General features: G+C 66.6%; 42 protein-coding genes. 23 read left to right on the forward strand and 19 right to left on the reverse strand.

The genetic code is table 11. The features are described from left to right. Nucleotides 1-262: 262 nt before the first annotated feature. Entirely contained in the window at nt 263-1,855 is a 1,593-nt protein-coding gene (locus tag CHU93_RS11840; RefSeq protein WP_094474316.1) for an ATP-binding protein, read from the reverse strand. 116 nt (nt 1,856-1,971) lie between these two features. On the opposite strand from CHU93_RS11840, the gene CHU93_RS11845 reads away from it, so the two are divergent. Together CHU93_RS11845 and CHU93_RS11850 are read left to right on the forward strand one after the other, a co-directional pair. Beyond that, nucleotides 1,972-2,898: an SMP-30/gluconolactonase/LRE family protein gene (locus tag CHU93_RS11845; RefSeq protein ID WP_094474318.1), complete on the forward strand. Its 927-nt coding sequence runs from the start codon at nt 1,972-1,974 to the stop codon at nt 2,896-2,898. After that, nucleotides 2,898-3,782 carry an alpha/beta fold hydrolase gene (locus CHU93_RS11850; protein ID WP_094474370.1) on the forward strand — a complete coding sequence of 295 codons (885 nt, stop codon included), beginning with the start codon at nt 2,898-2,900 and terminating at the stop codon, nt 3,780-3,782. The genes CHU93_RS11845 and CHU93_RS11850 overlap by 1 nt, the downstream gene beginning before the upstream one ends. 13 nt (nt 3,783-3,795) lie before the next feature. Here the strand turns inward: CHU93_RS11850 and polA are convergent, their stop codons facing one another. After that, nucleotides 3,796-6,552 carry a DNA polymerase I gene (polA, locus tag CHU93_RS11855; protein ID WP_094474320.1) on the reverse strand — a complete coding sequence of 919 codons (2,757 nt, stop codon included), beginning with the start codon at nt 6,550-6,552 and terminating at the stop codon, nt 3,796-3,798. A gap of 79 nt (nt 6,553-6,631) precedes the next feature. Here polA and leuD point away from each other — a divergent pair, with 79 nt between their 5' ends. Next, the gene (gene leuD, locus CHU93_RS11860) at nt 6,632-7,222 is read left to right on the forward strand and encodes a 3-isopropylmalate dehydratase small subunit (protein WP_094474322.1); all 591 of its coding nucleotides are present in this window, start codon (nt 6,632-6,634) and stop codon (nt 7,220-7,222) included. A gap of 154 nt (nt 7,223-7,376) precedes the next feature. Here the strand turns inward: leuD and CHU93_RS11865 are convergent, their stop codons facing one another. From CHU93_RS11865 to rpmI, 5 genes are all read right to left on the reverse strand, one after another. Further along, a complete protein-coding gene (locus CHU93_RS11865; RefSeq protein ID WP_094474324.1) occupies nt 7,377-8,696 on the reverse strand; it encodes a hemolysin family protein in 1,320 nt (439 codons plus the stop codon). A gap of 85 nt (nt 8,697-8,781) precedes the next feature. After that, nucleotides 8,782-11,145 (reverse strand): phenylalanine--tRNA ligase subunit beta, encoded by a 2,364-nt coding sequence (gene pheT / locus CHU93_RS11870; RefSeq protein ID WP_094474326.1) that lies wholly within the window; start codon nt 11,143-11,145, stop codon nt 8,782-8,784. Next, nucleotides 11,142-12,212, reverse strand: a complete 1,071-nt coding sequence (gene pheS, locus CHU93_RS11875) for a phenylalanine--tRNA ligase subunit alpha (protein WP_094474372.1) — start codon at nt 12,210-12,212, stop codon at nt 11,142-11,144. The genes pheT and pheS overlap by 4 nt, the downstream gene beginning before the upstream one ends. An 88-nt stretch (nt 12,213-12,300) precedes the next feature. Further along, nucleotides 12,301-12,666, reverse strand: coding sequence for a 50S ribosomal protein L20 (gene rplT, locus CHU93_RS11880; RefSeq protein WP_094474328.1), 366 nt, complete (start codon nt 12,664-12,666; stop codon nt 12,301-12,303). A gap of 12 nt (nt 12,667-12,678) precedes the next feature. Next, nucleotides 12,679-12,882 carry a 50S ribosomal protein L35 gene (rpmI, locus tag CHU93_RS11885; RefSeq protein WP_094474373.1) on the reverse strand — a complete coding sequence of 68 codons (204 nt, stop codon included), beginning with the start codon at nt 12,880-12,882 and terminating at the stop codon, nt 12,679-12,681. 196 nt (nt 12,883-13,078) lie between these two features. Here rpmI and CHU93_RS11890 point away from each other — a divergent pair, with 196 nt between their 5' ends. After that, complete coding sequence (locus CHU93_RS11890; RefSeq protein ID WP_086115810.1) at nt 13,079-13,450, forward strand: VOC family protein; 372 nt, start codon at nt 13,079-13,081, stop codon at nt 13,448-13,450. Between the two features lie 7 nt (nt 13,451-13,457). Here CHU93_RS11890 and CHU93_RS11895 read toward each other — a convergent pair whose 3' ends face one another. Continuing rightward, nucleotides 13,458-14,018 carry a YqgE/AlgH family protein gene (locus CHU93_RS11895; protein ID WP_094474375.1) on the reverse strand — a complete coding sequence of 187 codons (561 nt, stop codon included), beginning with the start codon at nt 14,016-14,018 and terminating at the stop codon, nt 13,458-13,460. A 173-nt stretch (nt 14,019-14,191) separates the two neighbouring features. On the opposite strand from CHU93_RS11895, the gene CHU93_RS11900 reads away from it, so the two are divergent. The 5 genes from CHU93_RS11900 (at nt 14,192) to CHU93_RS11920 (ending at nt 19,143) form a co-directional block, all read left to right on the forward strand. Beyond that, complete coding sequence (locus CHU93_RS11900; protein WP_094474329.1) at nt 14,192-14,677, forward strand: peroxiredoxin; 486 nt, start codon at nt 14,192-14,194, stop codon at nt 14,675-14,677. 17 nt (nt 14,678-14,694) lie between these two features. After that, nucleotides 14,695-16,959: a xanthine dehydrogenase family protein molybdopterin-binding subunit gene (locus CHU93_RS11905; protein ID WP_094474331.1), complete on the forward strand. Its 2,265-nt coding sequence runs from the start codon at nt 14,695-14,697 to the stop codon at nt 16,957-16,959. Further along, nucleotides 16,956-17,981: a ferrochelatase gene (gene hemH, locus CHU93_RS11910; RefSeq protein WP_094474333.1), complete on the forward strand. Its 1,026-nt coding sequence runs from the start codon at nt 16,956-16,958 to the stop codon at nt 17,979-17,981. The genes CHU93_RS11905 and hemH overlap by 4 nt, the downstream gene beginning before the upstream one ends. Before the next feature lie 95 nt (nt 17,982-18,076). Further along, nucleotides 18,077-18,799, forward strand: a complete 723-nt coding sequence (gene phbB, locus CHU93_RS11915) for an acetoacetyl-CoA reductase (protein WP_094474334.1) — start codon at nt 18,077-18,079, stop codon at nt 18,797-18,799. Between the two features lie 137 nt (nt 18,800-18,936). Further along, nucleotides 18,937-19,143, forward strand: a complete 207-nt coding sequence (locus CHU93_RS11920; protein WP_094474336.1) for a ribbon-helix-helix domain-containing protein — start codon at nt 18,937-18,939, stop codon at nt 19,141-19,143. Between the two features lies 1 nt (nt 19,144). Here the strand turns inward: CHU93_RS11920 and CHU93_RS11925 are convergent, their stop codons facing one another. Together CHU93_RS11925 and CHU93_RS11930 are read right to left on the reverse strand one after the other, a co-directional pair. Next, on the reverse strand, nt 19,145-19,939 hold the full coding sequence (locus tag CHU93_RS11925) for a DUF1295 domain-containing protein (protein ID WP_094474338.1): 795 nt from the start codon (nt 19,937-19,939) through the stop codon (nt 19,145-19,147). Between the two features lie 12 nt (nt 19,940-19,951). Continuing rightward, nucleotides 19,952-20,569, reverse strand: a complete 618-nt coding sequence (locus CHU93_RS11930; RefSeq protein ID WP_094474340.1) for a lysophospholipid acyltransferase family protein — start codon at nt 20,567-20,569, stop codon at nt 19,952-19,954. 131 nt (nt 20,570-20,700) lie between these two features. Between CHU93_RS11930 and CHU93_RS11935 the strand changes: the two genes are divergently transcribed. Further along, nucleotides 20,701-21,108, forward strand: a complete 408-nt coding sequence (locus CHU93_RS11935; protein WP_086115818.1) for a DUF2177 family protein — start codon at nt 20,701-20,703, stop codon at nt 21,106-21,108. Here CHU93_RS11935 and CHU93_RS11940 read toward each other — a convergent pair. The 3 genes from CHU93_RS11940 to CHU93_RS11950 form a co-directional block, all read right to left on the reverse strand. After that, a complete protein-coding gene (locus tag CHU93_RS11940; RefSeq protein ID WP_094474342.1) occupies nt 21,099-21,563 on the reverse strand; it encodes an SAM-dependent methyltransferase in 465 nt (154 codons plus the stop codon). The two genes, CHU93_RS11935 and CHU93_RS11940, sit on opposite strands and share 10 nt — an antisense overlap. Nucleotides 21,564-21,573: 10 nt before the next feature. Beyond that, a complete protein-coding gene (locus CHU93_RS11945) occupies nt 21,574-23,637 on the reverse strand; it encodes a prolyl oligopeptidase family serine peptidase (protein WP_243375619.1) in 2,064 nt (687 codons plus the stop codon). Nucleotides 23,638-23,741: 104 nt separating this feature from the next. Further along, complete coding sequence (locus CHU93_RS11950) at nt 23,742-24,443, reverse strand: SDR family NAD(P)-dependent oxidoreductase (RefSeq protein WP_094474344.1); 702 nt, start codon at nt 24,441-24,443, stop codon at nt 23,742-23,744. 119 nt (nt 24,444-24,562) lie between these two features. On the opposite strand from CHU93_RS11950, the gene CHU93_RS11955 reads away from it, so the two are divergent. From CHU93_RS11955 to CHU93_RS11995, 9 genes are all read left to right on the forward strand, one after another. Beyond that, nucleotides 24,563-25,453, forward strand: coding sequence for a LysR family transcriptional regulator (locus tag CHU93_RS11955; protein WP_094474346.1), 891 nt, complete (start codon nt 24,563-24,565; stop codon nt 25,451-25,453). A 98-nt stretch (nt 25,454-25,551) separates the two neighbouring features. Next, on the forward strand, nt 25,552-26,937 hold the full coding sequence (ahcY, locus tag CHU93_RS11960) for an adenosylhomocysteinase (RefSeq protein WP_094474347.1): 1,386 nt from the start codon (nt 25,552-25,554) through the stop codon (nt 26,935-26,937). A 96-nt stretch (nt 26,938-27,033) separates the two neighbouring features. Then, nucleotides 27,034-29,013 carry a TonB-dependent receptor domain-containing protein gene (locus CHU93_RS11965; protein WP_094474349.1) on the forward strand — a complete coding sequence of 660 codons (1,980 nt, stop codon included), beginning with the start codon at nt 27,034-27,036 and terminating at the stop codon, nt 29,011-29,013. Nucleotides 29,014-29,080: 67 nt separating this feature from the next. After that, on the forward strand, nt 29,081-31,084 hold the full coding sequence (locus tag CHU93_RS11970; protein ID WP_094474351.1) for a TonB-dependent receptor: 2,004 nt from the start codon (nt 29,081-29,083) through the stop codon (nt 31,082-31,084). Nucleotides 31,085-31,120: 36 nt separating this feature from the next. Beyond that, nucleotides 31,121-33,073 (forward strand): TonB-dependent receptor domain-containing protein, encoded by a 1,953-nt coding sequence (locus CHU93_RS11975; RefSeq protein WP_094474353.1) that lies wholly within the window; start codon nt 31,121-31,123, stop codon nt 33,071-33,073. Then, complete coding sequence (gene tsaE, locus CHU93_RS11980; RefSeq protein WP_094474355.1) at nt 33,054-33,515, forward strand: tRNA (adenosine(37)-N6)-threonylcarbamoyltransferase complex ATPase subunit type 1 TsaE; 462 nt, start codon at nt 33,054-33,056, stop codon at nt 33,513-33,515. The genes CHU93_RS11975 and tsaE overlap by 20 nt, the downstream gene beginning before the upstream one ends. Next, nucleotides 33,512-34,483: an aminoglycoside phosphotransferase family protein gene (locus tag CHU93_RS11985; RefSeq protein WP_094474378.1), complete on the forward strand. Its 972-nt coding sequence runs from the start codon at nt 33,512-33,514 to the stop codon at nt 34,481-34,483. Before tsaE ends, CHU93_RS11985 begins: the two co-directional genes overlap by 4 nt. After that, entirely contained in the window at nt 34,483-35,244 is a 762-nt protein-coding gene (locus tag CHU93_RS11990) for a nucleotidyltransferase family protein (RefSeq protein WP_094474357.1), read from the forward strand. Before CHU93_RS11985 ends, CHU93_RS11990 begins: the two co-directional genes overlap by 1 nt. 79 nt (nt 35,245-35,323) lie before the next feature. Beyond that, entirely contained in the window at nt 35,324-37,051 is a 1,728-nt protein-coding gene (locus CHU93_RS11995; protein ID WP_094474379.1) for a class I adenylate-forming enzyme family protein, read from the forward strand. A 58-nt stretch (nt 37,052-37,109) separates the two neighbouring features. Here CHU93_RS11995 and CHU93_RS12000 read toward each other — a convergent pair whose 3' ends face one another. Beyond that, on the reverse strand, nt 37,110-37,643 hold the full coding sequence (locus tag CHU93_RS12000) for a TIGR02594 family protein (RefSeq protein ID WP_094474381.1): 534 nt from the start codon (nt 37,641-37,643) through the stop codon (nt 37,110-37,112). Nucleotides 37,644-37,774: 131 nt separating this feature from the next. Here CHU93_RS12000 and fsa point away from each other — a divergent pair, with 131 nt between their 5' ends. Both fsa and CHU93_RS12010 read left to right on the forward strand, forming a co-directional pair. After that, nucleotides 37,775-38,428: a fructose-6-phosphate aldolase gene (gene fsa / locus CHU93_RS12005; protein WP_094474359.1), complete on the forward strand. Its 654-nt coding sequence runs from the start codon at nt 37,775-37,777 to the stop codon at nt 38,426-38,428. 10 nt (nt 38,429-38,438) lie between these two features. Continuing rightward, complete coding sequence (locus CHU93_RS12010; protein ID WP_423825907.1) at nt 38,439-39,362, forward strand: tyrosine recombinase XerC; 924 nt, start codon at nt 38,439-38,441, stop codon at nt 39,360-39,362. A 27-nt stretch (nt 39,363-39,389) separates the two neighbouring features. On the opposite strand, the gene CHU93_RS12015 is transcribed toward CHU93_RS12010, so the two are convergent. The 4 genes from CHU93_RS12015 to CHU93_RS12030 all read right to left on the reverse strand — a co-directional run bounded on the left by CHU93_RS12015 (nt 39,390) and on the right by CHU93_RS12030 (nt 43,022). After that, nucleotides 39,390-39,791, reverse strand: coding sequence for a TadE/TadG family type IV pilus assembly protein (locus CHU93_RS12015; protein ID WP_165768719.1), 402 nt, complete (start codon nt 39,789-39,791; stop codon nt 39,390-39,392). Next, nucleotides 39,788-40,249, reverse strand: coding sequence for a TadE/TadG family type IV pilus assembly protein (locus CHU93_RS12020; RefSeq protein ID WP_094474362.1), 462 nt, complete (start codon nt 40,247-40,249; stop codon nt 39,788-39,790). The genes CHU93_RS12015 and CHU93_RS12020 overlap by 4 nt, the downstream gene beginning before the upstream one ends. Further along, entirely contained in the window at nt 40,246-41,532 is a 1,287-nt protein-coding gene (locus CHU93_RS12025; RefSeq protein ID WP_094474364.1) for a pilus assembly protein TadG-related protein, read from the reverse strand. Before CHU93_RS12025 ends, CHU93_RS12020 begins: the two co-directional genes overlap by 4 nt. Nucleotides 41,533-41,633: 101 nt before the next feature. Next, nucleotides 41,634-43,022 carry a M20/M25/M40 family metallo-hydrolase gene (locus tag CHU93_RS12030; protein WP_094474365.1) on the reverse strand — a complete coding sequence of 463 codons (1,389 nt, stop codon included), beginning with the start codon at nt 43,020-43,022 and terminating at the stop codon, nt 41,634-41,636. A gap of 81 nt (nt 43,023-43,103) precedes the next feature. Between CHU93_RS12030 and CHU93_RS12035 the strand changes: the two genes are divergently transcribed. Beyond that, entirely contained in the window at nt 43,104-44,342 is a 1,239-nt protein-coding gene (locus CHU93_RS12035) for a dicarboxylate/amino acid:cation symporter (RefSeq protein ID WP_094474367.1), read from the forward strand. A gap of 190 nt (nt 44,343-44,532) precedes the next feature. Here the strand turns inward: CHU93_RS12035 and CHU93_RS12040 are convergent, their stop codons facing one another. Further along, a complete protein-coding gene (locus tag CHU93_RS12040; protein WP_094474368.1) occupies nt 44,533-45,618 on the reverse strand; it encodes a peptidyl-alpha-hydroxyglycine alpha-amidating lyase family protein in 1,086 nt (361 codons plus the stop codon). A gap of 116 nt (nt 45,619-45,734) precedes the next feature. Here CHU93_RS12040 and CHU93_RS17760 point away from each other — a divergent pair. Next, on the forward strand, nt 45,735-46,193 hold a 459-nt coding region (locus tag CHU93_RS17760; RefSeq protein ID WP_207759274.1), incomplete at its 3' end, for a glycine-rich domain-containing protein.

Raw genomic sequence — 46,193 nt, forward strand, 5'->3', positions numbered from 1 at the left:
GTGCAGACACGCTACTCCAACCCGCCCACACAAGTCCGGGGCAGGCATTGCGGCTCTGCCGCGCTCTTCCTTTTCCTTTCTCTTTCCACCCTCAGCAGACTCGGCGGCTTTGCCGCCGGCTGCGGCCGCAAGGGCCAGAGCGCGGGCCCGCGGCCCCCTCCGCCCTTCGGGCACCTCCCCCAGAGGGGGAGGATCTTGAGACGCCCCTCCGTCGCGCNTTGAGACGCCCCTCCGTCGCGCTGCGCGCGCCACCGCCCCCCCCTCAGCGCGAATTCATCCGCCAGCGGGTGATCACCCGCTTCAGCATCTCCTCATCATCGCCGGTTTTCACCCACAGCTGGCTGAACACCGGATCGTCGCTGGCCGGGCGGCGGTGGGTTTCCAGTTCGTCGAGGCGGACGCGGATCGGGGCGGCGACGCCTTCGCCGGAGATGATGCATTCGCGGTTGCGCAGCGCCGGGATGGCTTCGATCAGGCTGCGGCCGCCTTCGGGCAGGGCGTTGCGGACGAAATTCTGGTCGCGTTCGTTGTTGAGCCGCAGCGAGACGATGGTGCCGCATTGGGACAGGGCGCCTTCGGCCAGATCGGATGGGCGCTGGGTGACGAGGCCCAGCGACACGCCATATTTGCGGCCTTCCTTGGCGATGCGTTCCAGCACGTCGCGCACCGGGCTCTGCTTGGAAATGGTGCGCGACGGGATGTAGCGATGGGCTTCCTCGCACACCAGCACCACCGGGCGGCGGCGTTCGGTGCGCGACCAGACGGCGAAATCGAAGACGATGCGGCTGAGCACGGACACCACGGCGTTGACGACGCTGGTGGGCACGCCCGACAGATCGATGACCGAGATCGGGCGGCCTTCGACCGGCAGGCGCAGGATGCGGCCGATGAAATCGGCCATATTGTCGGTGGAATAGCGTCGATCGAACATGAACTGGGTGCGCGGATCGCGCATGATCTGTTCCAGCTTGCCCTTGATGCGCAGATAGTTGGTGGCGTTCTGGCCTTCGGAAATCTTGCCCATCTCGCTGTTCAGCGTGTCCATCAGCACGGCGAGCAGATAGGGGATGGGCGTGTCGGTGGTGATGGTGAGCTGTGGCGCGGCGTGGATGGATTTGGACCGCGCCACCTGGAGGCAGCGGGCGAGGATGTCGCGATCGGTTTCATAGGCGGCGCCCTCGCTGGTGAGCAGCACCTCGCAATGTTCCTCGAAGTTCAGCAGCCAATAGGGCAGCTCGAGATTGTCGACGTTATAGACCATGCCGGTATCGGCGAAGGCGCGGGCATATTCGCCGTGCGGATCGATCATCACGACATGGCCTTCCGGCGCCTGTTCGATGATGCGGTGCAGGATCAGCGCGGTGGCGGTGGATTTGCCGGTGCCGGTGGAGCCGACGATGGCGAAATTCTTGGACAGGAACAGATCATAATAGAGCGCGGCGCGCACCTGGCCGGTGGGATAGACGATGCCGACCTGGATGTGCGGGCGTTCGTCGCCGGAAAACACCCGGGCGGTCTCAATGCTGTCGGTGGGCAGCGCAGGGTCGCCGGCGCGCGGATAGGTGCCGACACCACGGCGGAAGCTGCCGATGCGGCCATCGGGGCCGATATCGGCCTCACCCACCAGATCGACCATGCCGATGCTGATGCCGCCCTGTTGTTCAATGGTGCGCAGCGTGCCGATGACATAGAGGCCCTGGCTTTCCACCTTGATCAGGCTGCCCAGCATGCCGGTGGAGGCGAGCACGGCATCGGCATCAGATTTCAGGCGGGCGGCGGCGGCTGTGTCGATCGCCAGCTGCATCTGCCCAGCGCTGACGGCAACGACCTGGCCGATGATCCGGTCTGAAAACATGCGCGTGCCTCCCTGGGGCGCAGATTTGGCATGCCGGCCAGCCCTGTTCAATTGCCGTGATTGCGTGAGGATGCCCGACGCGCCACCATGCGCAAAACATCAGGGGAGAATGCAGCATGACGGGATTTTATCCGCACGAGATCGTGGCCGACGGGCTGGGCTTTCCGGAAGGACCGGTGGCGATGGCCGATGGCAGCGTGCTGGTGGTGGAAATTCGCCCGGGCCGCATCACCCGCATCCACCCCGATGGCCGCAAGGAGACCGTTGCCGAGCCGGGTGGCGGGCCCAACGGCATGGCGGTGGGGCCGGATGGTGCGCTTTACGTGTGCAACAACGGCGGCTTTGACTGGTATGAGCAGGACGGCATCCTGCTGCCGGGCAATGCGGCGAAGGATTATACCACCGGGCGGATCGAACGGATCGATATCGCCACCGGCGCGGTGACACGCCTGTATGACAGTTGCGATGGCCACAAGCTGTCGGGGCCGAACGACATCGTGTTCGATGCGCATGGCGGCTTTTATTTCACCGATCTGGGCAAGCATTTCGATCACCACACCGATGCCGGCGGGCTGTTTTACGCCCTGCCCGATGGGTCGAAGATCACCCGGCTGATCCACGGGCCCGATCTGAACGGGGTGGGGCTGAGCCCGGATGGCAGATGCGTTTACGCCGCCTCCACCAGCCGCCGCGTGGTGCTGGCGTTCGAGATTGTGGCGCCGGGCGTTCTGGCACCGGAAGCGCTGCCGGCGGTGCCGGGGCGGTTTGTGACGACCTGGGCCAACAAGACCTATCTCGATTCGCTCGCCATCGAGGCGAACGGCAATATCGCGCAGGCGACGCTGATCGAGAATGCCGGGGTGACCAGCATTGATCCGGTGACGGGCGCGCAGGAGTTTTTCGCCTTCCCGGATCTGCTCACCACCAACATCTGTTTTGGCGGCGATGACATGATGGATGCCTGGGTGTGCCTGTCCACCACCGGCAAGCTGGCCAAGTGCCGCTGGCCGCGGCCGGGCTTGAAGCTGAATTTCAACGCCTGATGCTGCTGCACGCCAACGGGTTGGACTTCGCCTGCGATGTCGCGGGTGAGGGGCCCGACGTGGCGCTGTGCCTGCACGGCTTTCCCGAATCGCGCTTTTCCTGGCGGCACCAGTTGCCGGTGCTGGCCGATGCCGGCTGGCGGGCGGTGGCGCCGGACTTGCGCGGCTATGGCGGGTCGAGCCGGCCGGTGGGGAAGGCGGCCTATCACATCGATCATCTCGTTGATGATGTGGTGGGCATGTTCGACGCGGCTGGGGCCCGGCGGCGCTTGCTGGTGGCGCATGACTGGGGCGCGGTGATTGCCTGGGTGGTGGCGATGCGCCGCGCCGTGCCGCTGGATGGCCTGATCATCATGAACGTGCCGCACCCCACGGTGTTTCGCGATCTGATCCGCCATTATTGGCCGCAGCGGTTGAAGAGCTGGTATGTCGCCTTCTTCCAGATCCCCTGGCTGCCGGAGGTGATGCTGCGCCAGCGCCGGGCGGAGGGTATCGCCAATGCGTTCAAGAACATGGCGGTGGACAAGAGCGCCTTTCCGCCCGACGTGCTCGACCATTATCGCCAGAACGCCCTGATCCCCGGCGCGCTCACCGCCATGATCAATTACTACCGCGCCAATCTGGGCATTCTCGACGAGACGAGTGCGCCCATTGAAGTTCCGACCCTCATGCTGTGGGGGGAGGAGGACACGGCCCTCGATGTGAAGCTGACCGAAGGCTATGCTCCGCATGTCCGGGATTTCACGCTGGTGCGCTTTCCGGGCGTCTCGCACTGGGTGCAGCAGGAAGCGCCGGGGCCGGTCAACGCGGCGATGCTGGAGTGGATGGGGGGCAGGGGCTGGCGGGCTGAGCAGTTGCTGTCATGCTGGCCAGCGCCAGCATGACCCGAATTGCTGGTCAGTGCGCATCCCCCCACGACACGCCCTGGCCAATCTCCACCCCCAGCGGCACGGAGAGGTCCACCAGCGGGCGGTGGGCGTTCTCCATCACGGCGCGGATCACCGGTTTGGCCGCTTCCGCCTCCGCCTCCGGCACTTCGAACACGAGTTCGTCGTGCACCTGCAGCAGCATCTTCGTGCCCGACAGGCCGGCGGCGGCGAGCGCTGCTGGCATCTGCACCATGGCGCGCTTGATGATGTCGGCCGCGGTGCCCTGCACGCGGGCGTTGACGACGGCGCGTTCGGCAAAGGCGCGCTCGCCCTGGTTTTTGGACGTGATCAGCGGCGCATGGCACTTGCGGCCAAACAGGGTCGTCACGAAACCGGCATCCTTCGCGAAGGCGATGGTTTCGGCCATATAGTTGCGGATGCCGGGGAAGCGGCTGAAATAAAGCTCGATATAACGGGCGGCCTCGCCGCGATCGATGCCGAGGCGCTGGGCCAGGCCGAAGGCGGAAATGCCGTAGATGATGGAGAAGTTGATCGTCTTGGCGCGGGCGCGGGTGTCACGGTCGACATGGCCGAACACCTCGCGGGCGGTGAGCGCGTGGACATCCTCGCCCGCGGCATAGACCGCCTTCAGTTCCGGCACATCGGCGATATGGGCGACCAGCCGCAGTTCGATCTGGTTATAGTCGGCCGCCATGATCACATTGCCCGGCGCCGCCACGAAGGCATGGCGGATGCGGCGGCCCAGTTCGGTGCGGATCGGGATATTCTGCAGATTGGGGTCGTTGCTGCTCAATCGCCCGGTCGACGTGGCAGCCAAATGGAAGTTGGTGTGGACCCGGTCGGTCTGCGGGTTGATCTGCGCCTGCAGCGCATCGGTGTAGGTGGATTTCAGCTTTGAATGCTGCCGCCAGTCGAGCACGCGCTGGGCAATCGGCGCGCCCTCTTCCGCCAGCCGTTCCAGTTCGCTGGCGTCGGTCGTCCAGGCCCCGGTCTTGCCCTTCTTGCCGCCCTTGTAGCCGAGCTTGTCGAACAGGATTTCGCCCAGCTGCTTGGGGCTGCCGATGGTGAACGGCCCGCCGGCCAGTTCATGGATCTCGCCCTCCAGCCGGTTGATCTCGGCCTCATAGAGGGCAGACAGGCGGGCCAGTTCGCTGCGGTCCACCTTGATGCCGGCCATTTCCATCCGCGCGATCACCGGCAGCAGCGGCCGGTCCACGGTCTCGTGGATTTGGGTCACCTGCTCCTTCCACAGCCGGCGGCGGAAGCCCTGCCACAGCCGCAGCGTCACATCGGCATCCTCGGCGGCATAGTCGGTGGCCTTGCGCAAATCGACCTCGGCAAAGCTTTTCAGCCCCTTGGCCACATCCTTGTAGGCAATCGGCGTGTGGCCGAGGTGGCGGGACGACAGATCATCCATGCCATGGTTCCAGCGCCCGGCATCGAGCGCATAGCTCAACAGCATCGTGTCGTCATAGGGCGCCAGCACCGGCACACCGTGGCGCCTGAGCACGATCAGATCATATTTGAGATTGTGGCCGATCTTGAGCAGCGACGGATCGGCGAGCAGCGGGTTCAACCGCGCAATCACGTCTGCCATCGCCAGCTGCGGCGGACGCTCGGCAAACATGCCGTCGCCGGTGCCGTGGGCCACCGGGATGTAACAGGCCTTGCCCGGCGCATAGGCCAGGCTGATGCCGACGAGATCGGCGCGCATCTGATCGGTGCTGGTGGTTTCGGTGTCGATGGCAAAGGCACCCGTGCCCGCGCATTGCGCCAGCCACCAGTCCAGCCGGTCCATGCTGGTCACGCATTCATAATCGGCGTGGGTGAAGGCCACATCATCATCCGGCACCGCGGCAGTCGACGGCCGGTGCGTGTCGGGCGCCGGGCCGCTGGACCCGGTGCTGCCCAGCTTGGCCAGCATGGCGCGAAAGCCGTGCTTTTTCAGGAAGGCGGCCAGTGGCTCGTGCGGCGGCTCCTTCAGGGTCAGTTCGTCCAATGGGGCGGGCAGCGGCAGGTCATCCTTCAACCGCACCAGCTCGCGGCTCAGGCGCGCCATCTCCACCGATGCGGCGAGCGTTTCCTTCAGCTTGGGCTTCTTGATTGCCTCGATATTGGCGATCACGCCTTCGACGCTGCCATAATCGCGGATCAGATCGGCGGCGGTCTTCGGCCCCACGCCCTTCACGCCGGGGATATTGTCGGCGGTGTCGCCCATCAGGGCCAGCACCTCGCCCACCTGTTCGGGCGGCACGCCGAACTTCTCGATCACCTCGGCGCGGTCGATCACCTGGTTCTTCATCGTGTCGAGCAGGTTGATGCCGGGGGCCACCAGCTGCATCAGATCCTTGTCCGATGAAACGATGGTGACATTCATGCCGGCGGCGCGGGCGGCCAGGGCATAGCTGGCGATGATGTCGTCCGCCTCCACGCCCTTCTGCTCGAAACAGGGCACCGAAAAGGCGCGCACCGCATCACGGATCAGCGGGAATTGCGGGATCAGATCTTCCGGCGCCGGCGGGCGGTTGGCCTTGTACTGATCGTACATGTCATTGCGGAAGGTGTGGCTGCCGGCATCGAGCACGACGGCCAGATGGGTCGGGGCTTCGGCCTTGTTGAGTTCGGCGATCAGCTTCCACAGCATGGCGGTGAAGCCATAGACGGCGCCGACCGGCGTGCCGTTGGGATCGGTCAACGGCGGCAGCCGGTGATAGGCGCGGAAGATGAAGCTGCTGCCGTCGACGAGGTAGAGATGCTGGGCCATGGGTTCTTTTAGGCTCGTCTGCCGCGACGTGAAAGCGGGCATTGCCTCGGGGGCGCTGGCCATGCAAAGGCGTTTCGTCATGCAAGCCTTCACCACCCTGTCCGGCCAGGCGATTCCGTTTGGCGCTGCCAACATCGACACCGATGTGATCATTCCGGCGCGTTATCTGAAAACCATCACCCGCGCCGGGCTGGGCAAGGGTGCCTTTGCGGCGCTGCGTGAAAATCCGGACAATGTGTTCGACCAGAACGCCGGCGCGCCGATCCTGATCGCCGGGCACAATTTCGGCTGCGGTTCCAGCCGCGAACATGCGCCCTGGGCGCTGGCCGATCTGGGCATCCGCGTGGTGATCTCGCCGGGCTTTGCCGATATCTTTGCCGGCAACGCCTTCAAGAACGGGCTGTTGCTGGTGACCCTGCCGCAGGCGGCGGTGGACCGGCTGCTGGAGGTGGCGCGCGAAGGCCAGCCGATCACCATCGATCTGGAAAACCAGGTGGTGACGACGCCGTTTCAGGACCGGTTCGAATTCCCGATGGACCCGTTCCGCAAGCATTGCCTGGTGAACGGGCTGGACGAGATCGGCCTGACGATGGGCATGGGCGACGCGATTGCCGCCCACGAAGCCCGGCTGGCGGCCGAGCAGCCGTGGATCGCCGGCGCGGCCGGCTGATCACTGCCGCAGCCTTGCCAGCCCCGCTCATGCCGAGCTTGTCGAGGCACCGACCAAGCGCGGTGCGTGCCTCGACAAGCTCGACATGAGCGGATTTGGGCTGTTGCGCGAATGAATTCGGGTCTGGTGCGAAGCAGCTCGCGCCACCCCAGCCTTACGGCAGGATCGTCGGCCCGTCGCTGCGGCGGCTGGCGAGCAGCTTGTCGATCTTGCGGCCGTCCATGTCGATGATCTCGAACTGCCAGTCGCCCAGGGCGAAACGCTCGCCCGTCACCGGCAGATGCTGCAGCTGTTCCAGCGCCAGGCCAGCCACCGTGTCATAATCGCCGGTGTCGGGCAGGGTCAGGCCCAGCCGGTCGGCCAGTTCATCCGCCGGCAGGCTGCCCGAAATCAGCCAGCTGCCATCATCGCGCTCCACGGCGGGCGGATCATTGGCATCATCGACATCGCTGCGGAACACGCCGGCAATGGCGGCGAGCAGATCGGATGGCGTGACGATGCCTTCGAAATGGCCATATTCATCATGCACCAGCGCCATCGGGATATCGGCATCGCGCAGCGCGGTGAGGGCATCGACGGCATCCAGCACATCGGGCAGCACCGGAGCGGGGCGGGCCAGCGCCGCCAGATCAAGCGGCCGGCCTTCGATCAGGGCCTGCACCACATCGCGGGCCTGCAGCACGCCGATGATCTCGTCCACACCGCCGCGCGCCACCAGCAGCCGGCTGTGCGGGGTGGTGGCCAGCTGGGCGCGCACATCGGCATCGGTCGCGTCGGCATCGATCCAGTCAATCTCGCCGCGTGGGGTCATCACGCCGCGCACCCGCCGATCGGCCAGGCGCATGATGCCCGATATCATCTGGCTTTCCTCGGCCTCGATCACCCCGGCGCTGGTGGCATCGGCGACCACGGAACGCAGTTCTTCCTCCGTCACCGATTGATCGGCATCGCGGCTCTGGCCCAGCAGGCGGAACACCGCCCGGCTGCTGTGATCGAGCAGCCAGACAAAGGGTGTCGTGGCCCTCGCAAACATCGCCATGATCGGGGCGACGCGCGCCGCGATGGCTTCCGGGCTGCGCAGCGCGAACTGTTTGGGCACCAGCTCGCCGACGATCAGCGAGAGATAGGTGGCGATGACGATGACAACGGCAAAGCCCAGTTCCTCGGCGGCATCAGCGGGCAGGCCGAACAGCGCCGCCAGCCGGTCACCCACCGGCAGCGCCAGCGTCGCGCCGGAATAGGCGCCGTTGATGATGCCGACCAGCGTGATGCCGATCTGGACGCCCGACAGGAATTTGCCCGGATCCTCGGCCAGCGCCAGCGCCGCCTTCGCCCCGCTTGATCCCCGGTCGGCAAGGCCGCGCAGGCGTGGCCGGCGTGCGGACACGATGGCCAGTTCCGACATGGCGAAAAAGCCGTTGAGCAGGATCAGGCCGGCGATGATGCCGGCATCCAGCCAGGGAAAGGGGGCCATTGGCTCCGGGACAGGCTATGCGGGGCCAGGGTGCCCGCTCCCCTCCCCCATAGGGCATTGCGCCCCATGAGGGAAAGGGGGCGCGTTATCCGCGCAGCACCGCGCCCAGCTTGGCCGCGGCCGCCACCACCTTGGCCGACACCGCCTCGATATCGGCATCGGTCAGGGTGGCGGTGGTCGGCTGCAGGGTGATTTCCACGGCCAGGCTGATCTTGCCCGCCGCCACGCCGGGGCCGGCATAGCGGTCAAACAGGCTGACATTGCTGATCAGCGCCTTGGCGGCACCGGCCACGGCGCGGATCAGGCTGTCGGCGGCCAGGCCTTCGTCCACCACGAAGGCGAAGTCGCGGGTGAGCGGCAGCAGCGGGCTGGGCGCCCACGGGTCACGCTTGCGGCTGCGCGGCGGCAGCGCATCGAGATAGAGTTCGACGGCGGCGACCGGACCCTTCACATCAAACTGGGCCGAGGTGCGCGGGTGGATGATGCCGAAATCGGCCAGAGCGACCTTGCCCAGCACCAGCCGGCCAGCGCGGCCCGGATGCCACCAGCCGTCTGCCGGCGCTGCCACCTGAAGCCGTTGCACCGGGGCGCCCAGCGCCGCCAGCGCCGCCAGCGCTTCGGCCTTGGCGTCATAGGCGTCGGGCTTGGTGGCCGGGCCGGTGCGCCAGTCACGGCCACGGGCTTCACCGGCCAGCAGGATCGCGGCGGTCGGCCGTTCGGCATCGGCCAGGTAACGCTGGCCCAATTCGAACAGCCGCACCGATGCCAGCCCACGCGCCATGTTGCGGGCGGCAGCGGAGAGCAGGCCGGGCAGCAGGCTGGGGCGCATCGCGGCCATGTCGGCCGAAATGGGATTGGCGAGGCTGTGCGCGGCGCCGCCAAAGGCCTCGGCCTCGGCCGGGGGCAGGAAGCTCCAGGTGATGGCTTCATCGAGGCCGCGTGCGGCCAGCGCCCGGCGCAGGCGGCGCTGCGTGCGCTGCAACGGGGTGGCGGTGGGGGCGGCAACGCCCGCGGCGCGCGGCAGCGGGGTGGAGGGCACCAGATCAAGGCCGTGGATGCGCACCACCTCCTCGACCAGATCCGCCTCGCCATCAACATCGCGCCGCCACGACGGGACGGAGACCTGCCACAGATCGCCACGCGTCACGCCAAAGCCGAGGCGGGTGAGGATGGCCGCCTGTTCGTCTTCGGCCACATCCAGCCCGGCCAGGCCGGCAACCCGCGACGGGCGATAGGCGATGCTGCGCGCGGTGTCGGGAATGCTGCCGGCCAGCACCATGTCAGACGGCTCGCCGCCGCACAAATCAAGCACCATCCGTGTCGCCAGCTCGAGGCCAGGGACGACGAGCTCGGGATCTACCCCGCGTTCGAAGCGGGCGCGGGCGTCGCTGTTGATGCCCAGCTTGCGGCCGGTGGCGCCGATGCGTTCGGGGGTGAAATAGGCCGCCTCGATCAGCACCTCGGTGGTGGCTTCCGAACAGCCGCTGTGCTCGCAGCCCATGATGCCGCCAATGTCGTGCACCTCTGCATCATCGGCGATCACGGTCATGGTCTCGTCGAGCGCATAGGTCTTGCCATTGAGGGCCAGCACGGTTTCGCTGGCACGGGCGCGGCGGGCGGTGAGGCCGCCGTTGAGCTTGGCCACGTCATAGACGTGCAGCGGCCGGCCACTGTCGATGGACAGGAAGTTGGTGATGTCGACCAGCGCCGAGATCGGGCGCAGGCCCACGGCGCGCAACCGGCGTTGCAGCCAATCGGGCGACGGGCCGTTGGTCACACCGCGCACCACCCGGCCGGCGAAGGCGGGGCAGCCTTCTTCATCCGCGATGGTGATCGGGCGCGGCATCGGGAACGAGCCCGCGACCGGCGCAATCGTGCGGGCCTTCAGCGTGCCAACGCCCGCCGCGGCCAAGTCGCGCGCAATGCCGAGCACGCCGAGGCATTCCTGGCGGTTGGGCGTGATGGCGATATCGAACACCGGGTCATTCAGGCCGGCCCAATCGACATAGCGCGCGCCCACCGGTGCATCGTCGGGCAGGGCGATGATGCCGTCATGTTCCTCGGACAGCTCGAGCTCGCGCATGGAGCACATCATGCCCTTCGATTCGACGCCGCGGATGGCCGCCACCTTCAGGGTGATGCCGCTGCCGGGCACAAAGGTGCCGGGCGCGCCAAACACGCCCTTCATGCCGGCGCGGGCGTTGGGCGCGCCGCACACCACCTGCACGGGGGTGCCGCCGCCGGTGTCGACACTGAGCACCTGCAGCTTGTCGGCTTGCGGGTGGCGCTCCGCCGTCAGCACATGGGCGATGGTGAAGGCGCCAAGTGCTTCGGCCGGGTTCTCGATGCCTTCCACCTCAAGGCCACAGCGGGTCAGCGCGTCGGCGATCTCGGCGACGCTGGCCGTGGTCTCGAGATGATCCTTCAGCCAGGACAGGGTGAACTTCACGGGGTTGCTCCGGCAGAAATGGAGGGCAGGTCAAAAGCGGAGAAGCCATTGTGCTTCAGCCACTTGATATCGCCATCGAAGAAGGCGCGCAGATCGGTGAGGCCATATTTCAGCATGGCGAGGCGATCGACCCCGGTGCCAAAGGCAAAACCCTGCCACTCGTTGGGATCCAGCCCACAGGCGGCGATCACGCGTGGGTGGACCATGCCGCTGCCCAGCACCTCCAGCCACTTGTCCACCTGGCCCTGTCCGGCCGGCTTGCCGGTCTTGGCTGAGTAGCCAACATCGACCTCCACCGACGGTTCGGTGAACGGGAAATAGCTAGGGCGGAAGCGCAGCACGACATCATCGACCTCGAAAAAGGCCTTGATGAAGGTTTCCAGCGTCCACCTGAGGTGCGCCAGCGTGATGCCCTTGTCGATCACCAGGCCTTCGATCTGGTGGAACATCGGCGTGTGGGTGGCATCGGAATCGCTGCGATAGACGCGGCCCGGCGCAATGATGCGAATGGGCGGCTTCTGCCCCACCATGGTGCGGATCTGCACCGGGCTGGTGTGGGTGCGCAGCACCATGTTGGGCTGGCCATCGATGTAGAACGTGTCGTGCATTGCGCGCGCCGGATGGCTTTCCGGGATGTTGAGCGCGGTGAAATTGTGCCAGTCGTCCTCGATCTCCGGCCCGCTTGCCACGGCGAAGCCCAGATCGGCGAAGATTCCGGCCAGCTCGTCCATCACCTGGGAAATCGGGTGGATGGTGCCGGTGGCCGGCAGGCTGACCGGCAGGGTCATGTCCTGCTTCTCGGCGGCCAGCTTGGCATTCAGCGCCGCCTCGTCCAGCGCGGCCTTTTTCGCGGCCAGCGCTGCGGTGATGGCTTCGCGCAGGCCGTTGAAGGCCGGGCCGGCCACGGCGCGGTCTTCGGGGCTCATGCCGCCCAGGGTCTTCAGCAACTGGGTGACCTGGCCCTGCTTGCCCATGGCGGCGACGCGCACGGCTTCCAGCGCATCGGGCGTATCGGCGGCGGCGATCTGGGCGAGCAGGTCGGCCTGCAACTGGCTGGTGTCTGTCATCATCGGGGCCTGTCTGGGATCATGAAACGCAAAAAGGGCGCGCGCCCGTGAAGGCGCGCGCCCCTTTCAGCTGTCTTGGCTGCGCGGTTTACGCGGCCTTCGCCTCAAGAGCGGCCTTCACCTGGCCGATGATGGCGGTAAAGCTTTCCGGCTGGTTCATGGCCAGATCGGCCATCACCTTGCGGTCCAGCTCCAGGCCAACCAGCTTCACGCCGTTCATGAACTGCGAATAGGTCAGGCCTTCTTCGCGCACGGTGGCGTTGATGCGCTGGATCCACAGGGCGCGGAAATTGCGCTTGTTCACCTTGCGGTCGCGATAGGCGTATTGGCCGGCCTTCTCCACCGCCTGCTTGGCAATGCGGATGGTGTTCTTGCGGCGGCCGTAAAAGCCCTTGGCGGCGTCGAGAATGCGCTTGTGCTTGGCGCGGGTGGTCACACCACGTTTGATACGCATGGATGTGCCTCCTTACTTCAGGCCATAGGGCGCCCAGGCGTGCACCCGGGCGGTATCGGCCTTCGCCAGCACTTCGGTGCCGCGATTCTGACGAATATACTTGCTGTTGTGACTGATCAGGCGGTGGCGCTTGCCGGCCACACCATGCTTGATCTTGCCCGAGGCGGTGATCTTGAAGCGCTTCTTGACCCCGCTCTTGGTCTTCATCTTGGGCATTTCGGTCTCCTTCATCGGCACCATGCCGAAAGACGCATCAAGAACCGCCATGGCAGCCCTTGTGGCCAGGCGGTCCGGTTCATGCGAAGCGCGGCCCATAACGGCTTGGCAGCGCCTGTGCAAGCCGGATGGTGGATTCCGTGTGGCGACTCGCAATTGTTCCTGATATGTTCGTGTTCTCAGCAAGGAGGACGAGATGATCGGTTACGTTACCGTGGGCACCAACGACATTGCGCGGGCCGCGCGATTCTATGATCCGATCGCCGCCGAGCTTGGCACGGGGCGCATGATGGAGTTCGACAATTTCATTGCGTGGGGCACGATGAACGGCCCGGCCGGCATTGCGGCCACCAAACCGTTTGATGGCAACCCGGCCAGTGTCGGCAATGGCGTGATGGTCGCGCTCGAAGCGAAGGACCGCGCCCAGGTGGACCGCATTCACGCGCTGGCCCTGGCCAATGGCGGCACCTGCGAAGGCCCGCCCGGCCCGCGCGGCGATTCGGGTTTTTACGCCGGCTATTTCCGCGATCCGGATGGCAACAAGCTGAATGCCTTCGTGATGGGGTGATCCACTCTCAGGCCCGGCCGGGTGTGGCGACCAGATTGGCCACCGCCACGCCGGTCAGGGCGAAGGCGCGTTCCCAGCGGCGATCGGGCGCCACATCCCACACGGTGGCGGCATCGCCGGGGGCGAGATGCCAGCCGTGCTGGCGCATTTCGCCATCCAGTTGCCCCGCGCCCCAGCCGGCATAGCCCAGCAGCATGTGCCAGCGCCGCGGGCCTTCGCCGCGGGTGATGGCGTGCAGGATGTCGAGCGTGGAGGTGAAGGCCCAGGCGCTGCCGACCTGGATGGTACCGGCGGCGGCATAATCGGCCTCGTGCAGCACGAAGCCGCGCCCCGGTTCCACCGGGCCGCCGGCCAGCACCGGCACATCGGCGGCGGCACCGGGCGCGATGTCGAGCTGGTCGAGCAGGCCGTGCAGGGTGAGATCGGGCATCGGCTTGTTGACCACCAGCCCCAGCGCGCCCTGGTCATCGTGCAGGCACATGGCGATCACCGTGCGGTCAAACCGGTCATCACCGATGCCGGGCATGGACAGCAGCAGCTGGCCGGACAGGAAGGGAGGCGTTTCCACATCGCCAGCATAAGGCGCGGCCGCTGACGCGGCAACGCGGCACCCGCGCACTCCTCTGATTATGCCCACGGCCCGGACAAGGCGCGCTGGACGGATGAGGGGGGCAAGGCTAGGGAAGAACGGCAATCGCGCCCGGCAATCATGGTCCCGGCGCCCCATGCAGGAGAGCCCCGATGAGCATCAATGTTGGCGACAAGGTTCCGGCAATGACCCTGATCAAGGCCACGGCCGATGGCCCGGCACCGCTCAGCACGGCCGATCTGTTTAATGGCCGCACCGTGGCGCTGTTTTCGGTGCCCGGCGCCTTCACCCCCACCTGCTCGGCCCGGCATCTGCCCGGCTATGTCGACAATGCCGAAGCGCTGGCCGCCAAGGGCGTGGACGAGATTGTCTGCGTGTCGGTCAACGATGCCTTCGTGATGGCGGCCTGGGGCAAATCGGCCGGCGTTGACGGCAAGGTGACGATGATCGCCGATGGCAATGGCGATTTCTCCAAGGCGCTGGGCCTCACCTTTGATGGCAGCAATTTCGGCATGGGCCTGCGCGGCCAGCGCTTTTCGATGATCGTCAAGGATGGCACGGTCACCGGACTGAACATCGAGCCGCCGGGCGCCTTTGGCGTGTCGTCGGCCGAGCATCTGCTGGGCCAACTCGCCTGAACCGAACCCCGCCCGCCATGCCGCCTCCCTCCCGCCCGTCTGGCCGGCTTCGTGCCGGCCTGACCCGCCGCAACCTGCTGATCGCGGCGGTGGCGGGGGCGGGGCTGGCTGTTGGCTGGGGGCTGTGGCCGCGCGCCCGCCGCTTCAACTGGGCCGCCGGCGAGGGCGAGGCGCTGCTCAACGCCTATGTGAAGATTGCCGCCGATGGCCGGGTGACGGTGGCGGTGGCCCAGGCCGAAATGGGCCAGGGCATCTGGTCGGCGCTGGCCCAGATCGTGGCCGATGAACTGGGTGCCGATTGGCGGACGGTGGCAGTGGAACCGGCGCCACTGGGCCCGGATTATGCCAATCCCGGCCTGGCGCTGGGGCCGGCCACCGGCCTGACCGAGCCGATGCGCAGCCTGGTGCTGGGCGCCGGGCGGCAACTGGGGCGGCTGCTGGAATTCCAGATCACCGGCGGATCGAACAGCGTGCGAGGCTGGGAAATGCCGCTCCGCGTGGCCGGGGCCGCGGCCCGCGTGATGCTGGTGAAGGCGGCCGCCCGCCGCTGGGATGTGGACTGGACAGAGTGTGACACGGCTGGCGGCTTTGTCACCTACAAGGCCAATCGCCTGCCATTTCATGCCATCATCGGCGCGGTCGATCCCGCTGACGCGCCCGATGATCCGCCGCTGCGCACCCGCCGGCTGTTGGCCGGGGAACCGGTGATGCGGCTGGATGTGCCGGGCAAGGTGGATGGATCGGCGCGCTTTGGCATTGATGTGCGGCTGCCGGGCCTGGCCTATGCTGCGATCCGCCAGGCGCCCGCCGGGGCGCGGCTGGACAGTTGTGATTGCCCGCCGCCGCCCCGCGGACTGACCTGGGTTGACGGCCCGGACTTCATTGCCTGTGTGGGCGACAGCTGGTTTGCAGCGCAACGCCATCTGGCGACCGCCAAACCGCGCTGGACCGCGGTGGACAATGCCCCCGGCCCCTGGCTGGAGGCCGCAGTGAAGGCCGGTTTGCAAAGTGGTGGCAAGGGTTTTGCTCCGACCGGCCAGATCGGCAAGGTGGTGCGCGAGGATGGAGATGTGGCCGGGAAACTGGCCGGTCCGGGCGTGGTGACCGCTGACTATAGCCTGCCGTTCCTGGCCCATGCCTGCCTGGAGCCGATGACGGCCACGGCGCGCATCACCGACGATGGCGCCGAAATCTGGGCCCCGACGCAGAGCGCCAGCCTGGCCGCGCGGGCGGTGGCGGCGGCGCTGGATATCGATGCTGATGATGTGGTGGTGCACCCCACGCTGATCGGTGGTGGTTTCGGCCGCAAGGTGGAAGGCGATGCCTGTGCCCAGGCCGCGATCATCGCCCAGCGGGTTGGCCGGCCGGTGCAATTGATCTGGAGCCGCGAAGAGGATTTCGGCCACGACATGTATCGCCCCGCCGTGGCCGCCCGCCTGCACGGCAGTGCCACGCCGGCCGGGATCACCGCGTGGAATTGTGCCATCGCCGTGCCGGATGTGGGCACCGCCTTTGCCGGGCGCAACGTGGGCAGTCTGATGGGCCGGCCGTCGGCGGGGGCGGGCGCCATCGAAGGCGCGGTGGAACTGCCTTATGCCATTCCCAATTGCCGCGTGAGCCATGTGCTGGCCGATTGCACCGCGCCGCTGGGTTTCTGGCGCAGCGTGGGGCACAGTTTCACCGGTTTCATCGTCGAGCGCTTTGTTGATGAACTGGCGCTGGCGGCCAAGGCTGATCCGGGCGCCTTCCGGCTGGCGATGTTGAAGGACAGGCCGCGCCATGCCGCCGTGCTGCGCACCGTGCTGGAAATGGGCGGGCCGCTGGGCCGTGATGAGGGGGAGGCTGGCCAGCCGGTGACGGCGCGCGGGATCGCGCTGGTCGAAAGCTTTGGCAGCATTGTCGCCCAGATTGCCGAGGTGGTGGTGCCGCCGCAGGGCCGCCCGCAGGTGACGCGGGTGTGGGCGGCGGTGGACTGTGGCCGGGTGATCAACCCGGATACGGTGACGGCCCAGATCGAAGGCGGCATCATCTATGGCCTGTCGGCCGCGCTGTTCGGCCGCATCAGTTTTGCCCAAGGCGTGGTGGAGCAAGACAATTTCCACGCCTATCCACTGATCACCATGGCCGACTGTCCCGAGATCGAGGTTGAAATCATTGCGTCCGATGCCGATCCCGGTGGCATCGGCGAACCCGGCACGCCGCCGATTGCGCCGGCCGTGGCCAATGCGCTCGCCGCTGCCACGGGCAAGCGCTGGCAGTCGCTGCCGCTGTTCCCGGCATGAGCGGCCCCATGAACCTGCCGCCGCTGGCGCTGCCAGCCGATCACGTGCCGGTGAAGGCTGGGCGCGTGGGTGTGCTGCTGGTCAATCTGGGGTCGCCCGATGCGCCGGATGTGCCTTCGGTGCGGCGCTTCCTGCGCGAATTCCTGTCGGACCCGCGTGTGATCGAGATTCCGCAGTGGATCTGGCGGCCAATCCTCAACCTGTTGATCCTGAACGTCCGCCCGCGCACCACGGCGGCCAATTATGCCAAGGTGTGGCTGCCCGATGGCTCACCCATCACCGTCTACACGCGCCAGCAGGCCGAGGCGCTGCAGGGCCGGCTGGGCGATGCGGTGCAGGTCGATTGGGCGATGCGTTATGGCACGCGGTCGATCGGGGAGCGGCTGGAGGCGTTGATGAAGGCCGGCTGCGACCGCATCCTGCTCGCGCCGCTTTATCCGCAATATTCGGCTGCCACCAATGCCACGGTGGTGGACGAGGCGGCGCGGGTGCTGATGGGCATGCGCTGGCAACCGGCGCTGCGCACGCTGGCGCCTTATTACGACAATCCCGATCATGTGCGTGCGCTGGCGCAATCGATCCGCGATGGGCTGGCCGGGTTGGATTTCGTGCCCGATCTGATCGTCACCAGTTTCCACGGCATGCCGCTGCGCACGCTGGAGGCAGGCGATCCCTATCACTGCCAGTGCCTGAAAACCGGTCGGCTGCTGCAGGCGGTACTGGGGCTGCCGGTGAAGGTCACCTTTCAGTCGCGTTTCGGCCGGGCGGAATGGTTGAAGCCCTACACCGACGACACGCTGCTGAATCTGCCCAAGGAGGGCGTGAAGAAGATCGCCGTGGTGTGCCCCGGCTTTGCCGCCGATTGCCTGGAAACGCTGGAAGAGGTGGCGATGGAAGGCCGCGACGAGTTTCTGGAGGCCGGCGGCAGCGATTTTGCCTATATCCCCTGCCTGAATGCCGGCGAGACCGGTATGGCCATGCTGGAAGCCATCGTGCGCCGCGAACTGGCCGGCTGGGCCTGATTTTCAGCCCTTCGGCCCATTGAATCGATTGCGGTTCCGGCTCAAAGTGCCAGCCTGTCCGGGGATCAACCCCGGCTGCGGACATTGGGTGAGCTATGGCACGAGTGGCAGTGGTGACGGGTGGCACGCGCGGCATCGGCGAGGCGATCAGCCTGGCGTTGCGTGATGCGGGCGTGACGGTGGCGGCCAATTATGGCGGCAGCGATGACAAGGCGCGCGCCTTCACCGAAAAGACCGGCATCAAGAGCTACAAGTGGAATGTCGCCGATCATCAGGCCTGCCTGGATGGCTGCGCGCAGGTGGCGGCTGATCTGGGTCCCATCGATATCGTCGTCAACAACGCCGGCATCACCCGCGACGGCACACTGATGAAGATGAGCTGGGAGGCGTGGGACGAGGTGATCCGGGTCAACCTCGGCGGCTGTTTCAACATGGCCAAGGCGACGTTCGCGGGCATGAAGGAACGCGGCTGGGGCCGTTATGTGCAGATTGGCAGCATCAACGGCCAGGCTGGCCAATATGGCCAGGTCAATTATGCCGCCGCCAAATCGGGCATCCATGGCTTCACCAAGGCGCTGGCGCAGGAAGGTGCGCGCTTTGGCATCACCGCCAACGCGATTGCGCCGGGCTATATCGATACCGATATGGTGGCTGCGGTGCCGGCCGACGTGCTGGCCAAGATCGTCGCCAAGATCCCGGTCGGCCGGCTGGGCCAGGCGAACGAGATCGCCCGGGCGGTGGCGTTCCTCACCAGCGAGGATGCCGGGTTCATCACCGGATCGACGATGTCGGTGAACGGTGGGCAGCATATGTATTGAAGCGCAGCGCCGCGAGCGCGCGGGCCGCGCGCCGACAGGCGCAAGCGCGGCCGGGCGGGCGGCTGGCGCACCGGCCAGCCGAACCGCTTCGACGTCAGCCGCGGGCTTTGCCCGCGGCATTGCCTTGCGGAATTGAAATGAGCCCCCGCAAATACAGCCTCACCATCCAGGGCCATGCCACCAGCCTGACGCTGGAACCGATCTTCTGGCAGGCCCTGAACGAGGCGGCAGCGGCGGAGGGCAAGTCGCTGGCCGCGCTGGTCGCAGAAATCGACGAGGCGCGTACCACCAACCTTTCAAGCGCGGTGCGCGTGTGGCTGTTCGAACGGGTTCGTTCCGGGTGATTCAGCCCTTTTTCGGCGGCAGCGGGAAGAAGCCGGAGGTGCGGCGGATATAGTCCTCATAACCCGGCCGGTGTTTCTTGAGGCTGTGTTCCAGCATCGGCGCGCCGGACCATTTGGTGAGCGTGAAGGACAGGAACAGCGGGCCGATGATGGTCCACACCGGGGCCCCGGCGGCCAGCCCGACGATGAAAATGCCCCACCAGGCGGTGAAATCGCCGAAATAATTGGGGTGGCGGGTGTAGCGCCACAGCCCCTTGTCCATCACCCGCCCCTTGTTGGCGGGATCGGCGCGGAAGGCTTCCAGCTGGGCGTCGCCGATGGTTTCAAAGGCGATGCCGATGAGGGCGACCGCCGCGCCGGCGAGGCCCCACCACGGCAGCGGGCCGCCATCATCGGCCAACACGCCCGTCTGCGCCGGCAGGCACACGCCCCACAGCAATGGCCCCTGCATGCCAAAGGCCCTCACCCAGGCCGCCTTGGCAAAGCTCATGCCCTGTTTGTCGATCGCGTGGCCCAGGATCTTCTCATAGCGCGGATCCCGACCCAGCCGGCGCCAGCGGGTGATGAGATGGGTGCCCAGCCGCAGGCCCCACAGCGCCACCAGCGCGACCAGCCAAACGCCCGCCTGGCCGGCCGGCCCGCCGTTCAGCACGGCAGCGATCGCCACGGCATAGACCATGCCATAGGCCCAGATGGCATCGATGAATGAGACATCGCGGATGGACAGGCTGGCCCACCAGCAGGCGCCCATCAGCGCGATCACGGCGGCAAGGGTGATGGCAAGATCGATCAGCATGGGGTCGGGTCTTCAGGCGGCCTTGTCGAAGCTTTTGACGCTGGCGGCGACGATGGATTTCATCGCCTTGTCCGGATGCTTGGGCGTGGTGGAGCGATAAAATTCCTCCACCCGCGCCATGTCGGCCGCATAGTCGCCGGTGGGCATGAAGGCGACGCCGAGGCCGCCGGTCTTCTTGGCATAATCCATCATGCCGATGATCAGCGGCACCTTGGCGCCGAGCGCGATATGGTAGAAACCGGTTTTCCACTGGCCGACCGATTTGCGCGTGCCTTCGGGTGCGATGGTCAGCAGGAAATCTTCGCGCCGGTTGAACTCGTCGATCATCGCCTGGACATAATTGCCACCGGCCTCGCGGTTCACCTCCACGCCGCCCATCTGGCGCATGAAATTGCCCAGCGGCCAGCGGAACAGCTGGCGCTTGGCCATGAAGCTGGTTTCGATGCCCAGTTCGCGGGTGAGGCCGATATAATAGACGAAATCCCAGTTGCTGGTGTGCGGCGCCGCGATTATCACGGCCTTCCTGGGGATCGGCCGTTCCGCCACCGCCTTCCAGCCCATGACCCGGAAAAACTGCACCAGCAGCCATTCCAGCACGGCCGAAAGCCAGCTTTTCCGCATCGCCGTCATGGTCGTCCCCCAAAGCAACACGGCAGCTCTGGCCCGGCTGCCTTGGTTTGTCACGCGACACAGCATCGCGGATGGCGGGTGGCAAAGTCAATTGACGTGTCATCGCCTGCGACACCGGCTATGGCGGCGGCATGATGAAGATGTTTGCTGCCTATGGCCTGACCCTTGCCGCCTTTGCCGCCATCGATGCGGTGTGGCTGATCAACATGGCGCCGCGCCTGTACAAGCCGGAAATCGGCCCGGTGATGATGGAAAACGGCTTCCGCCTGGTGCCGGCAATGATCTTCTATACCCTCTATATCGGCGGCATCGTCTATTTCGCGGTGTGGCCGGGCCTGACGGAGGGCGTGGCCAAGGCGGCGCTGCAGGGCGCCATCCTGGGCTTCCTCTGCTATGCCACCTATGATTTCACCAATTATGCGACCCTGAAGGTGTGGAGCCTGAAGGTGACGGTGCTCGATCTGATCTGGGGCACGGTGTTGACCGGCAGCACGGCGGCGGTGGGCACCTGGGCCACCGCCAAGCTGTTTCACCAATAATCGGCCATGATGGCGCGGGCCCAATCAGGCTCGCGCACATCGCCGCGCGGCAGGAATCCGGCCATCACCGGCTTGATGTCGAGCACGGGGGTGCCGTCGATGGCATCAAGCCCTTCCACTTCCAGTGTCAGGCCGTCCACCGCGATGATGCGGCAGACGGTGATGCCCAGCCGGTTGGGCCGGTTCTTGCCGCGCTGGGCAAAGATGCCCACGCGCGGCCAATCGGGGTTGCCACGCGGGTGGCGCGCCGTGGTGGTGATCTGATCATCGGTCACCTGATCAAACAGGAAGATCACTTCGGCATGGCTGAACGCATCGAGGCCGAGCAGCGCATCGGCCGTGAAGCGCGCTGGATCAAGCCGGATCACGGCGCGGCTTGCCCCCCAGTCGTCGTCGGTCGCTTCGATCCGTCCGCCATGGACCTGCCCGATCGGATGGAGGGTGACGCTGGCCATTCTGCATCTCCTATTTGGTGAGCCCCGTCCAGTATCCGGCAAACGCCCACAGATCAGCAGCCTCGGCGATGATCTTGTCGGTCGGCTTGCCGCTGCCATGGCCGGCGCGCGTCTCGATGCGGATCAGGTGCGGCTTGTCGCCAATTTTGGCGGCCTGCAGCGCGGCGGCATATTTGAAGCTGTGACCCGGCACCACCCGGTCATCGGTGTCGGCCGTCGTCACCAGGATGGCGGGGTAATCCTTGCCCGATTTCACGTTGTGATAGGGGCTGTAGGCAAGATTGTAGCGGAAGAATTCCGGCTTCGTCACATCGCCATAATCATCCACCCAATAGCGGCCGGCGGTCCAGTTGGCATAGCGCAGCATGTCCATCACGCCCACCGCCGGCAGCGCGGCGGCGAACAGATCGGGACGCTGGTTGGTGACGGCGCCCACCAGCAGGCCGCCGTTGGAGCCGCCCTGGATGGCGAGCTGGCCCTTGGTGGTGATGCCCTTGGCCACCAGCGCTTCGCCGGCGGCGATGAAATCATCGAACACATTCTGCTTGTTGAGCAGGCGGCCGCCATCGTGCCAGGCCTTGCCATATTCGCCGCCACCACGGATATTGGCCAGCGCGAACACGCCGCCCATTTCCATCCACACCAGCCGGCTGACGCTGAAGCCCGGCGTCTGGCTGATGTTGAACCCGCCATAGCTGTACAGCAGGGTCGGGTGCGGCTTCGACAGGTCCAGATCCTTGCGGTGCGCCACGAACATCGGCACCTTGGTGCCATCCTTGGAGGCGTAGAAGATCTGGCTGACCGTGTAATCGGCCGGGTTGAAGGCGACCTTGGCCTGGCGCACCAGCTCCACCTGGTTGCTGGCCGCATCATAACGCCAGATCGAAGCCGGCGTCGCAAAGCTGGAGAAGCCGAAATAGGTCTTGCCGTCTTCCGACGATTCAAATCCGCCGGCGGTGCCGATGCCGGGCAGCGGCACCACGCCCAGCGGCTTGCCGTCAAGCGCATAGAGACGCACCACCGATTTGGCGTCTTCCAGCGTTTCCGCCACCAGCCGATTGCCGAGCAGCGAGGCGCTGTTCAGCGTGGCCGGCCCCTGGCCCACCACTTCGGTGATTGCGCCGGTCAGCGCGTTCATCGCCACGATGCGGCCGCGCGGCGCGTCCTTGTTGGTGCGGAAATAGAGCATGTCGCCGTTTGAACCGGCCAGCGACCAGTCATGATCAAGCCCGGTCACCAGCGCGCGTGGTTTCTCACCCTTGGCGATATCGGCAATCCGCACCTCATAACGGTCGTCGGTGCCTTCGGCGGTGATGATCAGCAGCCAGCGGCCATCGTCCGTCACCTGGCCGAAATGGCCGCGCTTGGGATGCTCCGGCGTTTCAAAGATCAGCGTGTCGGCCGATTGCGGCGTGCCCAGCTTGTGGAAATAAAGCTTCTGGTTGAGGCTGACGCCGAGATATTTCGGCCCGGCCTGTTCGGGGAAGCGGCTGTAGTAGAAGCCCGAACCATGCTTTTTCCAGGCGATGGCGCTGGATTTCACCCATTCGATCACGTCGGGCAGGTCCTGGCCGGTCGCCACGTCGCGCAGCTTGAGCGTGCGCCAATCGGTGCCGCCATCCTGCACGGCATAGACCAGCAGCTTGCCATCCTCCGACGGCTGCCATTCGGCCAGCGCGGTGGCGCCATCCTTCGCCCAGGGATTGGGATCGATCAGCACGCGCGGCTCGGCCCCCGGCGCCTGGACATAGAGGACGGACTGGTTCTGCAGGCCGGAATTGCGGGTGAAGAACTGCACGCCGCCGCGCACGCGCGGCAGGCCGAAGCGTTCGAAATTATACAGCTCGGTCAGGCGCTGCCGGATGGCCTCGCGCTTCGGCAGGCCGGCAAGATAGCCCATGGTCACCTGGTTCTGCGACTCCACCCAGTTCGCCACCTGCGGTTCGGTGCGCACATCGGCTTCCAGCCAGCGATAGGGATCAGGTACGCTGATGCCGTGGCGGGCCTCCACCTCCGGGCCGGTCTTGGTGGCCGGGTAGGCAATCGGGGCGGCAACAGCGGCAGCAGCAGACATCAGCATCACACTCACGGCAAAAAGGCGCACGGCCATCATCTCCCCAAAACGGCAACGGCGCGCACCTTGGCAAGGTGCGCGCCGCATTTCCAGCCCGGCGTTGATCAGGCGGCAAATTGCGCCGCCACCGCGCGGGGATCCTGAGCCCAGCCGGCCGCGACCTGGCGGGCGAACGCATCCGGGAAGATTTCGGCATCGCCGGCTTCGATCCCGGCCAGCACGGCGGCGGCCACATCGGCCGGGCTGGTTTTCGGCATGTCGATCTCCGCGGCCATGTCGGTGTCAACCGGGCCGGGGAACACGGCGTGGACGCTGACTCCGTCGCCGGCCAGGCTGGCCCGCAGCGATCCGGTGAGCGAGGCGGCGAGCGCCTTGCTGGCGCTGTAGCTGGCGAGTCCCGGCATCGGCGCCAGCGCCACCACCGACAGGATATTGGCAATCGCGCCCTGGCTGCGCCGCAGCGCCGGGGCAAAGGCCGCCGCCAGCCGCAGCGGGGCAAGGCCGTTGACCACCAGCTGGCGTTCCACCGCATCGGCACCGGCGGTGAAAATGTCGCCGCCTTCCAGCACGCCGGCATTGTTGATCAGCAATGTGACATCGCCAGCCCGTTCGGCAGCGGCGGCAATGGCGGCCGGATCGGCCACATCAAGCTCCAGCGGCACCACGCGCGGATCGGCGTGCGCAACCGGCTGGCGGGCGGCGGCATAGACCTTGGCGGCACCGGCGGCGAGCTGGGCATCGACCATGGCGGCACCAATGCCGCGGTTGGCGCCCGTCACCAGGGCAATGCTGTTGCGAATCATCATCGTCTCTCTCCTCTGTCTCAGCAGCGTTTCTGCTGCAGCCGGAATATTCCGGACCGGAGGAGCGAAAAACCGGCGCCCGTGCCATTGTTTCATGCAGAAATTGCATCAATAATGCCACCATGGAGCTTGCCACCCTGCGCCTGTTCATCGATGTCGCCCATGCCGGCGGCTTTGCCCCGGTGGCGCGCCAGCGGGTGGTGGACCCAAGCCTGGTCAGCCGCGCCATCGCCGGGCTGGAGGCCGAGCTGGGCTTCCGCCTGTTCCAGCGCACCACCCGCCGCCTCGCCCTGACCGAGGCCGGCAGCCGGTATCTGGCCACCGTGGAGCCGCTGGTGCGCGATCTGGCCGGCGCGGCGGAAATGGCGCGCGGCAGCACCGTGGCTGGCCGGCTGACGATCAGCGCCTCTGTCGCCTATGGCACGATCCGGCTGGTGCCCTTGCTGCCGGCGCTGCGCGCGGCGCATCCGGGACTTGAGGTGGAGCTGATCCTGACCGATCGGCTGGTTGATCTCGTCACCGAGCCGGTGGACATCGCCATCCGCATGTCCCCCACCATCCCGCCCGGCCTGATCGGTGTGCCGCTGCACCCCAGCCGCTATCATGTCTATGCCGCGCCGGCCTGGGTGGCACGACATGGCCCGGTTTCGGCCCCCGTCGATCTGGCCGGCAAGCCCTGCCTGTTGTTTGCCGGCCCGCTGCAGCGGCGGCAGTGGCGCTTTTCCGGGCCCGGCGGCGGTGCGGAGACCGTGGCGGTGGATGGTCCCATCGCCATTTCCTCGCCAATGGCGGTGAAGGCCGCCTGCATCGCCGGGTTGGGCGCCACGCTGCTCACCGATTGGCTGGTGGCCGATGCGCTGGCGGCCGGCCAGCTGGTGTCGTTGTTGCCCGATCACGAGGCCAGCAGCACCGCCTTTGGCAGCAATGCCTGGCTGCTCTATGCCAGCCGCACGCTGTTGCCGCCCAAGATCCGCGCCGGGCTGGATTTCCTGCGCGCCCAGCTCGGTCGCTGATTTGCCGTATCATATAAAGCAATCTTTATGCTTGCTCGGTTTCCGTCAGCGCTCTAGGGACGCGACAAACGCATTTGCCTTGCACAGGAACCATTCCCATGGCCGACCATGCCATCGCCGATCTCAGCCTGGCCGATTTTGGCCGCCGCGAGATTGCCATCGCCGAAACCGAAATGCCCGGCCTGATGGCGCTGCGTGACGAATTTGGCGCGTCCCAGCCGCTGAAGGGCGCGCGCATCACCGGGTCGCTGCACATGACGATCCAGACCGCAGTGCTGATCGAAACGCTGGTCGAGCTGGGCGCCGATGTGCGCTGGGCCACCTGCAACATCTTTTCCACCCAGGATCATGCCGCCGCCGCCATCGCCGCGCGCGGCATCCCGGTCTATGCCATCAAGGGTGAGAGCCTGGCGGATTATTGGGACTATGTCGGCCGCATCTTTGACTGGGGTGACGAGACCGCCAACATCATCCTCGACGATGGCGGGGATGCCACCATGTTCGCGCTGTGGGGCGCCCGGCTGGAAGCTGGCGAGACCATGGGCGAGCCGGAAAATGCCGAAGAGGTGGAGTTCCAGCGCGCGCTCAAGGCCTTTGTCGCCGCCCGCCCCGGTTACCTCACCCAGACGGTGAAGAATCTGAAGGGCGTTTCGGAAGAAACCACCACCGGCGTCCACCGCCTGTATGAACTGGCCAAGCAGGGCCGGCTGCCGTTCCCGGCGATCAACGTCAACGACAGCGTCACCAAGTCCAAGTTCGACAATCTTTATGGCTGCAAGGAAAGCCTGGTTGATGCCATCCGCCGCGCCACCGATGTGATGCTGGCTGGCAAGGTCGCCTGCGTTGCCGGTTTTGGCGATGTCGGCAAGGGTTCGGCGCACAGCTTGCGCAACGGCGGCGCCCGCGTGATGGTGACCGAGATTGACCCGATCTGCGCGCTGCAGGCCGCCATGGAAGGCTTCGAGGTCGTCACCATGGAAGAGGCGGTGAAGCGCGCCGACATCTTCGTCACCGCCACCGGCAACATGGATGTCATCACGGCCGAGCACATGATGGCGATGCGCCCCAACGCCATCGTCTGCAACATCGGCCACTTCGACAGCGAGATCCAGATTTCCGCCCTGTCCAACTACAAGTGGACCGAAGTGAAGCCGGGCACCGACATCGTCGAGTTTCCCGATGGCAACCAGATCATCGTGCTGGCCAAGGGCCGGCTGGTCAACCTGGGCTGCGCCACCGGCCACCCCAGCTTCGTCATGTCGGCCAGCTTCACCAACCAGGTGCTGGCCCAGATCGAGCTGTGGACCAAGGGCGAGCAGTACGAGAACAAGGTCTATGTGCTGCCCAAGCATCTCGACGAGAAGGTCGCCCGCCTGCACCTCGACAAGCTGGGCGTGAAGCTGACCACGCTGAACCCCAAGCAGGCCGCCTATATCGGCGTTGGCGAAGCCGGCCCGTTCAAGCCGGATCATTACCGCTACTGACAAGTGCAAAATCAACCTGCTGGAGCCGGCGGGCGCTTGCCTGCCGGCTCTTGCCGTATTAGGGGCGCGACACAGCAAGATATCCGGAATCACCCCATGGCCCTGCCCGCCCCCGGCACTGCCCTGGCCGGCGCGATCCTGTATGCCCTGTTGCTGGCCCAGGCCGCCGCAGCGCAGACCGCAGCGCCTGCCAGCCTGCCGCCGCCCGTCGAAACCCCAGCCGCCGGCAACCGCGCCGGGGAGAACGCCGTGCGCGGCGCCAGCGATGCCTTCGGCACGGTGATCGGCCGCGAGGAGATCGGCCTTTATGCTGCCGACAATATCCGTGGCTTCTCCCCGGTGGTGGCCGGCAATGTGCGCATCGAAGGCCTGTATTTCGATCCGGTGATCTTCCCGTCTGACCGGATCAGCGGCGCCACCAGCATCCGCATCGGCCCGTCGGCGCTGGGCAGCCCCTTCCCGGCGCCCACCGGCATCGTCGATCTGTCGCTGCGCGTGCCGGGCCGCGAGCGCGCCGGATCAGCGCTGGCCAGCCTCGACAGTTTCGGCAGCCACATTGCCGAACTTGATCTGGCGCTGCCGCTGTCCAGCCGCTTCAGCCTGGGCCTGGGCGCCATGATCAGCCGCGAACGCTTCATCAACGCCGCGCACGATGACAAATATGAAGGCGCCCTCATCGCCCGCTGGCGGGCAACGGACGCGCTGACGCTGACGCCCTTCCTCAGCCTTGCCGTCACCCCGCGCGATGATGTCGGGCCGATCTTCCTGCCTGCCGGTGACATGCTGCCGCCCGATCCGCCGCGCCGCCGCTTCATCGGCCCGGCCTGGGCCCGGCGGCGCGACACCGAGCTCAACGCCGGCCTGATCGCCGATTGGGCCCTCGCGCAGGGCTGGCAGTTGAAGGCCGGCCTGTTCCGGTCGTCGGTGGCCTTTCCCACGAATTTTTCCAACCTGATGGAGGCGGTCGGGAGCGATGGCCACGCCCGGCAGACGGTCCTGGCGGATCCGCGCCTGTTCTTCGTGTCGAACAGCGGCGAAGTGCGGTTGACCCGCAGCCTGGCCGACGGCCCGCGCAGCCATCAACTGCACCTGGCGCTGCGGGGCCGCCAGGCCTTCCGGAGCTTTGGCGGCAGTGACAGCATCGATCTGGGCGACACGACGATCGGCACGCCGTCGCGCGCGCCACTGCCCGCGTTCCGCTTCGGCGCGCAGGAGGAAGACCGCGTGCGGCAATGGACCGGCGCTGTCGGCTATGAAGGCAATTGGCAAGGCGTCGGCACGCTGTCGCTCGGCCTGCAGAAGAGCGACTATGCCAAGCGCATTGGCCTGCCCGGCTTCAAGACGGCGGTGGATGCCGCACCGTGGCTGGGCAACGCCAACGCGGCGATCAGGCTGGGCCAAGGCACCGAAATCTATGGCGGCTTCGTCACCGGGTTGGAGGAAAGCGGCATCGCGCCGGCCAACGCCGTCAACCGCAACGAGGCGCTGCCCGCGATCATCACCCGGCAGGTGGATGCCGGCGCGCGGCAGACACTTGGTGATCTGACGCTGGTGGCCGGGGTGTTCCGGCTGGCCAAGCCCTATTTTAACCTGGATGCCAGCGGGCGGTTCGGCCCGTTGGGCGAGGTGGTGAGCCGCGGCGTGGAAGCCAGCATCGCCGGCCCGATCACGCCCAGCCTGTCGATCGTGGCCGGCGGCGTGTTCAGCGCGCCGCGTGTGGCTGGCGAGGCGGTGGCGCTGGGCGTGTCTGGCCCGCTGCCGGTGGGCGCGGTGCGCCGCACGCTCAGCCTGTCGGCCGATTGGCGGCCGCACTTCGCGCCCGGCCTGTCGTTCGATATCGCCCTGTTCGCCAACAGCAGCACGGTCGCCACCGTGAACAACGCCGTCCACATCCCGGCGCAGACGTTCATTGATCTTGGCGCCCGCTATGGCTTCCGGCTGGCCGGCCGCGATGCCGTGCTGCGCGCCCAGATCTTCAACGCTGGCGGCGTGAATGGTGTCTATCTGGAGGGCGCCGGCGCCTATGGCATGCTGGATGGCCGGGTGGCGCAGCTCTATCTCACCATGGACTTTTGAACAGGGTGCCGCCGCATACGCGCTTTTTCCGCTGGACGCTGGCCGGCCGCCTGCCCAAGGACGGGGCATGACAGGGGCCCCCATCTTGTTCCTGGCGCTGCTGATGGCGGCGCCGGCGCTGGCACAGCCAGCCCCGAACGACAGCACGCCGCCGGCCGACGTGCCCGATGCCGAACATGCGACCCCCACCGATACGCCGGCTGTCGCCGCCACTGGCAGCCGGTCGGCCGAAAATGCCGTGCGCCAGGCTGGTGATGCCTTTGGCACCAGCATTGGCCGTGAAGTGTCGGGCCTGTACAGCCGTGAGCGCGTGCGTGGCTTTTCCCCCGTGGTGGCAGGCAATGTGCGGATCGATGGGCTTTATTTCGATCCCATCGTCGTGCCGTCCAGCCGGCTGGTGCGGGCGACAGCCATCCGGGTGGGGCCATCGGCGTTGGGCAGCCCGTTTCCGGCGCCCACCGGCATCGTTGACCTGGGTCTGCGCCGGCCGGGGCAGGAGGCGGCGGCCAGCCTGCTGGTGGGCTACAACACATGGCACACGCCCACCGCCGAATTTGATGCCTCGCTGCCGGTCAGTTCCACGCTCAGCATCGGGGTGGGCGCCGGGATGCAGCTGGAAAACGGCTTCAACAAGACCCGCGATCACAGCGTCGAAGGCGCCTTCATCGCCGAATGGAAACCCTCGGCCCGCCTCAGCCTGCTGCCGTTCTTCACCGTGCGCGAAACGCCCATCGATGATCATGGCCCGATTTCGGTGCCCCAGGGCAATTTCCTGCCGCCGCGCCTGCCGCGCCGGCAGTTCTTCGGCCCCTGGTGGTCGCGCGGCGGTGACACCGAATTGAACGCCGGGCTGATTGCCGATTGGACCATTACCAATGGCTGGCTGCTGCGGGCCGGCCTGTTCCGGTCGCAGCGCGTGGTCAATGGCCAGTTCGCCAACGTGGTGCGCATCACCGCGCCCGATGGCACCGGCACGCAGCGCATCACTGGCGATCCCACGCTCTACAACGCCTCCACCAGCGGGGAGCTGCGCCTCACCCGCCGGTTTGAGGATGGCCCGCGCCGCCACCAGATCCACGCCACGCTGCGCGGCCGCCAGGGCTATCGCCGCTTCGATGGCTCGCAGGCGGTCGATCTCGGCCCGGTCAACATCCTCGGCGTCGCCCCCAATGTGCTGCCGCCCACCCTCAACTTCGGCCCGCAGCAGGACGACAATGTGCGGCAATGGACCGGCGGCATCGCCTATGAAGGCCGCTGGGACGGTGTGGGCGAGCTTTCGGTGGGCGTGCAGAAAAGCGAATACAGCAAACGCATCGGCTTTCCCGACGCCATCACCGCCACCGATGCCACGCCCTGGCTCTACAATGTCACCGCCGCGGCGCAGCTGGCCGATGGCGTCACCCTCTATGGCGGCGCGGTGACCGGCCTCGAGGAATCCGGCGTCGCCCCCAATTTCGCCGCCAACCGCAACGAGGCGCTGCCGGCCATCCGCACCCGCCAGATTGATGCCGGCGTCCGTCTCAATCTGGGCGGCGGCATGCGCATGGTCGCTGGCCTGTTCGAAGTCTCCAAACCCTATTTCAATCTTGATACCGCTGGCCGTTTCGATGTGCTGGGCGAAGTGATCAACCGCGGTGTTGAAGCCTCGCTGGCCGGACCGCTGACCGACGAATTGTCGATTGTGGCCGGCGCCGTGTTGCTGCGGCCGCGGGTCACCGGCGAGGCCGTGACACGCGGCCTGGTCGGCCGGCTGCCGGTGGGTGCCATTGCCGAACGGATCGAGTTTTCCGCCGATTGGCGCCCGGGCTTTGCGCCCGGGCTTTCGCTCGACATGCGGCTGTCCTACCGCTCGCCCGAAGTCGCGACGGTGAACAATCTGGTCTTTGTTCCCACCCGCACGCTGATTGATGTCGGTGGCCGCTATCGCTTCATGCTGGCCGGCAACGAGGCGGTGTTGCGCATCCAGACCACCAACCTGACCAGCCAGCAAGGCTTTGATCTGCGCGGGGCCAATGCCTACACCGTGCTGCCGGGCCGGGTGACCCAGGCCTATCTCACCGTCGATTTCTGACTTGCAGTCGCTGGCGAAAGCGGCGAACCGGTGGGCATGACAGGGGAAACGATGATCGCGGCGGCGCTGCTGCTGGCAGCGCCCGTGGCGGCGCAGACCACGCCGCCGCCACCGGCCGATATTGCCGCCACCGGGGCGCGGGCGGCGGAAAATGCCGTGCGCCAGGCTGGCGATGCCTTTGGCAGCACGGTCGGCCGCGAGGTGATCGGCATTTACAACCAGATGAATGTGCGCGGATTTTCGCCGATTGCGGCTGGCAATGTCCGCATTGATGGCCTGTATTTTGATCCTGTGGTGCCGCCCTCCACGAGGGTAAGCCGCACCACCACGATCCGCGTGGGCCTGTCGGCGCTGGGCAGCCCGTTTCCGGCGCCCACCGGGCTGGTGGACTTCGGCTTCCGCCGCCCCGGCAGCACGGCCGCCGGCAGCGCGCTGCTGCTGGCCGATGCCTGGGGCACGTTGAATGCTGAGGTGGATGCCGTGCTGCCGGCCAGCGACACGCTGAGTTTTGGACTGGGCGCATCGGTGCGGCTGGAAAACGGCCTGGACAAGACGCGCGAAGACAGTTTTGGCGGCACGCTGATCGCCCGCTGGACGCCGGCACCGGGCGTGACGCTGATACCCTTTGCCAGCCTGTTGCACCAGACGCTGGACGACCATCGCCTGACCTTCCAGACAGCGACGGAGTTTCTGCCGCCGCTGCTGCCGCGCCGCCAGCGCTTTGGCCCGGATTGGGTGAACGGCAGCGGCTTTGATGCCAATATCGGCGTGCTGGCCGATTGGCAGCTGGCCCCACAGTGGCAGTTGCGCGCCGGCCTGTTCCGATCGAGCCGCCACCGCGACCGCCAGATGACCAACCTGGTGCGCGGCCTGCAGCCGGATCGCACCGGCACGCAGCGGGTGATCGTGGATCCGCGCCTGGCCTTTGCTGCCGTGTCGGGGGAGGTGCGGCTGACCCGCCAGATCGATGATGGCCCGCGCCGGCACCAGATCCATGTGGCCGTGCGCGGCCGCAGCGGCGATCGCCGCTTTGGCGGATCGGACACGCTGGAACTGGGCCCGGTGCAGATCGACACGCCGAGCCGGGTGCCGGAGCCGCCGTTCCGGTTCAGCGCCCAGCAGTTTGACGATGTGAAGCAGATCACCGGCGGCATCGCTTATGAGGGGCGCTGGCTGGGCGTGGGCGAGCTCGCCGCCGGGCTGCAGTGGACCGATTACAAGAAGCGCATCGATCTGCCAGCCGGGGGTGTTCAGGCCACCGATGCGCGGCTCTTGCTCTACAACGTCACGCTGGCGGCCAATTTGTCGGACCGGCTGGTGGTCTATGCCGGCACGGTCAACGGCCTCGAGGAATCGGGCGTGGCGCCGGGCAATGCCATCAACCGCAACGAGGCGCTGCCGGCGATCACCACCCGCCAGTTCGACGCCGGGCTGCGCTTTGCGCTGACGGATCAGATCAAGCTGGTGGCCGGCGTGTTCGACATCAGCAAACCCTATTTCAACCTGGATGCTGCCGGCCGCTTTGACGTGCTTGGCGATGTCGTCAACCGCGGGGTGGAGGCCAGCATCGCCGGGCCGATCACGCCAAGCCTGTCGATCGTCGCCGGCGGTGTGTGGCTGTGGCCGAAGGTGACGGCGCCGGGCGCCGTGCCGGGGCGCATCGGGGAGCGGCCGGTGGGCGCGATCGGCCAGCGGTTCGAGTTGAGCGCCGATTGGCGGCCGGGCTTTGCCGCCGGCCTGTCCTTTGATGCGCGGCTGGCCTATCGCAGTTCGGAAACCGCGACTGTCAGCAACAGCGTGGCGGTGCCGGCCCGCACCATCATCGATCTGGGCGGGCGCTATCGCTTCAAGCTGGCGGGAAACAATGCGCTGCTGCGCGTGCAGCTGAGCAATGTTTTCGATGTCGAAGGCTATGACCTGCGCGGGGCGGGTGCCTATGGTCCCATCCCCGGCCGGTTGGCGCAAGCCTATGTCACCATCGATTTCTGAGTTGATCCTGCCCGATGCGGCGGCGACGGCGCGGGTGGCGACGGCGCTGGCCACTGTGCTGCGGGCCGGCGACACCATCGCGCTGTTCGGCGATCTGGGCGCCGGCAAATCCACACTGGCGCGCCATCTGCTGCAGGCACTGGGCTGGGTCGGCGATGTGCCATCGCCCACCTTCACGCTGGTGCAGCCGTATGAGGATCTGCCGGTGCCGGTGTGGCATTGCGATCTGTATCGGCTGCAATCCCCGGCCGAGGCCGATGCGTTGGGCCTGTTTGAAACCGATGCCGCCCTGTTGATCGAATGGCCGGAGCGGCTGGGGGCGCGATTGCCCGCCGATGCGCTGCGGCTGCAGCTTGACGGCAGCGGGGATGCGCCGCGCCGCTTGACTTGGGCCGCGCCACCGGCTTGGGAGGGGCGGTGGCCACCAATCTTGCCAGCATGATCCCGCCGCCCGGCACCGGCGCCTTCCTCAACGCCCATGGCTGGGGCGGCGCCGCCGTGCGCCCGCTCGCCGGCGATGCCAGTTTCCGCCGTTATTTCCGGGTGGAATTGCAGGGCCGCACCGCCGTGCTGATGGACGCGCCGCCCGACAAGGAGGATTCGCGCCCCTTCCTCGCCATTGGCCGCCATCTGCATGAACTGGGCTTTTCCGCCCCGCAGGCGCTGGCCAGCGATCTGGCGCAGGGTCTGGTGTTGCTGGAGGATTTTGGCGATGCGCGGGTGAACCCGGTGTTGGCCGACGATGCCAGCGCCGAGCACGAGATTTATGGCGCCGCCGTCGACATCCTGGCCGAGCTGCACCGCCATCCGCCGGCCGATGTGCCGCCCTATAATGCGGCTGAATATCTGCGCGAGGCCCGGCTGTTTCCGGACTGGTATCTGCCGGCCGTGGGCCTTGCCGAGGCGCCGGGCTATGACGCGGTATGGGCGCCGTTGTGGCCGGCGCTGTTCACCCATCCGCCGGTGCTGGTGCTGCGCGACTATCATGCTGACAATCTGATGCTGCTCGACCGGCCGGGGCTGAAGCGGCTGGGCCTGCTGGATTATCAGGACGCGCTGGCCGGCCACCCGGCCTATGATCTGGCCAGCCTGTTGCAGGATATCCGCCGGGTCGTCTCACCCGAACTGGAAGCGGCCATGCTGGATCGCTACATCGCTGCCCGGCCGGGCCTCGATGAAGCGGCGTTCCGCACCGCCTATGCCATTCTGGCGGCGCAGCGGAACATCAAGATCCTCGGCGTGTTCACCCGGCTGTATGTCCGCGATGGCAAGCCGGCCTATCCGCGGTTCCACCCGCGGCTGTGGGAACTGGTCAACGCCAATCTGGCTCATCCGGCGCTGGCGCCGGTCAAGGCCTGGTTTGATGCCCATGTGCCGGCCTGCGCCCGCCATGGCGTTGTGGTGAAGTGATGGGCAAGATCCGTCCGCCGCTCAGCCTGGTGCCGCACATCGATTGCACGTTGCCGGCCAGTGCCATGGTGATGGCAGCCGGCCTGGGCAAGCGCATGCGGCCGCTGACGGCGACGCGACCCAAGCCGCTGATCGAGGTGGCGGGGCGCAGCCTGCTCGACCGCGCGCTGGACCGGGTGGCCGCAGCCGGCATCGGCCATGCCGTGGTGAACGCCCATTATTTCGCCGATCAGATCGAGGCAGCGGTGAAGGCGCGTTCCACACCCACAAGCATCGACGTGTCGGACGAGCGTGGCCTGCTGCTGGAAACCGGCGGCGGCATCACCAAGGCGCTGCCGCTGCTGGAAGGCGAGGCATTCTACACCATCAACGCCGACAATATGTGGATCGATGGCCCGATCGACACCCTGCGCCTGCTGGCCAGCCGCTGGGATGCCGGCGAGATGGATGCGCTGTTGTTGCTGGTGCCGCTGGCCCGGGCGCATGGCTATGACGGGCGGGGCGATTTCCATATGGACGGGCTGGGCCGACTGGCCCCGCGCAGCGGCATGAAGGTCGCGCCCTTCGTCTATTCCGGGCTGCAGATCATCAGCCGCCGCCTGTTCGATGGCGAGCCGGTCGAGCCGTTCACCATGTGGCGGGCGTGGAACAAGGCGCTGGCCAATGGGCGGATGTTTGGCCTGTCGCACCCTGGCCTGTGGTTCCATGTTGGCACCCCGGCCAGCATCGGCGAAACGGAAGCGCTGCTCCACCAGGGCTGAGCCTGCGCCGTTCTGACAGGCTGGCGGCGGCCCCGGCTTTCCGGCATCGTGCCCCAAAATATTTTTTGGGGAGATGATGATGACTCAATGGCCGGCCATGTCGATTGCCGATGCGCACGCGCTGCTGACGGCGCCGGGGCAGCCGCTGGAGATGGAGACGGTTTCCATCCAGGGCCGGCCGACGCGGGTGTGGAAAAACGCCCCGCCCAGTCTGGCGCATTGCTTTGCCGCCGGCCGCGCCCATGGCGACAAGGTCTTCATGGTGCTGGACGACGAACGGGTGACGTTCGAGGCCTTTGCCCGGGCGGCGCCGGCGCTGGCCGAACAGCTGAAGGCCGATGGCCTGAAGAAGGGTGACCGGGTTGCGGTGGTGATGCGCAACATCCCCGAATGGCCAGTGGCCTTTTATGCCGCCAGCATGTGCGGGGCCATCGTCACGCCGCTGAATGCCTGGTGGACTGGCGGCGAGCTGGAATATGGCCTGACCGACAGCGGCACCAAGATCCTGTTGATCGATGCCGAGCGTTACAACCGCATTTCGGAGCATCTGCCGGCCTGCACCGATCTGGAAACCATCTATGTGACGCGGGCCAGCGAGATGGAACTGGGCGATCCCCGCGCGCGCCGGCTGGAGGGCGTGATCGGCCGACCGAACAGCTGGGTCGGCCTGCCCGATCGCGCCATCCCGGCCGAGGCGCTGAGCCTGCAACCGGAGGATGATGCCACCATCTTCTACACCAGCGGCACCACCGGCAAACCCAAGGGCGCGCTGGGCACCCACCGCAACATCTGTTCCAACATCATGGCCAGTGCCTGCAGCCAGGCGTGCAGCTTCCTGCGGCGGGGCGAAACTCCGCCGGCCGCCGACCCCGATGCGCCGCAGAAGGCCACCCTGCTCAGCGTGCCCTTCTTCCACGCCACCGGCTGCCATGCCGTGCTGAACCCGTCGCTGGTTGCCGGGGTGAAGCTGGTGCTGACGCGCAAATGGGATGTGGTGGAGGCGATGGGCCTGATCGAGCGGGAACGGTGCAATTCGGCCGGCGGCGTGCCGACCATCGCCTGGCAGATCCTGGAGCATCCGGACCGGCACAAATATGACCTGTCGAGCCTGGAGACCGTCTCCTACGGCGGCGCGCCATCGGCCCCCGAACTGGTCCGCCAGATCGGCAGCCAGTTCAAGGCCAAGCCCGGCAACGGCTGGGGCATGACCGAGACCAGCGCCACCTTCACCCACCACATGGCCGAGGATTATGAGCATCGGCCCGACAGCTGCGGCCCGCCGGTGCCGGTGTGCGATCTGCAGGTGCGCGATGGCGATGGCAAGGTGCTGGGGCCGAACCAGGTGGGCGAGCTTTATGGCTATGGCCCCAATGTGGTGAAGCTTTACTGGAACAAGCCGGAAGCCACCGCCGCCACCTTCATCGACGGCTGGGTGCGCACCGGCGATCTGGCCCGCATCGACGAGGAAGGCTTCTGCTTCATCATCGACCGCGCCAAGGACATGCTGATCCGCGGCGGCGAGAATATCTATTGTGTTGAGGTGGAGAACGCCCTGTACGAGCATCGCGCCGTGATGGACGCGGCGCTGGTCGGCCGACCGCACAAGACGCTGGGGGAGGAGCCGGTGGCGTTCGTCACCCTGAAGCCGGGCAGCGAGGCCGACGAGGCGGAGTTGCGCGCCTTTGTCGCCGCCCGCCAGGCCGCCTTCAAGGTGCCGGTGCAGGTGTTCTTCAGCCGTGAACCGCTGCCGCGCAACGCCAATGGCAAGATCCTGAAGACGGAGCTGAAGAAGCAGCTAGGCGGCTGAGACCCCCGCCCGGTTTTGACACTTTTGACGGATTCGCCGGGATTCAGAAAAATTTCCCTTATTGTTCAGTGCGGGAAAAGCCGCCATCGGGGCGCAGCTGGCGGGGGCCGCCGGTGGGCGGCGGGGCGGTTTTGGGCCAGCGGGCGGCCAGGAAGCGTTCCCGCGGGAAGCGCTTGACGTTGACCGCATCGCCCTGGTTGCCGCCCAATATGTGGAAGGCGGCGGCATCTTCGCCAACATACAGGCCGACATGGCCTTGCCAGCTGGCCCGGCTGCCGCGCCAGAAGGTCAACACCGCGCCGGGCTGGACCGGGCACGCGATGCCGAAGCGGCTCCAGGCCCGGGCGGCGAGCGGGGTGGCAGGCAGCGCCTCGCCAGCAAGGCTGGTGCGGATGACATGGGCGATGAACAACCCGCACCAGCTGACACCATCATTGGCATAGGCCAGCCCAAGATCGCGGGCCCAACCGAGGATGACGGGGCTGGAGGCGGTGCCGGCGGTTTCGCTTGTGCCGATCAACGCACGGGCCGCTCCAAGCCATGGCGGTTCGGCCGACTTGATTTCCAGGCAGGCAAAGTCCAGCGGGCGCATCGGCAGCACTTTCTGTAGGATTTTGAAGCTGTTGGATCCAATCACCCTATCATGACGACGCGCCTGTAGGACAGGGCCATGCTTTGCGCTATGGAGGCGCCAGATTCGCCCTTCGAAGGACTGCCCCCACCATGAAATTCTTTGCCGATACCGCCGATGTTGCCGAAATCGCCGATCTGGCCGCCACCGGCCTCCTGGATGGTGTCACCACCAATCCCAGCCTGATCGCCAAATCGGGCCGCAATTTCCTGGAGGTGGTGAAGGAAATTTGCGGGCTGGTCGAGGGCCCGGTGTCGGCCGAGGTGGTGGCGCCCGATCATGCCACGATGATGAAGGAGGCCGCCGTGTTGCGCGCGCTGGCGCCCAATATCTGCATCAAGCTGCCGCTGACCATCGATGGCCTGAAGACCTGCAAGGCGCTGACCGCCGAGGGCGTGAAGACCAATGTGACCCTGTGCTTTTCGGCCAACCAGGCGCTGCTCGCCGCCAAGGCCGGTGCCACCTATATCTCGCCCTTCGTCGGCCGGCTCGATGATATCGGCCACGACGGCATGGAGCTGATCCAGGATATCCGCACCATTTACGACAATTATGATTTCCAGACCGAAATCCTGGTCGCCAGCGTGCGCAGCCCCGTGCATGTGCTGGCTGCGGCCCGCATTGGCGCCGATGTCGCCACCATGCCGCCGGCGGTGATCCGCCAGCTCGCCAATCACGCGCTGACCGACAAGGGTCTGGCCGCGTTCGAGGCGGACTGGGCGAAGACCGGGCAATCGATCCTGTGATGGCGATCCTTTGAGCGCAGCCGGCGAACCGCTGGCCAGCCTGATCGGGCGCTTCCTCGCCTTCAGCGGCGATCAGCGCCGCCTGTCGCCGCACACGTTGAAGGCCTATGGCCAGACGCTGGAACGGTTTGACGATTTCCTGGGCAAGCATCTGGGCGGCGCGGTGGTGGGCGGCCGGCTGGCCGGGCTGGCGCCCGCCGATCTGCGTGCCTTTCTGGCCATGCGCCGCGGTGAAGGCCTGGCGGCGGCCAGCCTGGCGCGCGAGGTGTCGGCACTGAAGGGCTTTTTTGCCTGGGCCCGCCGCCGCGAGGGCCTCGCCTGTGATGCCATTGCCGCGTTGAAGGCGCCCAAACAGCCGCGCCGGCTGCCGCGTGCGGTGGCGCCGGCCGATATCGGCCAACTGGTGGATGTGGTGGCCGATGCCGCGCGCCAGCCCTGGCAGGCGGCGCGCGATGTGGCGGTGCTGCTGCTGCTCTATGGCGCGGGCCTGCGCATCGGCGAGGCAATGGGGCTGACCGGCGCGGTGCTGCCGCTGGGCGAGGCGATGCCGGTCACGGGCAAGCGCGCCAAGACGCGGGTGGTGCCGATCCTGCCGCAGGTGCGCGCTGCAATTGAAGATTATGTGCAGCTGTGCCCCTTTGACATGGCCGCCGATGCGCCCTTGTTCCGGGGCGCGCGCGGCGGCGCGCTGGATCCCGGCACTGTGCGCCGGGCGGTGCAGGCGGCGCGGGCCGGGCTGGGCCTGCCGGCCAGCGCCACGCCGCACGCGCTGCGCCACAGCTTTGCCACCCACCTGCTGGCGCGGGGGGCGGACCTTAGGCAGCTGCAGGAATTGCTGGGCCATGCCAGCCTGTCCTCAACGCAGATCTATACCGCGGTGGATGCGGCGCAGCTTCTGGATGCCTGGCGCAGCGCGCACCCGAGGGCGGATTGAACCGCGCGGGCGCAATTCGCCGAAGGATCAGGTCGGGCGGAAGGCGCGGCGGGTGTAGGTGAGCGTCACCGGGCTGACTTCGATGAACAACAGGCTGAAGCCCGGGTTGTAGGTGACGCCAAGATCGACATAGGCCTGGCCATCGGAGGTGCCGGTCGAAAAGCTGAGTGTGGGCACCTCTTTGGCGCCCAGCCCGAACACGCCATCGTTGAAGGCGGCCTGCAGATCATCATTGCTCTGGCGGGGCCACAAGGTGGCGGCGCGCGCCGCTTCGCCCAGACCGTTCTGGATGCCGGCACGCGCCACAAAGAAGCGGCCGATGTTGAACACGGCAAACACCATGATGATCCAGATCGGCAAGGTGAGCGCGAATTCCGAAACATTGCCGCGCCGATCGCGCCGCAGGGCCCGGGCCAGCCGCAGGATCATTGCACGCGCACCACGGCATCGCCGACCAGCGTGGCCCCGCCGTTTGAGCCGGGGCCATCGTACAGGCTGCCCCAGCCGAAGATCGGCGTGAAGGGCGCGGTGATGCTCAACTGCACATAGCGGGCGCGCTGGGCGGTGCCGCAATTGGCCGTGGTGCTGGCCTGCCGCTCGCCGCCGCATTCCAGCCAGGCATCCACGGTGGCGGAGGTATAGTCCTTGCCCCAGGCGGTGGTCATTTCGGTGAGGGCATAATTGTAGGATGTGGCCACGCCCTTGCGGGCGGCCACCAGCTCGATGCCGCGCTGGGCCGCCTGTTCCAGTTGCAACCGGGTGAGCCAGGCGTTGGAGAAATCCATGGCGACCATGACCAGCCCGCCGACCACGGGCAGGACGACCGCTGTTTCCAGTGCGGAGGCGCCGCGGCGATCGCCGAACAGAGAAGACAGCCGCCGCCTCATCCCAGCAGCCTCACGGTGTTGCCCTTGATTGCACTGGCGCCGCTGTTGGCCGGACAGACATTGTTGATGGTGCTGTTGCCCGAAAATGTCATGCGATAGCCGATCATCTGCAGGCAGTTGATCGTCATCCCGGCGGTGCCGTTGAAGCGCAGTTCGTTGCGCGGGATGTAGATGGCGCCCTGCAGGGTGGACTGGGCATTGCCATTGACGACCACGGTTTCGCCCAGCGTGTTGGCCCGGCGATCCTGATAGAAGAGGATGCCGCGATAGGTGCCGCTGGTGGGCGATGTGAGGTTGATGCGGGCGCCGGCGTTGATGTTCATGCCGGCGACCAGGTTCGATGTGCCGCTGGCCGGCGGGTTGGACATGGTGAGCACGATGGTGACGCCGGTGCCGGTGACGACCCCCTGCGAGCCGACATTGAAGCCGAGATTCTTGTTCTGGTTGTTGCCCTGGCTGCGGCCGTCGATGAAATAGGTGCCGGGCGCGAGCGTGGCGGTGCCCTGGATGTCCATGCCGCGATAGGTGCCGGGCGTGAGGTTGCGGCTCTGGTTGGAGCGCACGTCACCATTGTTGGGCGATTGCGCGATATTGGGCGTGGGCAGGCTGGCGAAGGGATCGCGCTGTGCCACCGAATAGGGCTGGAACACCGTGCCGGCGGCAAAGGTGTTGTTGCGGTTGTCGACATTGCCCACCGCCGAGACCGGGCTGGCCGTGATCACCGCGCTGCCGGTGCCATTGACGGCCGGTTCGCCGGCGCTGTTGGCGTGCATGCCGCAATTGGCGTTGACGGTGGTGTTGCCGCTGTTGGTGATGGCGAGGCTGGTGGTGGGATCCAGCGCCAGGATGCAATAGTCGCCATCCTGGCGCAGGCCGGCGGTGGCTTCGGCGCTGATCACCATGCCGGATCCCATGAACGGGCCGGTGAAGGGCAGGCGCACGGTGGAGGAGATGCGCACGCGCACGACGCTGCTGTCTCCGGCGAAGGGGCCCTGGGTGGGGCCGTTTTCGATGGTGGGGGTGCCGGACAGCGCGAAGTTGCTGTTCTTGGCCAGATCGGCGGTGACCGTGTCGGCCACATTCTGGTTCTGGGTGAGGGCATAGGCACCGGCCAGTGCCGCCGAATCGACCTGACGCTGCAGGGCGCGCCGCACCAGCGCCCATTGGATGGTGTCGCTGGTCAGCCCGGCGGCGCCAATCAGCACCGGCATCATCAGGGCCGTCATCGCCGCCATGTTGGCACTGCGATCCCTGCCGATGCGGCTCAATCCCCAGCCCGCCATTGACCCCCTTAACCCTCTGTTAAGAAAATGCTTTACAATCAGAGGTTTATCAGAATTCGGGCGATTCGCAAGACTGTTGGCAACCAACGTGCCACAAGGGTTCAGCCGGCCAGGCGGCGCAGCAGCACCTCCCAATGCTTCAGGGCCGGGGCGATGGCCGCTTCGGGCACGCGTTCGTTCAGGCCGTGGGCAAAGGCATCTTCGGCGCGGATGAACAGACCCGACACGCCATAGGAGGGGATGCCGAGCGCGCGCCAGAACACGCTGTCGGTGGCGCCGGCGTCCATGCCGGGGGTGGGCTGCACCGTGGTGCCCCGCGTCTTGACCGCAGCGGCGACGGCATCGACCACATCGGAGCGCAAGGGCGACGGCGGGGTGACCGGCCAGTCGATGCCGGTGCCAAAGCTGACCCCGGGATCCTCGGCAATGCGCGCCAGTTCGGCCTGCACGGCGGCAATGGCGGTGCCGGGGAAGATGCGGCAATTGACGGTGAGGGTGGCGCGTTGCGGCAGGGCATTGGGGGCGTGGCCGCCGGTGATCATCGTGGGCACGCAGGTGGTGCCGATCTGGCCGATGGTGCCCGGATTGGCGCGCAGCGTGGCAATGGCGGCAGGATCGGTGGGATCTTCGGCAAAGCGGCGCATGGCAGCGCCCAGCGCATCGTTGCGGGCCGCGCCGGCAGCGGCCAGCGAGGCGCGGGTGATTTCGTCCACCTGGGCCGGCCAGCGGTGGCCGGCGATGCGGGCGGCGACCAGGCCGAGGCGGGCGATGGCGTTGCTGGGGCCGGGCGTGCTGCTGTGGCCGCCAGGATCGGTGATGGTCAGGGTGAAATCGGCATAGGATTTTTCCGATGCCTGCAATTTGTAGGCAAAGGCCTTGCCGGCAGCATCGAGCGCACCGCCGCCACCGTCGCTGTTGAGCATGAATTCGATGCCGAGCGCCTTGGCCTGTTTGGCCTGCGCGGCGCTGGTGACCCCATCGGTTTCCTCGTCGCCCGACAGGAACAGGTGGATGTCGCGCCTGGGCTGGAAGCCATTGGCCTTCAATTGGGCAAGCGTGGCCAGCATCATCGCCACATCGAACTTGTTGTCCATCACGCCGCGGCCGAAGATATAGCCGTCGGCCGCGCTGGCCTTGAACGGATCGCGCACCCAGTCGGCGGCCTTGGCTTCCACCACGTCGAGATGGCCGGTGAGCGCCATGGGCGCGGCCTTTGGCCGGGCGGCCTTCCAGGTGAAGTGCAGCATGGCGGTGCCGGCCATTTCATCGATGGCAAAATCGCTGGCGGCAAAGCCGCGGGCCACCAGCCAGTCGCGATAGAAGCGCGCCAGCGCCGGGGTCTGGCCGCGCTCCTGCACGGAGGCGAAGCCGACGCTGTCCATCAACAGGGCCCTGGCTTCGGCGGCATCGCCCAGGGCAGATTGCGGCGGCGCAGCGGCAGCCGGGGCAGCGATCAGGACGGCGGCGATGAGGGCAGGGATGATCTTCATGGCCTTGATGTGCCCTTCGCTGCCGACCTGCGCAAGCCGGCCTCTTGACGTGGCAACCCGCCTGCCCGAACGGTGGTGCCCATGCCTGCGAATTCGCTCACCCGCTATATCCTGCTCGGCCTTGTCATCGGTCTGGGCGTCGGATGGGCGATCAACACCAGCCTGCCGGCCGATCAGGCGAAGGAGATCGCCGGTTACCTTTCGATCATCACCGATGTGTTCCTGCGCCTGATCAAGATGATCATCGCGCCGCTGGTGCTCTCCACCCTCACGGTCGGCATCGCCCACATGGGCAGCGGCAGCGCGGTGGGCCGCACCTTCGTGCGCACCCTGGCCTGGTTCATCGCGGCCTCGGTGTTCAGCCTGGGGCTGGGCATATTGATGGTCAACCTACTGGCCCCCGGTGTCGGCGTGGGCCTGGCGCTGCCGGCGGTGGATTCCGCCTCGGGCGTTGCCACCAAGGCCTTCAACCTGAAGGACTTCATCGGGCATATCTTCCCGAAATCCATCTTCGAGGCGATGGCCACCAACGAAGTGCTGCAGATCGTGGTGTTCAGCCTTTTTGCCGGCGTGGCGTTGATCGGCATGGGCGAGAAAGCTGCACCCATCAACCGCGCGCTGGATGCGGTGATGCACATGATGCTGGTGATCACCGGCTATGTGATGAAGGTGGCGCCGTTCGCGGTGTTTGCCGCCATCGCGTCCTCGATCGCCGTGGAGGGGCTTGGCATATTGGTCACCTTCGGCAAGTTTGTCGGCGGCTTTTACCTGGCGCTTGCCGTGCTGTGGGCCTTCCTGCTCGGCGCCGGCAGTGCGGTGCTGGGTTTTGGCGCGGTCAAGCGGCTCATCCCGGAAATCCGCGAGCCCTTCCTGATCACCTTCGCCACCGCCTCATCCGAAGCCGCCTATCCCAAGCTGCTCGCCGCCATGGAACGGTTTGGCGTGCCCACCCGCATCGCCAGCTTCGTGCTGCCGCTGGGCTACAGCTTCAACCTCGACGGCTCGATGATGTATTGCGCCTTTGCCAGCATCTTCATCGCCCAGGCCTATGGCATTGATCTCACCATCTGGCAGGAACTCGCCATGCTCGGCCTGTTGATGATCACCTCCAAGGGCATCGCCGGCGTGCCGCGTGCCTCCCTCGTCGTCATCGCCGCCACCCTGCCCTATTTCAACATCCCCGAAGCGGGGTTGCTGCTGATCCTGGCGGTCGATCATTTCCTCGACATGGGCCGAAGCGCGACGAACGTGATCGGCAACGCGGTGGCGACGGCGGTGATCGCCAAGTGGGATGGCGGGGGTGAGGGGGTAAAGTCTTAAGGTGCCTCCGGCGGGCAGGGGCGAGGCCCCTGCACCCGTTCGTCTTCGGGCGCGCCGGTGGCACAAGCGCACACCAGCGCCGCAGGCAAGCAAGATAGCCTGCGGCGCTGGCCGTTTCGGTAGAGAGCCAAACCAATTGAACGGGTGCAGGGGCCGCGCCCCTGCCCGCCGGAGGCCCACATTCTTCCCCTCAAGGATGCAGCGTCAATTTCTGCAGCCGCCAATTGAGCAGTTCGGCGACATAGAGTTCGTTCTCGGACGGGCAGGCGATTTCGTGGATCCAGCCGAACTGTTTCAACTGCTTGCCGGCGCCGCCGAGCCAGCCGAGCAGTTTGCCGTCGAGGCTGAGTTTGTAGATGCGGCCGGGCCAGGCGTCGGAGACGTAGAGAAATTGCTGGCCGCTGGCGGTGGGTGGGGTGATGCACAGGGCCCAGGGCGCGCCGGGCATCATTGTCTTGGTGGGGGCGGCGTCGGGCCCGGCGGCGGGGACGACCGGGCGGTTGCCGATGGCGCTGGGCGCGTCGGCCGGGCTGGGCAGGTTGATCTGGATGATGCGCAGCAGCTTGCCGTTGGTGTCGAACACCTGGATGCGGCGGTTGCCGCGATCGGCGACATAGACCTGATCCTGCGCGTCGACCTGGATGGAGTGGAGGGTGTTGAACTGGCCGGGTTCGCTGCCGAAGCTGCCCCATGAGCCGAGCCAGCGGCCATCAGGGGCGACCTTGGCGACGCGGGAATTGATGTAGCCGTCGCTGATATAGGTGTTGCCCTGGCTGTCCCACGCCATGTCGGTGACTTCGCGGAACTGGCCGTCAACCGGGGGCAGTGGCGGCCTGGGATGTTCGAGCGGGCGGGCATTTTCGTCGCTGGCTTCGGGTTTGCGGCCAAACACCATGGCGACCCGGCCGGCGGGGTTGAACTTGATCACCATGTTGGAGCCCTTGTCGGCCACCCAGATGTTGCCGCCGGCATCGACCCGGGTGGCATGTGCATAGGACCAGGCATAGAGATTGTGGCCGATCTCGCGGACGAAGCGGCCCTGGGCGGTGAATTCCAGCAATTGGGCGGCCGCGGCGGCATAGGCCGGGCCCTGGGTGTTGCCGCGGTGGAAGACATAGACCTGGCCGGCCTTGCCCAGCGCGACGCCGGCGACTTCGCCCAGGTGCAGATCGGCGGGCGGCTTGAGGAAATCGACGGCCTCGAAGCGGATTTCCGGTGCGTCCTGCGCGCTGGCGGCCGTGGCCAGCAGTGCGGACAGGATGATGGCGCGCAGCATGATGTTCCCCCCTGTTTGTTGTTGCGGGGGAGTGTATCGGCTTTGGCGGCGGCGCGGTAGGGCGGCTGGATGCTTGTCACATGATTGTAATCCTACTCGTATAGTAGGAATTATAGATGCAGATGGCACCTGACCGCAGTTTTGGCAACGATCCACTCTGGCACCGCATCATTGCCCATCCCATTGGCGGCGAGGCCGCAGCGGCGGCCTTCACCAGGCACCGGGCGCGCGAGAATCTGTGGACGGCTGCGCATGCCGAAGCGGTGGTGACCGAATATCGGCGCTTCTGCTACCTTGCCTGTGTGGCCGGATTTGAGGTGACGCCATCAGATGCGGTGGACCAGGCCTGGCACCTGCATCTGACATATACCCGGGATTATTGGGACGGTTTCTGCCCCCACAGCCTGGGCCGGCCGCTGCACCATTTGCCTGGCGATGGCACGGCCGGGGCTGCCGACCGCTTTGCCAGCCAATATGACAAGACGCTGGGGCTATATGGCGAGATCTTCGGCCATGCGGCCCCCGCCGCCATCTGGTGTCGCGCGACAATCAGGGTGAGAATGCGCGACAATCAA

The sequence above is a fragment of the Sandarakinorhabdus cyanobacteriorum genome (genome assembly GCF_002251755.1).
Taxonomy (GTDB): Bacteria; Pseudomonadota; Alphaproteobacteria; order Sphingomonadales; family Sphingomonadaceae; genus Sandarakinorhabdus; species Sandarakinorhabdus cyanobacteriorum.

Bases quoted from the DNA above. Each gene is read 5' to 3' on its own strand.
- rplT (WP_094474328.1), bottom strand. From the start codon at position 12,666: ATGCGTATCAAACGTGGTGTGACCACCCGCGCCAAGCACAAGCGCATT.
- CHU93_RS11955 (WP_094474346.1), top strand. From the start codon at position 24,563: ATGGAGCTTGCCACCCTGCGCCTGTTCATCGATGTCGCCCATGCCGGC.
- CHU93_RS11995 (WP_094474379.1), top strand. From the start codon at position 35,324: ATGACTCAATGGCCGGCCATGTCGATTGCCGATGCGCACGCGCTGCTG.
- tsaE (WP_094474355.1), top strand. From the start codon at position 33,054: ATGTCACCATCGATTTCTGAGTTGATCCTGCCCGATGCGGCGGCGACG.
- CHU93_RS11890 (WP_086115810.1), top strand. From the start codon at position 13,079: ATGATCGGTTACGTTACCGTGGGCACCAACGACATTGCGCGGGCCGCG.
- CHU93_RS12015 (WP_165768719.1), bottom strand. From the start codon at position 39,791: ATGATCCTGCGGCTGGCCCGGGCCCTGCGGCGCGATCGGCGCGGCAAT.
- CHU93_RS11845 (WP_094474318.1), top strand. From the start codon at position 1,972: ATGACGGGATTTTATCCGCACGAGATCGTGGCCGACGGGCTGGGCTTT.
- CHU93_RS11865 (WP_094474324.1), bottom strand. From the start codon at position 8,696: ATGGCCCCCTTTCCCTGGCTGGATGCCGGCATCATCGCCGGCCTGATC.
- hemH (WP_094474333.1), top strand. From the start codon at position 16,956: ATGAGCGGCCCCATGAACCTGCCGCCGCTGGCGCTGCCAGCCGATCAC.
- leuD (WP_094474322.1), top strand. From the start codon at position 6,632: ATGCAAGCCTTCACCACCCTGTCCGGCCAGGCGATTCCGTTTGGCGCT.
- phbB (WP_094474334.1), top strand. From the start codon at position 18,077: ATGGCACGAGTGGCAGTGGTGACGGGTGGCACGCGCGGCATCGGCGAG.
- fsa (WP_094474359.1), top strand. From the start codon at position 37,775: ATGAAATTCTTTGCCGATACCGCCGATGTTGCCGAAATCGCCGATCTG.
- CHU93_RS11935 (WP_086115818.1), top strand. From the start codon at position 20,701: ATGATGAAGATGTTTGCTGCCTATGGCCTGACCCTTGCCGCCTTTGCC.
- CHU93_RS12035 (WP_094474367.1), top strand. From the start codon at position 43,104: ATGCCTGCGAATTCGCTCACCCGCTATATCCTGCTCGGCCTTGTCATC.
- CHU93_RS11950 (WP_094474344.1), bottom strand. From the start codon at position 24,443: ATGATGATTCGCAACAGCATTGCCCTGGTGACGGGCGCCAACCGCGGC.
- CHU93_RS11990 (WP_094474357.1), top strand. From the start codon at position 34,483: ATGGGCAAGATCCGTCCGCCGCTCAGCCTGGTGCCGCACATCGATTGC.
- CHU93_RS12040 (WP_094474368.1), bottom strand. From the start codon at position 45,618: ATGCTGCGCGCCATCATCCTGTCCGCACTGCTGGCCACGGCCGCCAGC.
- CHU93_RS12020 (WP_094474362.1), bottom strand. From the start codon at position 40,249: ATGAGGCGGCGGCTGTCTTCTCTGTTCGGCGATCGCCGCGGCGCCTCC.
- CHU93_RS11930 (WP_094474340.1), bottom strand. From the start codon at position 20,569: ATGACGGCGATGCGGAAAAGCTGGCTTTCGGCCGTGCTGGAATGGCTG.
- ahcY (WP_094474347.1), top strand. From the start codon at position 25,552: ATGGCCGACCATGCCATCGCCGATCTCAGCCTGGCCGATTTTGGCCGC.
- CHU93_RS11945 (WP_243375619.1), bottom strand. From the start codon at position 23,637: ATGTCTGCTGCTGCCGCTGTTGCCGCCCCGATTGCCTACCCGGCCACC.
- CHU93_RS11840 (WP_094474316.1), bottom strand. From the start codon at position 1,855: ATGTTTTCAGACCGGATCATCGGCCAGGTCGTTGCCGTCAGCGCTGGG.
- CHU93_RS11920 (WP_094474336.1), top strand. From the start codon at position 18,937: ATGAGCCCCCGCAAATACAGCCTCACCATCCAGGGCCATGCCACCAGC.
- CHU93_RS11970 (WP_094474351.1), top strand. From the start codon at position 29,081: ATGACAGGGGCCCCCATCTTGTTCCTGGCGCTGCTGATGGCGGCGCCG.
- CHU93_RS12030 (WP_094474365.1), bottom strand. From the start codon at position 43,022: ATGAAGATCATCCCTGCCCTCATCGCCGCCGTCCTGATCGCTGCCCCG.
- CHU93_RS11925 (WP_094474338.1), bottom strand. From the start codon at position 19,939: ATGCTGATCGATCTTGCCATCACCCTTGCCGCCGTGATCGCGCTGATG.
- CHU93_RS12025 (WP_094474364.1), bottom strand. From the start codon at position 41,532: ATGGCGGGCTGGGGATTGAGCCGCATCGGCAGGGATCGCAGTGCCAAC.
- rpmI (WP_094474373.1), bottom strand. From the start codon at position 12,882: ATGCCCAAGATGAAGACCAAGAGCGGGGTCAAGAAGCGCTTCAAGATC.
- CHU93_RS11900 (WP_094474329.1), top strand. From the start codon at position 14,192: ATGAGCATCAATGTTGGCGACAAGGTTCCGGCAATGACCCTGATCAAG.
- CHU93_RS12000 (WP_094474381.1), bottom strand. From the start codon at position 37,643: ATGCGCCCGCTGGACTTTGCCTGCCTGGAAATCAAGTCGGCCGAACCG.
- CHU93_RS11850 (WP_094474370.1), top strand. From the start codon at position 2,898: ATGCTGCTGCACGCCAACGGGTTGGACTTCGCCTGCGATGTCGCGGGT.
- CHU93_RS11905 (WP_094474331.1), top strand. From the start codon at position 14,695: ATGCCGCCTCCCTCCCGCCCGTCTGGCCGGCTTCGTGCCGGCCTGACC.
- pheS (WP_094474372.1), bottom strand. From the start codon at position 12,212: ATGACAGACACCAGCCAGTTGCAGGCCGACCTGCTCGCCCAGATCGCC.
- CHU93_RS11975 (WP_094474353.1), top strand. From the start codon at position 31,121: ATGACAGGGGAAACGATGATCGCGGCGGCGCTGCTGCTGGCAGCGCCC.
- CHU93_RS11965 (WP_094474349.1), top strand. From the start codon at position 27,034: ATGGCCCTGCCCGCCCCCGGCACTGCCCTGGCCGGCGCGATCCTGTAT.
- polA (WP_094474320.1), bottom strand. From the start codon at position 6,552: ATGGCCCAGCATCTCTACCTCGTCGACGGCAGCAGCTTCATCTTCCGC.
- CHU93_RS11985 (WP_094474378.1), top strand. From the start codon at position 33,512: ATGATCCCGCCGCCCGGCACCGGCGCCTTCCTCAACGCCCATGGCTGG.
- CHU93_RS11940 (WP_094474342.1), bottom strand. From the start codon at position 21,563: ATGGCCAGCGTCACCCTCCATCCGATCGGGCAGGTCCATGGCGGACGG.